This window comes from Streptomyces sp. DSM 41931 (assembly GCF_050271085.1).
Classification (GTDB): domain Bacteria; phylum Actinomycetota; class Actinomycetes; order Streptomycetales; family Streptomycetaceae; genus Streptomyces; species Streptomyces albogriseolus.
Genome location: NZ_CP189902.1, coordinates 3,578,305 through 3,630,591 on the forward strand (window position 1 = coordinate 3,578,305; position 52,287 = coordinate 3,630,591).

The window sequence follows — 52,287 nt, forward strand, 5'->3', positions numbered from 1 at the left end:
TGCTGGCGCTGCCCGGCTCGGCGTACGTCTACCAGGGCGAGGAGCTCGGGCTGCCCGAGGTCGCCGACCTGCCCACGGAGGTCCTCCAGGACCCGATCTGGGAGCAGACCGGCCATGTCCGCAAGGGCCGCGACGGCTGCCGCGTCCCGCTGCCGTGGACCACGACCGGCCCGTCGTACGGCTTCGGCGCGAACGGCGCGTGGCTGCCACAGCCGCCGTCCTTCGCCGCGTACGCCGTGGAGGCGCAGGACGGGGCGGAGGACTCCACCCTGGAGCTGTACCGCACGGCCCTGCGCCTGCGCCGCAAGCTGATCGACGGCGAGACGCTGAGATGGGCGGAGGAGACCCCGGAGGGGATCCTCCAGTTCGACCGCGGCGACGGCTGGCGCTGCGTGACGAACCTGTCCGCGGCCCCCATTCCCCTCCCCCTGGGCGAGGTGGTCCTCACCAGCGCCCCCCTGAAGGACGGCCACCTGCCCCCGGACACGACGGCGTGGCTGACGCGGTGAGGTGAGGGTGCCGGCGGCACCGCACGGCGCCGCCGGCACCGGCCGGTGCTCGCCACCCGTACGGGGGTGCAGGGCGGGCGGGTGGTGAGGGCGGGCGTCAGAGTCGGTCGCAGGTGTGTCCGATGTCCGGCGTACAAGGAGCCCGTCCACGATGAACAGGTCCAGCAAGACAGCGGCCGCCGTGCTGACGGCGGCCGGGATTCTCGCGGCCGGGTGGCTGCCCGCCGGCTCCGCGACCGCCGGCGGCGGGGCCGCCCCGCCGCCGGGTGAGCGCGTGCTCTGGGGCTCCGTGACGATTCCGCCCGGCCGGGACGGCATCGTGGAGGTGTCGGCGCTGTCCGGGCCCGCCCTCGGGTTCGGCTCCCGTCTGACGTTGACCGCCCCGGCCGGGGCCGAGGTCACCGGCGTGCCGCTCACCGCCGCCGGCTACCGGGGCGAGGTGGCCGCGGACGGCCGTACCGCCGCGTACACGGCCACGTCGGCGGAGAGCCCGTGGCGGACCGGGACCTTCCCCTTCGTGCTGGCGGTGCCCGCCGACGCCGAGCCGGGGACGCGGCTCGACGGATGCGTGCTGCGGCTCGCGGACGCGGAGGGTGTCGCGCGGGCGAGCGGGGGGTGTCAAGTGACGGTGGGGCTGCCGTCGCCGACGCTGTCCCGGCCCGAGGCGGGGGTGCCGCTGGGACACCGGCCGGCCGCGTCGGGCACGGCGTACCCGGGGGCGCAGGTGACGGTCTCCGACCAGGACGGGAACGAGGTGTGCACGGACACGGCCGGGTCGGACGGGGTGTGGAGCTGCGCGCCGGGCCGTGATCTGCCCGCCGGGGCGAACCGGCTCCAGGCGACGGCGACGTCGAACGGCGTGTCGGCGTCGAGCGAGCAGATCCAGATCACCGTGGGTTCGCCCGCGCCGGAGGCGGCCTCGGCGGCGCCTGCAATGCCGCCCCGCTGACGGGCGGCGAAGGTCAGACGTGCCCCGGCCCGCCGCTGCCGAAGGCCCCGCTGGAGCCCGGCAGCCAGCGTTTGCGCTTTTGGTCCTTGCCCGTCCTGGTGCTGGCGTGGTGCAGCTCGTACGGCATCAGCCGGGAGCCGGTGCGGGGCGTGAGGGGTATCTCGTCGGGCTCACGCATCTCCCGCATCTCGCGCACCGCGCCGCCGTCCGGCAGCCTCGGCTGCTCGTCGGGCTGAGGGCGCGGCGACTCCTGGTCCATGTACCGCATTCCCGCACGCACGGACCAGACCAGGGCACCTGCCACGATGATGCCGCCGATGAAGGCCGCTGCCACGGCCCACTGGTGGTCGGTGGCGGCCAGCTGTACAAGCGTTGCCGTGTTCATGTTTCCGAGTATGGACCAGGAAATGTGATAAAGCTCCCGATCTGTCCGGATTGGCGACGCCCCCGTTCGGACCGTGCCGAGGGGCGGCGTCCCGTACCGGGTGGCAGGCTGCGGCCAGAGGAAGGCCGGGACGGGCCGTCGCGTCCCCACGTGTGCAGCTCGGGGCCCGGCCCCGGCCTTCCCGTCTGCGGCCGGCCGCTACGCCGTCGCCGCGGGTCGGACGGAGGGCCTCAGGACCGGCTCCGGGAGGTGCCGGCGGCCGGGGTGTGACCGCCGAGGCGCACGGGGAGCGTGGTGAGCCCCCGCAGCAGCGTGCCGGCGCGCCAGGTGAGGGACCGAGGGGTGGCGTCGAGGGTGAGACCGGGGTGCCGTTCCAGCAGCAGGCGCAGGGCGACGGCGGCCTCGACGCGGGCGAGCGGGGCGCCGAGACAGTGGTGGACGCCGTGTCCGAAGCCGAGGTGGCCCTGGGGGCGGCGGGTGAGGTCGAAGCGGTCCGGGTCCGGGAAGGCGAGCGGGTCGCGGGAGGCCGCGGCCAGCGACACCAGGACGGCGTCCCCGGCGGCCACGGCGGTGCCGGCCAGCTCCAGCGGCTCCGCCGCGAACCGGAACGCGCCCGCGTGCACCGGCGAGTGGAGCCGCAGCGACTCCTCCACCGCCGCACCGGCCAGCTCCGGGTCGGCGCGCAGCAGGGCGAGCTGGTCCGGGTGGGTGAGCAGGCTGAGGACGGTCGCGGAGATCAGGTTGACGGTCGTCTCGTGTCCGGCGACCAGGAGCAGGAAGGCCATGCCGAGCAGCTCCTCGGGCGACAGCGCGGCCTCCGCGTCGGGCGTGCCCGGGGCGGCCAGGTCCGCGAGCAGGGTGCCGTCGGGCGTGCGGGCCTTCCGGGCGATCAGGTCGGTGAGGTAGCCGGCGAGCGCCGCGGCCGAGGCGGCGGCGGCCTCCGCGCCGGTGGGTGCGACCAGTGCGTCCGACCACCTGTAGAAGTCCGCGCGGTCGCCCGCGGGCACGCCGAGCAGGTCGCAGATCACGGTGACCGGCAGCGGCAGCGCGTAGGCGCCCACCAGGTCGGCGGGGCCCGCCTCCGGCATCCGGTCCAGCAGGTCGCGGGCCACGGCCTCGACGCGGGGGCGGAGCGCGGCGACGCGGCCCTGGGTAAAGTGGTCCGCGACCAGCCGCCGCAGCCGGGTGTGGTGCGGCGGGTCGCTCTGGAGCATGTTGCGGCCGACCGCGTGCCCGCCGTCGGTCTCCCAGCCCGCCGAGTGCCGGATGTCGTTGCGCAGCCGGGGATCGGTGAGCGCGGCGCGCACCGCGTCCCGGGTCACCACCAGCCAGGCGTCCCCGCTGCCGGGGACGCGCACCCGGTGCACCGGTCCCTCGGCGCGCAGGGCCGCGAGCCGCTCGAAGGGGAAGGGCGCCGGGGCCCACTCCAGGGGCGCGGGTCCTTCGGGGGCGCGAGCGCACACGGTGCGGTCCTCTCTGCCGGTGCCCACGAATCTGCGGGTGAGCGTGAAACGGGGACTGCTCCCCGGTTGTCGTGGGGACGATAGCATCCGCCCGGGGAGCGCTCCCCGGTTCGTACGGAGGAATCCATGACCGTCGGTGAGGAACCCGAGACCCCCGCCCCGCCCCGGCTGCGGCGTGACGCGCGGCGGAACCGGGAGCGGCTGGTGGAGGCGGCGCACGCCGTGTTCGCCGAGCAGGGTCTGGAGGCGCCGCTGGACGTGATCGCGCGGCGGGCCGGCGTCGGCAACGCGACGCTCTACCGGCACTTCCCCGCCCGGGCCGCGCTCGTGGACGCCGTGTTCCGCGACCAGCTCACGGGGACCATGGAGGCGGGTGAACGCGCGCGCCGCGCACCCGACGCGTGGGCCGGTCTGGCCGGCTACCTCGACGCCGTGTTCGTCACCCTTGCGGCCGATCGCGGCACCAACGACCTGATGACCACCCGTCTGCCGGACGTCGAGACGCTCGGCGCGGTGCACGCGCACAACCGCGAGACCGTCGACGTGCTGCTGGAGCGCGCCCGCGCGCAGGGCAGCGTGCGCGCCGACGTCACCACCGAGGATCTTCTCTTCGCCCTGGCGGCACTGGGCCGTGCCGTGCCGCCGCTGGCCGTCGCCGCCGGCCCCGACGCCTGGCGCCGCCCCCTCGCCCTGTTCCTCGAAGGGCTGCGAGGCCCCCGGCGCGAGCCCCGCCCGCTGCCCGGACGGCCGCTCGACGAGGAGGAACTGGGTCGGGTGCTCGGAGAGATGGGACCGCACCGGGCCAGGCCCACGGACGGGTCAGTCGGCGGTGCCGCGGCGGGCGATGAGGTGTAATCGAGGACATCTGTACGGGCCGCGACAGATTTTCCGTCGAGGCGACTAGAGTTTGACGGTGGGGAACCTGTCCCCGTGGCGGACCGTGACCGCTGTGGTCCGCGGAAAGGTGCGTATGCCCTCGGAAAGTCAGCCGTACGCCGACGGCCGGCAGCCGGACCAGGACCGGCCTCCCGTCGCCGACCGGCTCGACGACGACCACTTCCCGGCCTACACCATGGGCAGGGCCGCCGAACTGGTCGGAGCCACGCCAGCGTTCCTCCGCGCCCTCGGTGAGGCGCGGCTGATCACCCCGACCCGCTCGGACGGCGGGCACCGGCGCTACTCGCGCCACCAGCTGCGGCTCGCCGCCCGCGCCCGCGAGCTGGTCGACCAGGGCACGCCGGTGGACGCCGCGTGCCGCATCGTGAGCCTCGAGGACCAGCTCGAGCAGGCCGAACGGACGAACGAGGAGCTCCGCCGGCAGGGTGCCGACACGGTGCAGGGGCACCGATGAAAATCTGTTCCGGCCGGCACAGGATTTCCGCCCCGCCCGCGAGAAATTCCTTTCGTTAAACACGCCGTCCGGGTTTATTCCAGTGATTTTCCTCGCTTGCCGAGAACGCATTCCGTGCTAGGCTGACGTCAGTTGCAGTTGTGGTTGCCAGTTTGAACCGGTTCTCCGGGCAGGTGATCATCGCGACGATGTAGGGATTCGTAAAGTGCGTTTCCCGGCACTGTCTCAGGAGACAAATATGGCCACCGGTACGGTCAAGTGGTTCAACTCGGAAAAGGGCTTCGGCTTCATCGAGCAGGACGGCGGCGGCGCTGACGTGTTCGCCCACTACTCGAACATCGCCACCTCGGGCTACCGCGAGCTCCAGGAAGGCCAGAAGGTGACCTTCGACGTCACCCAGGGCCAGAAGGGCCCGCAGGCGGAGAACATCGTTCCCGCCTGACCTTCCTGACCTGCACGCAGGTTTGGATGAGCGGGTGCTCGCACGTTTCGTGCGGGCACCCGCTTCTCGTTTTTCCCAAACGTTTTTCCCCGTACGGTTTCCGCCGCGCCCGGCATGACGATCAGCGCGACGAGCGGAACGCCCTCGCGCGCAGCGCGTCCACCGCGATCCGCGCCGCCGTGCCGATCACCGCGTCGGCCGCCGGAAGGGTCGCCGCCGTGTGCGCGGTCCGGGTGAAAACGGCGACCGCGTAACGGCCCCCGTCGGGATACTCGACCACCCCCACCTCGTTGCGCAGGGTCGGCAGACTGCCGGTCTTTCCGGCGACATGGACGTCGTCGAAAGGAAAACCCGAGGCCAGACGGTGCGGCCACACCTGAAGCCCCATGATCCGCCGCATGGCCGCGCCGTGTTCCGGGGTGCACGCCTCGTCCCGCCACACCGCGCCCAGCAGCCGGGTCATGTCCCGCGGGGTGCTGCGGTTGGAGCGGGCCGGGTCCAGCGCCCGCAGCCGGCTCACCACCCGCGGGTCGGCCAGCGCCCGCGCCCCGTCCGGCCCGGCGTCCTCCCTGACGGTGGCCAGCATCTCGCCGAAGGTGTGCACGGCCCGCGTCCGGGTGAGGCCCAGCCGGGCCGTCGTCGCGTTCACCGCGTCCAGACCCACCCGGCGCAGCAGCAGGTCGGCGGCCGCGTTGTCGCTGACCGCCATCATCAGATAGGCCAGGTCGCGCAGGGACATCCGGGCCGCGTCCAGCATCGCCGCCACCCCCGTGGGCCCCGCCGTGCGCCCCTCCGGCACGGCCTCCACCTGCTCGGCCAGGTCCAGCGCGCCGCGCGCCGCCTGCTCGTGCAGCGTGACCAGCAGACACAGCTTGTGGACGCTGGCCGTGCACACCGGCTGGTCGGCCCCGGCGTCGAGCTGTTCGCCGGAGTCGATGTCGAGGGCGTGCAGCCAGCCGGTGACCCCGGCGTCGGCGAGGGCCGCGTGGATGCGGGCGACGGCGTCCGTCACAGCCAGTACTCCGATGCGGGTCGCAGATGCAGGGGACGGGCCGGAGCGTCGGGCACCGCGCCGGCGGCCGTGCGCAGGGCGTGCGTGACCGCCTCCGCGAACGCCTGCACGGCGGCGTCGCCGCGCCCCTTCGGCCAGGCCGCGGAGTGCCGCAGCGCGGGCGCCCCGCCGGTCAGCGGACGCCACACGACGTCCCCCTCCCCGCTCCCCTGCCCCGGCGGGGCCGCGTCACGCGGGCACAGCGCGACGGCCCCCGAGGACAGCACCAGGCCCTGGACGAAACTGGCGCCCTGGCCGTGGCGTACGGCGGCGGGGGTGAAGCCGCCGCGGGCGCAGGTGGTCAGCAGCTCGTCGTACAGGGCCGGGGCCGCCGCGCGGGGGAAGAGGATCAGGTCGCGGCCGGACAGCGCGGGCAGCGGGACCTCGGCCAGAGCGGCCGCCGCGGCGCCGGCGGGCAGCAGCACCCCCAGCTCCCTGCGCAGCACCGGGCCCAGCTCCAGCCCCGTCACGTCGCACGGGTGATGGACGACGCCCACGTCCAGGTCGTGCGCCGCGAGCCGGTCGAGCTGCTGCGCCGTGGACAGCTCGTGCAGCTCCAGCTCCAGTCCGGCGTGACGGTCCCCGAAGTCCGCGAGCAGGGCGGCCACGGTCTCACCGGAGAGGTCCGGGGGCAGCGCGGCGCGCAGCAGTCCCGTCTCGCCGTCGCGCACCCGGCGCGCGGCGGCGAGGAACGACTCCGTGCGGGACAGCACCTCCCGCGCCTCGGCCAGCAGCAGCGTCCCGGCCTCCGTGATCCGCACCTGACGGCTGGTGCGCTCGAACAGTCGCACGCCCAGCTCCCGTTCGAGCCGCTGGACGCGCTGTGAGAGAGGAGGCTGGGCCATGCCGAGACGGGCGGCGGCACGGCCGAAGTGTGACTCTTCTGCAACAGCCACGAAGCACTCCAGGTGCCGCACCAGGTCCACGACCAGTCATCATATCGAGTGTTTATCGATCCATGATTGATAGCGGACTTGGACGGACGGCCGCCCGCACTGCTGTGGTCGGGGCATGAACACGTTTCCCGACCTTCCCCGTTCCGGTCACCGTCGTCGCCCTCGGACGGCGTTCAAGGCGCTCGTCGCCGTCACGGCGGCCGCCGCGGTCGCCGTCGGCGGCGCCTGGGGCGCCGGGCTCGGGCCCTTCGCGGGCGAGTCCGGCCCCGACCCGGACGCGATGGCCGAGGCCCGCGCGTTCCTCGCCGACTGGGCCGCCGGACGCCTCCCGGACGCCGCCGCCCGCACCACCAGACCCGACCGCGCCCAGGACGTGCTGAGCAGCTTCACCGCCGGCCTCGACCTCGGGAAACCGGTGCTCACGGCCGGGAAGCCGGTGGAGGACGAGGAGTCCGGCGGGCGCGCCGTCACCGTGCCGTACACCGCGCGGATGCCCGTCACGGGCCTCGGCACCTGGACGTACGCATCCGAACTGCCGCTGCGGGAGCGGGGCGGCGAGTGGAAGGTGGACTGGCGGCTGTCGCTGGTGCATCCGCGGCTCAGCGGGACGGAGAAGTTCCGCCTGGAGCGGGAGGAGACCGAGCCGGTCCGCGCGGACGACCGGGCCGGCCGCACCCTGTCGGCGGCCGCCCACCCCTCCCTCGGGCCGGTCCTCGCCCAGCTGGCCCGCTCCACGGACGGCGGCGGGCCGCGCGGGGCGGTGCTGCTCGTCGACCGCGTCACCGGAGAGGTCCGCCGCACCGAGGCGGCCTTCGGCTCCGAGACGCCCGAGGACGAGGGACCCGTACGCACCACCCTCGACGCCCGCTGGCAGGCGGCCGCCGAGCAGGCCCTGGAGCAGGCCGGCGGGAAGAACGCGGCGCTGGTCGCCCTGCGCGTGGACGACGGGGAGATCCTCGCCGTGGCCAACTCCCCGGCCGACGGCTTCAACCGCGCCGTCTCCGGCACCTACGCCCCCGGCTCCACCTGGAAGATCGTCACCAGCAGCGCCCTGCTGCTGAAGGGCGCGGTCGCCCCGGACGACGTCGTGGACTGCCCCCGCTACCTCACCGTCGGCAAGCGGTTCCAGAACGTCGAGACCTCCGCCCACCCGGGCGCCACCTTCCGCAAGGCGTTCACCGAGTCCTGCAACACCGCCTTCATCGGCCTGCGGAGCCGGCTCGGCGACGGCGAGCTCGGGGAGGTCGCGAAGAGGTACTTCGGAGTCGGCCAGACCTGGCACGTGGGCGTCCCCTCGTACGACGGGTCCGTGCCCGAGCCGCGCGACGCGACGGAGAAGGCCGCCTCGATGATCGGCCAGGGCCGGGTGCAGGCCAACCCGCTGATCATGGCGTCGGTCACCGCGACGGCCGTCTCCGGCCGCTTCCACCAGCCCGTCCTCGTCGCCGGCACCGAGGACACCACCGGGACCGAGCCGCTGCCGCCCCGCGTCGTCACCCAGCTCCGCACGCTGCTGCGGGCCACGGTCACCGAGGGCACCGCGCGCGCCCTGGCCCCGCTGGCCGGTGAGGTCGGCGGCAAGACAGGCACCGCCGAGGTCTCCGACGACCAGGAGAACAACGGCTGGATGGTCGCCCACCGCGACGGCGTCGCCGTGGCCTGCGTCGTCGAGGAGGGCGTCACCGGCGGCGGCTCGGCCGGACCCGTGCTCCACGCCCTGCTGTCCGCCGCGCCCCGCTCCTGAGCCGCGGTCCTCCTGACCCGCGCCCCGTACCTGGAAGGACGTCCCGTCATGACCGCACGCCTCTCCCGCCGCTCCCTGCTGCTGACCGCCGCCCTCGCCCCCGTGGCGGGCTGCGCCACCGACGCCCCGGACCGCGCCCCGGCCTCCGGAGCCTCCGCGACCGCCGGCCGCGGCACACCGTCCCCGGTGAGCCCGCGGAACCTCGCCGCGCTGGAACGCGAGTACGGCGCCCGCCTCGGGGTGTTCGCCGTCGACACCGGCACCGGAGCCACCGTCGTCCACCGCGCCGACGAACGCTTCGCGCTCTGCTCGACCTTCAAGACCCTCGCCGCCGCCGCGGTCCTGGACCGGCGCCCCGGCGCCCGCCTGGACGAACGGATCCCCTACGGCACGGCCGACCTGGTGCCGTACTCGCCCGTCACCGAGAAGCACACCGGGGAGGGCATGACACTGCGGCAGCTGTGCGACGCGGCCGTCCGGTACAGCGACAACACGGCCGCCAATCTGCTGCTGCGGGACATCGGGGGCCCGCGCGGCCTCACCGCGTACGCGCGCCGGCTGGGCGACCGGGTGACGCGGCTGGACCACACCGAGCCCGAGCTGAACAGCAACCCGCCCGGCGACCCGCGCGACACCACCACGCCCCGCGCGATCGCGGCCGACCACCGCGCCCTCGTGCTCGGCGACGCGCTGACCGCCGCCGGGCGCGCCCTGCTCACCGACTGGCTGGTGCGCAACACCACCGGCGACCGCCGCATCCGGGCGGGCGCGCCCCGCGGCTGGAGGGTGGGCGACAAGACCGGCAGCGGCGACTGGGGCCGGGGCAACGACGTGGCCGTGCTGTGGCCCGGCGGCGGACGCCCGCCGCTGGTGCTGTCGGTGCTGACGGAACGCCCCGACCGCGCCGCGTCCCCCAGCGACGAGCTGGTGGCGGAGGCGGCGCGGCGGGTGCTGGACGTGCTGCGGTGACGTCCCCCGGTCAGTCCTGGCGGGGCGCCGCCTGCTGGACCACCTCGAAGGACCACAGGGTCGCGTCGGTCGCCGCCGGGCGCGGCTTGTCGCCCTGCGCGCCGGCGTGGGCGGCCTGGCCCCGCCCGTCCCTCCAGCGCTCGAAGTCCTCCTCGCTGCGCCAGCGCGTGTAGACGAGGTAGGTGTCGGTGCCCTCGACCGGGCGCAGCAGCTCGAACCACTCGAAGCCGTCCGAGTTCTCCACCGCGCCGGCCCGCGCGGCGAACCGCCGCTCCAGGGTCTCGCGCTGGTCCTCGGGAACCGTGAGTACGTTGATCTTGACGACGCTCATGTCGTGATTGTCCCGCAGCCCCCGTACGGACCGCCGGTCGGGGCGGCGCGGTCAGCCGAGGCAGATCACCAGCAGGCAGAGACGGGGGTCGCGCGGCTCGTCGGCGGGCGGCGGGGTGCTGGGCGCCGGCTGGGCGGTCGAGCCGTCGCCCTGGTCCGGGCCGCCGTCGCCGCCCGTGTCACCGCTCCCGGCGCCGTCGTCGTCGGCGGGCGGGGGCGAGGAGGGGCGCGTGGGGGTGGTGGAGTCGCCGGTGTCCGGTGCGTCGCGGCCGGTGTCCTGGCTCGCCTCGGAGCGGTCGCCGGAGCGGGAGACGGACTCGGGCGCGTCCGGACGTCCCCCGGCGGGCACCTCGGTGGCGGCCGCGCCGTCGGTCTGCGGGCGGGACGGGGGCGCGGTGGTGGGCGCGGCCTCGGGGCGCGCCGCGCCGCGGCGGCCGTCGGCCCGCGGCGGAACGGTCGTGCGGTCCGGGGAGGCGGACGGGCCGCCGGCCTGGTCGTCCGTGGTGCCACCGGTGCCGCCCATGCCGTGCAGGTCGGGGGCGGTGGCGGCCTGGGCGCGGTCGTTGCCGCCCCGGTCCGTCGAGGCGAGGGTGATGCCGCCGCCGACGAGCGCCACGGCCGTGGCGACCAGGGCGCGCCGCTGTGTCTTCCTCCAGCGCGCCAACTGCCGCCGCCGCGCGGCGCGTCCGGTGCCGGCGCCTGCCGGCAGGGCGCGCGGGGCGTCGGCGGCGGGGCCGCCGGTTTCCTCAAGCTGTGCGGTGCCGGCGGACGACGCGGCGCCGGCGGGGCGCGGGGTCTCGGCGGGCCGTCCGGCGCCCACGGGCCACGTGGTGTCGGCGGACCGTGCGACCTCGTCGGGCCGTGCGGGCGCGGTGAACCAGCCGGTTTCCGCGGGCCGTTCGGCGTCGGCGCGGTGCGCCGCACCCGCCGCGCCCGCCGTGCCGGACGCCGTCGCCGCCGGTCCGGGGACCCGGTGGCCGTCCGCCACGCCGGGGGCGATGTCGGGGGCGTAGGCGCCGCAACCCGGGCAGACCAGGGCGCCGTTCAGGTGCCGGCGACACGTGGAGCAGTAGTCCATCCGCTGTCTTCCTGAGGTGTCGTACCGGGCGTCCGCGCAGGCGCGGCCGGCCCGGTCCGGGCAGGGAACAGCCACGCTAGCCAGGCCCACGGCCCGCCGTGTGCAGTCCGTGTGCCGCTCCTGCGCACATTCTCGGCGTGCCAGGGGAGAAGGTCGTGAGCACGCGTGCCGCACCACCGCACAACGGACACACTGCTGTGCGATGTTCTGGGCCCGGCCGGACGTCGGCCCCGGCGCCGTACGGAGTGCCGCGTCGGCCGTCCAGCTCCACCCCCCATGCCGCATGCCTGCCCGGAAGGCGCCCCCCACTGTGAAGCCCCGTACCACCGCTGCCGCCGCACGCCGTTGCGCCCTGCTGCTGACCGCCTCCCTGACGGCCCTCTCCCTCACCGCCTGCGGTGCGCTCGGATCGGGCGACGACGACACCTCGGACACGCGCGCCGACGACGACATCACCGTGGGGCTGCTGCTGCCCGACCGGGACACGGCGCGGTTCGAGCAGTTCGACTACCCGCTCATCAAGGAGCGCATCGCCTCGCAGACCAACAAGCAGGGCGAGGTCGTCTACGCCAACGCCGAGGGCAGCAAGGAGAAGCAGAGCGAGCAGTTCCGCCAGATGATCGGCCGGAACGTCGACGTGATCCTCGTGGACGCGGTGGACGCGTCCGCCGTCGCCCCGGACGTACGCCTGGCCAAGCGGGCGGGCATACCCGTCATCGCCTACGACCGGCTCGCCGAGGGCCCGATCGACGCGTACGTCTCGCACGACAACGAACTCGTCGGCCAGGTGCAGGGCCGCGCCCTGGTCAACGCGCTCGGCGAGAAGGCCGAGCACAAGAAGGTCGTCATGATGAACGGCGAGCCCGCCGACCCCAACACCGCGCTGTTCAAGAAGGGCGCGCTGGGCGAGCTGGACGGCGCGGTGGACATCGCCGCGTCGTACGACACCAAGAAGTGGCTGCCCGAGGTCGCGGCGGAGAACATGCGCAAGGCGATCAGGAAGGTCGGCGCGGGGAACGTCGCCGCCGTGTACTCCGCGAACGACGGCATGGCCGGCGCCGTCATCGAGGAGCTCCAGCAGGCGGGGCTCACCGAACTGCCGCCGGTGACCGGGCAGGACGCGGACCTGGAGGCGGTGCGGCGGGTCGTCTCGGGCACCCAGTACATGACCGTGTACAAGTCCTTCCTGCTGGAGGCGACCGGCGCCGCGGACATGGCGGTGGCCAAGGTGCAGGACCGGGCGATCCAGTTCGACGCGCTGGCGCAGGACGTGATCGACAGCCGGTCGCAGAAGGACATCCCGGCGATGCTGGTGCCGGTGGTCGCCCTCACCCGGGAGAACATCGAGGACACGGTGATCGCGGACGGCGTCTACACCGTCAAGGACATCTGCACCCCGGCGCACGCGGACGACTGCGCGGAGATCGGGCTCCTCGGCTGAGAGTGACGCAGGTCACGTCCGATTGCCGATCAGTCCGGGTCCTCCCTCCGGTCTTCATGGGCGTAGGTGTCCGCGAGCGGAGGAAGGACCGGTCGTCATGAGCGCACAGGTGAAGGGCCCGGCCAGCTATTTCCCGTCGATCGAGAAGAAGTACGGCCGCCCCGTGGCCGAGTGGAAGGAGCTCATCCGCTCCTCGCCGCTGACCCGCCACATGGAGCTGGTCACCTGGCTCAAGACCGAGCACGGCCTGGGGCACGGGCACGCCAACGCCCTGGTCGCCCACACCCTCGCGGAGAAGGGGTGACCGCGGGGCGCCATCCCGCCCGGGCGTGATCCCGGGCGGGGACGCCGGGGACGGGCCTAGGATCGCGGCATGTCTGCGCGTACGAGCGACGTGAACCGGTTCCTGGCCGCCAAGCCCCGTCTCGAGGCCATCGCCTACCGGCTGCTCGGCTCGGCGAGCGAGGCCGAGGACGCCGTGCAGGAGACGTATCTGCGCTGGCAGGACGCGGACACCGGGCGGATCGAGGTGCCCGAGGCATGGCTGACGAAGGTGCTCACCAACCTCTGCCTCAACCAGCTCACCTCGGCCCGCGCCCGGCGCGAGACGTACGTGGGCCAGTGGCTGCCGGAGCCGCTGGTCGCCGGGGACCCGATGCTGGGGCCCGCCGACACCGCCGAGCAGCGGGAGTCGGTGTCGTTCGCGATGCTCGTGCTGCTGGAGCGGCTGTCCCCGGACGAGCGCACGGTGTACGTGCTGCGGGAGGCGTTCGGCTACCCGCACCGGGAGATCGCCGAGATCCTCGACGTCAGCGAGGCCGCCAGCCAGCAGATCCTGCACCGGGCCAGGAAGCATGTGGCGCAGGGCAGGGCGCGCCGGGAGATCGACGAGGCCGAGGCCCGGCGGGTCGTCGAGGAGTTCCTCGCGGCCGCCACCAGCGGGCGGACCGAGCCGCTGGTGGCGCTGCTCACGCGGGACGCGGTCGCGGTCGGCGACGGCGGCGGGAAGGTGCCGGCGCGGGCCAAGGCGTTCGAGGGCGTCAAGGCGGTGGCCACGTTCCTGCGGGGTCTGTTCAAGCCGGGTCCCGGCAAGCGGGCCGTGGCGGGCGGGTCGCCCGAGCTGTACGCGGCTACCGCGAACGGCGATCCGGCCGTGGTGGCGGTCGTCGACGGCCGGGTGGTCGGCGTGATGTGCCTGGAGGTCACCGAGGACGGCATCGCGGCGGTCCGCAGCCAGGTCAACCCCGACAAGCTGGAGCGCGTGACGGAGCGGTGGGCCGCCGTCGACCACGGGGAGCCGCTGGTCCGGGCCGCCTTCTGACCCGACGACAGATGTGACGTAGGTCACATGGTGAAGGTGTCAGGGATCGGCGGGCCGCCCGGTTCAAGGGGCGAACCAGTCGACGACAGGAGCCTGCCATGCAGCACCGCATCATCGTCCTCGGAGCCGGATACGCCGGAGCCTCCGCCGCCGGACGCCTGGCCAGGCGGCTGCACCGCGACGACGTCTCCCTCACCCTCGTCAACGCCGAGCCCGACTTCGTCGAACGCGTCCGCAACCACGAGCTGGCCACCGGACGCCGGCTCCCGCACCGGCCGCTGACCGACGTGCTCGCCGGGACCGGCGTCGCGCTGAAGGTCGCCCGGGTCACCGCCGTCGACGTCGACCGCAAGGTCGTCGCCGTCACCGGCGACGGCGGCGCCGAGGAGTTGGCGTACGACACGCTCCTCTACGCCCTCGGCAGCCGCTGGAACGACCACGGCGTCCCGGGCGCCGCCGAGCACGCGTACGAGATCGCCGGGCGGGCCGGCGCGCTGCGGGTGCGCGAGCGGCTGGCCGGGCTCGCCGCCGGGCAGCCCGTGGTCGTGGTGGGCGGCGGACTCACCGGCCTGGAGGCGGCCACCGAGATCGCCGAGTCGCGTCCGGACCTGGAGGTCACCCTCGCCGCCCGCACCGGCCTCGGCGACTGGCTGTCGCCCAAGGGCCAGGGTCACCTGCGGGCCGTGTTCGACCGGCTCGGCATCACCGCGCGGGAGAACACCGAGGTCACGGCCGTGGAGGACGGCCGTGTGGTCACCGCCGACGGGACGGTCCTGCCGTCCGCGCTCACCGTGTGGACCGCAGGGTTCGCCGTCCACCCGATCGCCCGCGCGACGACCCTGGAGGTCGGGGACACCGGGCAGATCGTGGTCGACGGCACCATGCGCTCGGTCTCGCACCCGGACGTGTACGCCGTCGGCGACGCGGCCCTGGTGCGGGGGCCCGGCGACAAGCCGCTGCGGATGTCGTGCGCGACCGGCACGCCCACCGCGTGGCAGGCCGCCGACGCGATCGCGGCCCGCCTCACCGGCGGCAAGCTGCCGCACGTGCCGCTGCGGTACTTCAACCAGTGCGTCTCGCTCGGCCGCAAGGACGGACTCATCCAGTACGTCACCGCCGACGACCGCGCGGTGAACGCCGCGCTGACCGGCCGCGTCGCCGCCCTCTACAAGGAACTGGTCTGCAAGGGCGCGGCCTGGGCCGTCGCCCACCCGACCCTGGGCCTTCCCGGCCGCCGTCGCCGGATCACCCACCCCGCCCCGGCGCCGTTGGCGACCACCGCGGAGCCGGCGCCCGAGACGGCGGCCTGAGCGGCACCAGGGCACACCCACCAGGGACTCACCAGGGCCCGCCTCCCCGGCGGGCCTTCGGCCTGCGGAAAGGCGTCCGGGTCGGACGCCCCGCACCCGTTTCTGCAACCAGCGACAGAGACCCGGATCCCCCTTGCGCCGGAGGGGGAGGCAGGCAGCCCCGGCCTAGCCTGAACGGGTCATGAAACGCATCGACGACCGGCCGGCGCCGGTCCTGCTGCTGTGCGCCCAGGCCGTGGTGTGGCCGGGGGCCGCACTGGTGCGCGGCGAGGTCCCGTCCGCGTACGCCCTGCTCGTGGCCGTGCTGGTCGCCGGGCCTGTCACCGCCGTGCTGGCGCTGCGCCGGAGCCGCCCGGTGACCGCCCTCGTCGTGGTCGCCGTCGCCTGCGCGCTGGGCGCCGGTCCGCTGCCCGTCGGGGCGACGGCGGTGCTCGGGACCGCCGGGGTCGCGCTGGCCCTGTGGACCGTGGCCACCGAACGGGACGCCTTCACCACCGTGGTGTGCGGGGTGTCCCTCGCCGTCTGGCAGCTCCTGTACGGGCTGACCCTGCACCGGCTCAGCGACCGCGACGGGCTGGACCTGGTGCTCACCGCCCTGCTGTACGCGGCCGCGTGCGGCGCCGGGATGCTCGCCCGGCGGTCCCGGAGCGCGCGGCGCGCGTCCGACGACCTGCTGCGCCGCGCGGAGTCCGAGCGGCGCCGGCTGCCCGCCGTCGAACGGCGGCGGATGGAGAGGGAGTTGCACGACGTCAGCGCCCACCATCTGACCGCCGTGGTGGTCACCGCGGGCGCCGCCCTGGGGCTGCGCGACCGGCGGCCCGAACTCGCGGACGAGGCACTGCGGTTCGCCGTGGACACCGGGCACGAGGTGACCCGGGCGCTCGGCACGCTGCGGGCTCCCGCCCCCTCGGACAGCGGTCTGCCCGCGCCCGAGGAGCGGCTGCTCGGCCTGGTCGACGGGTTCCGGCGGATCGGCCAGCCGGTCGACTGCGTGATCGATCCGCTGCCGGAGGGCGCCGTCGCCGACGCCGCGTACGGCATCGTGCGGGAGGCGCTCACCAACGTGGCCCGGTATGCGCCGGGCGCGGCCACCACCGTGCGGTGCCGGTACGGCGACGACCGTACGGACGTCGTGGTCACCAGCGGCGCACCACTGCCGGGCGCCCCCGCGCACGCCGCGGACCTCGGCGGCGGACGCGGCCAGGGCATCCTGCGCTCCCGCGCCCGGGAGGCCGGCGGCACCCTGACCACCGGGCCGACGGAGGACGGCGGCTGGGAGGTGCGGGCGGTGCTGCCCGGCCGGATGGCCGGCGCCGGGGACCGGCCGGGTGCGCGCGGCTACCGCGCCGCCCAGGTGACGGCCGCCGCAGGACTCGTCCTCCAGCCGCTGCTGCCGGTGCTGGCGATCCGCGCGGAGGAGACGCCGACGGGGTCGGACGTGTCGGCGGGCGTGCTGTTCGCGCTGCTCGCGGCCGCCCAGGCGGTCACGCTGCTGTGGCTGCGGAGGGCTCCGCGCGTCGCGTACGGCGCCCTTGGTGTTCTCGCCCTGCTCTGGCCCGCGGCGGCGGCGACGGGTGGGTACACCGGGCCGGTGCTGCTGCCGCCCGCGCTCGGCGCGCTCGCCACCTGCGTGGCGCTCGCGTCGGGAGGTCCGGTGCGGGCCGGTGGGAGCTGGTCGCGCAGTTCCCCGCGCCCCCTGGGGGCTCCGGTCGGGCAGCCCGCCCAGGGGCGCGGGGAACTGCGCGAACGGCCACGACGGCGCCGCGGCCGCCCGCTCACCCGCCCGGTGCTCCTCGCGGGCGCGATCACGGTGCACACGGCCGCCGTCACCACAGCCGTGCTGGACCGGGGAACCGGCGCGCCCGCCTGGGCGGTCGCCACCGCGGCCCTCGCCGGGACGGCCCCGGTCATGTGCGCGGCCCATCGCGTCGGCACCCTGCGCGCCCGCCGCGCACAGGCGACCCGCGCCGAACGGGACGGACGCCTCGGCGCGCTGACCGGGGAGGCCGTCCGCGACGCGTGGGCCGAGCGGCGCCGGATCGCCGACGGGCTGGAGACCACCGTGCTGGCCCGGACCGCCGGCATGGTCGCCGAGGCCGAGGCGGGCAGGCTGGAGGCGGCCGCCGAGCGCGCCCGGGAGGCGCTGGCCGCGATGCGCGCCCTGCTCGACGCGGTCCGCGACGGCGAGGCCGGGCCCGCGCTGCGTCCGCAGCCCACGCTCCAGGCGCTGGACCTGCTCGCCCGTCAGTGCCGGGCCGCCGGGCGCGAGGTGGAGATACGCCTGACCGGTCGGGTCCCCGGACGGCTGCCCGCCGCCGTGGACCTGGCCGCCTACCACGCCGCCGAGACCGTGCTCACCACCGGCGGGGAGCAGCCCGCCACGCTGGAACTCGACGCCTCCGACGGTACGTTGACGCTCACGGCCACCGGGGTGCCGTCCGCCGCCCACCCGGCCGTGCGGGAGCGGCTGGCCGCGCGCGTCGCGGCGCTCGACGGCGCTCTGACCACCGGACCGGCGGACACCGTCCGTCTCCTGCTGCCCCTCGCACCGGGCGACGGGGAGGAGAGGGAACGATGAGCCTCAAGGTGCTGGTCGCCGACGACCAGGGCATCGTGCGCGCGGGATTCGCCGCCGTCATCGACGCCGAGGAGGACATGACGGTCGTCGGCGAGGCCGCCGACGGGGCCGCCGCGGTGCGGCTCGCCGAGCGACTGGCGCCGGACGTCGTCGTCATGGACGTACGGATGCCCGAGCTGGACGGCATCGCCGCGACCCGGATCATCACCGGCCGCGCCGGCGCGCCCCGGGTGCTGGTGCTGACCACCTTCGACCTCGACGCCTACGTCTTCGACGCGCTGCGGGCGGGCGCCTCCGGCTTCCTGCTCAAGGACGTGTACGCCTCCGAACTGCTGCGCGGGATCCGGGTGGTGGCGTCGGGGGAGAGCGTCCTCGCCCCGTCCGCGACCCGCCGGCTCATCTCCCACTACGCGGCGGCGGGCGGCGGGCCCGCGGCGCCGGTCCCCGAGCTGTCCGGCCTGACCGGCCGGGAACGCGGCGTCCTCACGCTGGTCGCCACCGGACTGACCAACGCGGAGATCGCCGACCAGCTCGGCATCACCGTCGGCACCGTGAAGTCCCACGTCAACGCGTTGCTGCGGAAGCTGGGGCTGCGGGACCGGGTGCAGGCGACGATCCTCGCCTACGACCTCGGCCTCGCCCGCCCCCACCCGCCCGGCAGCGCCGTGTAGCCCCGGCGTCCCGTACGCCTCCACGACCCCCGCACCCGCAACCGCAACCGCACCTCATCGACCTGTACCGACCACACCGACCTGAGGATCATGAACATGACCACGATGACCGGACGTTCCGACCGCACCCTCCTCGCCCGTCTGCGCCACCTCTACGGCGACGTCTTCGCCCTCGTCTACCTGGGCCTCTGCGCCGCCCTGACCGTGTGGGCGTTCGTGGCGAGCGCCGGCGAGAACGAGGACGCGTCCTTCGCGGGCGTCATCCCCGTGCTCGCCACCGCCCCCGCGAGCCTCGTCGGCCTCGCCCTGCCGGGCGGCCTGCCGACGTTCGTGTTCGCCGTGGTCATGGGCGCGCTGGTCAACGCGGCGGTCATCGGCTGGTGCTCACGCAGGCTGCGCGGCGGCCCGACGCGCTGACACGCGCCGGACACGCGTCAACGCGGACGGCACCGCCCTCGCCACCACCGTGAGTCGGCCCCGACAACCTGCCAAACGCGCTGCCGTACGTAGGCACGGCTTGCGTCGGCCCGTTCGGCCCGGTGTCCGTCGAGGTGCACGCCTCCCGTACTCGCTGGCGAGATCGCCCGGACGCGTCCCTCACGCCCCCGCCGTGTCGAACACGTCCACCGTCGCGAGGAGGTCCTCCGGGACGTCTTCCCCGAGGCGTTGTTCGGACCAGATCGTCTTGTCCTCGCGGCCGTGCCGTACGCCCCAGTGGGCGCTGAGCCGCATCACGATGTACAGCCCCCGCCCGCCCTCGTCGCCGGCCCGGGCGTGGCGGAGGTGAGGACCCGCGCTGCTCGCGTCCGTCACCTCGGCCAGCAGGCGCTCACCGTCGTGGATGAGGCGCAGCCGGACGGGGCCCTCGCCGTGCAGGATCGCGTTGGTGACGAGCTCGCTGACGATGATCTCGGTGGTGAAGGCGCGGTCGCCGAGGTTCCAGGCGGCGAGCTGCTGGCCGACGAGCCGGCGGGCCGTGCCGACCACGGAGGTGTCCGCGGGCAGCGTCCAGTCGGCGACCCGGTCCGGCGGCAGGCACTCGGTGCGCGCGAGCAGCAGGACGGCGTCGTCGTACCGCGAGGGCGTCATGCGGTAGACGGCGGTGTCGCACAGCTCCTGGAGCGGCTGGGACGGGGTCGCCAGCACATGCTCCAGGCGGTGCACGGCGTCCGCCTCGTCGTCGCCGCTCCCTTCGGAGCCCAGCAGCCCGTTGGTGACGTGCGCGATGAGGCAGCCCGGCGGGAGCTGTGCGACGGCCGGGAGGAAGGCGGCCCCGCCCTCCGCGCCCAGCGGGGGGCCGAGCGGCACGTCCACGTCGATCGGCGAGCCCTCCGGGTCGACCAGGACCGGGGCGGGGTGTCCGGCCCGCATCATGGTGCACTGCCGGGAGACCGGGTCGTAGACGGTGACCGCGCAGGTCGCCAGGTAGGGGTGCGCCTCGCGGGTGTCGACGGCCGTGAGCTGCCCGGCGACCTCGTCCAGGTGGGTCAGCACCTCGTCGGTCTCCAGGTCCTGCAGCGCCAGGGTGCGCAGCGCGACGCGGAGCTGCCCCATGGTGGCCGCCGCCTCGATGCCGTGGCCGGCGACGTCCCCGACGACCAGCGCCACCCGGGTCCCGGACAGCGGGATGACGTCGAACCAGGCCCCGCCCGCGCTCTCCGGCAGATACACGTGCGCGGTCTCCACCGCCGACAGCCGCGGGGTCACGCCCGGCTGCAGCCGCCGCTGGAGGGTGGACGCCACCGCGTGCTCACGGCGGTAGCTGCGCGCGTTGTCCAGGTGCACGGCCGCGGTCGCGGCGGCCTGCCGGGCCACGTCGAGGTCCGCCTCCTCGAAGGCGTCGACCCGGCCGCGGTACAGCGTCAGCAGCCCCAGCACGGTGTCCCGCGCGGTGAGCGGCGCGACGATCATGGAGTGGACCTCCCGCCCGAGCAGGGCGGCGAAGCCGTCCGGGTCGGTCGCCAGCCATGGATCGTCCGGAGTGACCTGCACCAGCCGCGCTCGCCCGTCGCTGAGGGCCTGCGTGTACGGCGTGGGGAACGGGAAGGGACGGCTGTCGCCGGTGCGCCGGACCGGCTCGACGGTGTCGGGGGCGGCGAACGCGACCCGGCGCAGCGGCACGGACGTCGGCAGGGGACCGGGCGGGGGCGCCGCTCCGGCGGGGGCGTCGTCCAGCAGGTCCACGGTCGCCGCGTCGGCGAGGTCCGGCACCAGCGCCTCGACCAGGGCGTCCGCCGTGGCCTGCACGTCGAGGGTGGCGCCGACGGTCCGGTGCACCGTGCTGAGCACGGCCAGGCGGTCCGCGGCGGCCTGCCGCCCGGTCACGTCCTCCACCACGCCGACCACCCCGGGGCCGTCGCGCAGCGGGAACAGCGACACCTCCACGGCGAGCGTCCGGTGCGGTCCGGACGGGGACCGTCCGCGCAGCAGCCGTCCGCGCATCGGCTGGCCGGTCGTGAGCACCTCGTCGATCAGACGGTCGAGCTCCGGCTCCAGATCGGGCGCGAAGTCCCGTACGTCGTGGCCGACGACGTCGTCGGCCGGAAGGCCGCGCACCCCGCGCGCGGACGGGTTGTACCGGGTGACCCTGCGGTCGGCGCCGAGCAGGAACAGGCCCTGGGGCGAGCCGGCGAACAGCGCGTCCAGCACCGCGCTGTCGTCGGCGGGGCCGTCCGGCACGGCGCACCTCCTTCGCGGGCCATCCCCCTCCCGGCCTTCTCTCACCTTCTCGCATCACCCGCGCGCGGCAACTCGGCCGGACGGTCCGGAGAAACTTCACGGCGGGTGTCATCCGGCGGGCGGCGGTCCGGGGTTTGTACGGATGGAGAGGCGCCCTCCGTCCATCAGATCGCCTGGGCCCGCGAGGACCCGTGTAGCACGAGGAGTCGCCCGCATGAAGCGGACACTGAAGTACCTGGCCGGTGCGGCCGTCACGGCCGCGGTGGCCGGCATGGCCACGATGTCGTACGCGGCGCCCCACGACACGGCCGGCCGGGCCACGCACTCCGCGACGGTGACGGCCGCCGCTCCGGCCGCGGCTCCGGCCGCCGCGAAGAAGCACGCCCCGACGCCCCGCATCGTCGAGCCGGGCGAGCGCGTCACCGGCGCGCCCGGCTTCGAGCTGTGGCTGACGCCCGAGGGCAAGCACTGGACCACGCCGGACATGCCCGAGGGCCAGTTCCGCAGTGTGGTCGACGGCAACATCGACCTGGGCAGTCCCGGCGTCTCCGTCCAGTCCGAGGGCACCCCGGAGCGCGTCTACCTCTCCGGCCTGTACTACGGCGGCAAGGGCACCGCGTCCGTCGTCGAGCTCGAGACGCAGGCAGGACCGCTGCGCGGCGAGCTGCTGGAGCTGCCCGGCCGTCCTGGCTGGGGCGTCTGGTACGCCGTCGCCGATCCCGTGGCGAACGACGGCTCCTGGAACTTCGTCTCCGAGGTGACGGTCCGCACCACCAAGGGCAAGGTCTACGCCTCGCTGTCGCTGCGCTGACCCCGCGGGCGGGGGACCGGCCGGTCCCCCGCCCCGGCCCTCCCCCCATACCCGACGCAGAGGAACCGGTCCGTGCCGCACGAGACATCCGCAGCCTTCCCGGAACACCCCGACTTCGCCACCTACGCGGGTGCGGCCTGGGCCCGTCTGGTGCGGACCGCGCTCCTGCTCACCGGGGACTTCCACGAGGCCGAGGATCTCGTGCAGACCACCCTGGCGAAGGTGTACGCCCGCTGGGGGCGCGTCCCGCCCGACGACATCGACCTCTACGTCCGGCGCTCCCTGGTCAACAACAACATCAGCCGGACCCGCAGACGCCGGGTCACGCATCTGCTGATGCCGTTCCTGCCGGAGCGGGTGCACCAGTCCGACCAGGGCCACGCCGAGTCCGTCGAGTCCCGCGCCGCGATCACCGAGGCGCTGGGCTCGCTGTCCACCCGGCAGCGCACGGTGCTGGTGCTGCGGTACTGGGAGGACCTGCCGGAGGCCGCCGTCGCCGAGGTGCTCAACTGCTCGCTCGGCACGGTCAAGACGCATGCGCGGCGCGGTCTCGAGGCCCTGCGCTCCCATCCCGCGTTCGCCGCCGCCGAGCGCCCGCACCCTCTTCCCGGAGCCCGCCCATGAACCACCTCGACCCGGAAGCAGAACCGGACGCGGAGCCCGCCGGGGCCGGACGGCTGCGCGAGGCGCTGGCCGCCGCCGCGTACGACGTCACCCCGTCCCGTTTGCCGCTGGCCGCCGTGGAACGCCGCGGCCGGCTGATCCGCCGCAGGCGCCGTACGACCGTGCTGGGCGTGGGCTGCGCCGTGCTGCTGGCGCCGCTGGCCTTCGTCTCGCTGCACGGCCCGGACGACGGCGACCGGGTCACGCGCCCGGCCGCCACGGTGTCCGCCTCACCCGTGCCCTCCCGCTCACCGAGCGCGCCCGCGCCGACGCCGCGCGTCGTCGCACCGGGCGAGCGGGTGACGGCGGCGCCGGGGTTCGTCCTGTGGCTGACGGAGGAGGGGAAGCACTGGACGACGCCGGACAGTCCCGAGCCGCAGTTCCGGAGCGTGAACAGCGACAACATCGACCGGGACGTCCCCGGAGTCACGGTGCAGTCCGAGTCGTCGCCCACCGGGGCGCTGCTCTCGGGCCTCTACTACGGCGGTGCGGGGACGGCGTCGGTGGTCGAGGTCGCGTCGGAGAACGGACCGGTGCGCGGCGAGCTGCTGGAGCTGCCCGGCCGTCCCGGCTGGGGCGTCTGGTACGCCGTCGCCGACACCGACGACCTGGGGCGGGTCACCGTGCGCGACACCGAGGGCGGCGTCTACGCGCAGTTTCCCTGACGGGGGAGGGCGGCCACGACACCTCTCATCCGGTGCCGTGGCCGCCCGTTTCTCTTCCGCCCTTCTCCGCCGCGGCCGTTACTTGCTGACGGCGAACCGCATCAGGGCGTGCTCGTCGCCCTGCTTGATCTTGCCGGTCTCGTTGATGACCTGGAGTTTCCAGCCGTTGCCCACCTTGACTGCCTTGGCGACGGCGCAGCCGTTGTCCTGGCTGAGCATGCTCGGCCAGATGTCGGCGACCTGCTGGGTGCTGCCGCCGGTGGCGTCGTAGACCTTGAAGCTGATGTTGCGGGCTTTCTGGAAGGAGCTGCCCTTCTTGTAGGCGGCCGCGACGAACACGATCGAGGTGATGGCGCCGGGCAGCCGGGAGAACTCGACGGTCACCGTCTCGTCGTCCCCGTCGCCGTGGCCCGTCTGGTTGTCGCCGCTGTGCAGGAGGGAGCCGTTGCCCATCGGGTCGAGCGAGTCCAGGCCCGCCAGGCGCACCGGGTCGCTGCCGGACATGGCGACGGCGATCAGGTCGAGGTCCGTACCGGTCTTGCGGCGCAGCTTGCCGAGCACTCCGCCGCTGGCGCCGGCGGTCGGGTCCCAGGAGACTCCGATGGAGAGGTGCGTGACCCCGTCCAGGTCCGCGGGGCCGTCTTCCTTGGTCAGCGTGATCATGAACGAGCCATCCTTCGTCGACGGGTGTACGGCGTTGAGTCTGCCTGGCAGCGCTCCATCCTGAACAGGCGGGTCTGCCCTGAATCGCGATCGTTGTGGACGGTCAGCGCACCGGGAAGCCGAAGGAGTAGCCCTCCTCCTTCAGCCAGGGCAGCACACGGCGCAGCGCCTCGACGGTCTGCGCGCGGTCGCCGCCGGCGTCGTGGAAGAGGATGGTCGGGCCGTTGGGCAGCTCCCGCTGCACGGTCTCGACGATGGAGTCCGCGCCCGGCTGCTCGAAGTCCTTGGTGTCGACGTTCCAGCCCAGCGGGCGCATGCCGCGGGAGGCGGCGACCGCGCGGCTGTGCGGGGTGAAGGCCCCGCCGGGCGCACGGTAGTAGAGGGGACGGACGCCGCCGGACGCCTTGGTGATCATGCGCTCGGCGTCGAGGATCTCCTTCGACTGGTACGCCTCGGACTTCCGGTCCATGGCGGTGTCGTGGGAGACGGAGTGGTCGCACAGGACGTGCCCGTCCGCGACGATCTCCTTGACCAGGCCGGGGTGCGCCTGCGCCTGGATCCCGGTCAGGCAGAAGGTGGCCTTCACGCCCTCCTCGCGCAGCAGCTCCAGCACCTGGGGCGTCCAGCGGGGGTCGGGGCCGTCGTCGATGGTGATGTTGACGCCGCGCGGGCCCGCGTCGGAGGCGTGCGCGATCGTGGGGGAGACCCGCTCGACGGCGGCGGGGGTCGCGGACGCGCCGGCCTGCGGGGCGCCGCTCACGACGTCGGCCTGGGCGGTGTACACCGAGGCGCCGACGGCGAGCATCGTCACCCCGAGCGCGGCCCCGGCCACCTTGCCGTACCAGCCTCGTCCACCGCTGTGCCGCGCCATGTCCCGCCCCGCTTTCCGCTGTCGTCCGTCGTCGCTCGCCGGTGTCCCGGAATCCCCGGGAACCACTGGGCAGGACGGGAGACGGACGTCCCCGGATGCGTCCGTTACCGATCACGGACACATCCGGGGACGTTCGCGGACAGAACAGGGGCGACCGCACGGGCCGGGGGCCCGGTCACCGTGGTGACCGGGCCCCCGGGGGGTGGTGCGGCGTCGGGGTGCGCCGCGTCACCAGCGGTACCAGCGGCCGCGACCACCGCCCGCGTTGGTGGAGCGCATGACGAAGCCGAGCAGCCAGATCACGAGGACCGCGATGGCGATCCACCACAGCACCTTCACGGCGAAGCCGGCGCCGAACAGGATCAGGGCGAGAAGCAGAACGAGCAGCAAGGGAACCATAGTTATCGACCTCCTGCCGCTCCGTTTGCCCTCGACCCGCAGCCGCACACCTCACCGTCACCTTGTTTGTGAAGGAACAGTGCGGGCACTCGGGGGCTCACGACACAGTGCCCGAACGCTACGAGGAGGCGTGTTCCGTGAGTGCCGGTGAGAAGGCCAAGGCGAAGACCGAGCAGGCGCAGGGCAAGGCCCAGGAGGCCCTGGGGCGCGCCACCGGGAACGACCGCATGGAGGCGCAGGGCCAGGCCACGAAGAGCAAGGGCGACGCCCGCGAGGCCAAGGAGAAGACGAAGGACGCGTTCAAGCACTGACCTGCTTCGACACGCCCGCGTGGGGCTGCCCCGGCTGTGTACCGGGGCAGCCCCACGCGGGCGTTCGAACGGTTCAGGTGCGCCGGGTGGCGAGCCGGTAGATGCCGTAGGTGATGCCGAGGATGACGTCGACGGCGGCCCACAGGGCGATGACGAGCCCGACGCCGATGGCGGTCCCCGCGTCACTCGCGGAGTTGCAGAGGTCCAGGTCGTCACCGGTGCGCCCGCGGCACTGCTCGGGTGTCCCGCCGCCCTGGGCGATCCCCCAGATCACCCAGATCAGGAACACGACCTGGATCGCCAGGAAGCTCCAGAGGAAGACGCGGTGCTTCTTCCTCGGCGGCGGCTGGGGCGGTGGGCCTGACCCGGCCGGAGCCGGCTGGTAATCGGTCCCGGGTGGGGGCGCCTGTGGTGGACGCGGTCCCCATTGCGGCTCCTGAGCGCGGTGTCGTCTGCCCATGACACCCTCCTCGTCCTGCTGGCTTCATCATGCGCCCGCAGGGGCGTGACCGCTCGACGAGTCGAGAGCGGTCAGTGCGGCGGCGGCAGGGGGTGCAGGGCGTTGCCGACCGAGCAGCCGCCTTCGCCGGGCATGCGTTGCATGCGGGAGGGCATCCAGACGCTGGTGTCGCCGGGGGCGACGACGGCGAGGACGCAGTCCGTCGGGGAGTAGCCGTCGGACGGCGGGGACAGGAGGATGCCGACGCGGCCGTCCTCCGTCTTCACCTGTGTCGTGATCGCCGGGTCCATGTCCAGGGAGGCGAGTACCCGGCGCACCTCGGCCTCGTCCACGCGGCCGCCCTCCGGGACGCGCGGCAGGCGCGAGCCGACCGCGTCGAACGGCACCTGGGGCGGTTCCGGCGGCGGGGCGAAGCGGAGGGGCGGACCGTCGGGGCAGTCGGTCTCCCGGGCCTCCTCGCCCCACTCCGTCCGCGGGGACACCCGTAGGGCGAAACAGCGCCGCACGGTGATCGTCTGCGGGTCGAGTCCCGACTCGAGGGCCGTGCCGGTGGTGCGGACGATCAGCTCGACACCGTCCCCGTCGTGCGTGGCGGCGCCCGTGACCCGCAGTACCTCCACCCCGTCCAGGGCCGACGCCGCGTACCCCACCTCGTCGGCCGTGCGCGGCCGTTGGCTGTCCAGGCGCATGCCGGCCCTCGTGGCTTCCGCGCGTGCGGCGTCGGTCGCCTTCTCGTCGCCCGACTGGATCACCCCGCACCCCGTCAGGGCCAGCAACACCGGTGCGAGCAGCAGGAGTCGACGCATACGCCCACTCTCCGCCGCCCCGGGCCCGGCGCGCATCCGTACGGGTACTCAGATCCGCGTCACGCGGCCGGTCCCGTGACGAGGTCGCCGTCCTCGTCGTACGGCCAGGCGTTGGCCACACAGCCGTTCAGGCCCTTGATCTGCTGCATCATCACGGGCGCGAGCCGTCCCTCGCCCCCGCAGGTCATGTGGGAGTGACCGAGGAAGTGGCCCATCTCGTGGTTGATGATCAGCGCCCGGTAGTCGTGGATCGGCCCGTCGAAGGTGGGCGAGCCCTCGACCCAGCGCCTGAGGTTCACCACCACCCCGTCCGGCACCTCGCAGTTGTACTCGCCGCCGGTGTCCTGCCGGATCCCGTCCCAGCACAGGGCGTCCGCCGTGGCAGGGGTCGCGATCCTGATCGAGAGGTCGTGCGGGGCGCCCGCGCCGACCAGGCGGAACGCGTTCTCGGGGTCGTGGGTCCAGCCGCGCGGGGCGGCGAGGATCGCGGCGATCTCCCTGGCCGCCTCGGACGGCGAGACGTCCAGCCCGTCCTCGACCTCCACGACGTACCGCAGGGGCCGGGACCCCTCGCCCACCGTCTCCCCGTCGGCCCGCGCGGTGACGAACGTCCCGCTGCCCCGCTCCGGCACCTCGATCGTGGTCCTGGTCGCGGAGGGGGAGGGCGCCGTGGGCGTGGGGGCGGGGGACGGAGGGGGCGTGGGCGCGGCCCGCGGGGGCCGTGCGTCCGGCGCGTCCCGCTGTGCGCCGCCCTCGTCCCGTAATTCGGCCCGCAGGAGCGCCGCCGCTCCCAGGAGCGCGACCGCGAGCAGGCAGGTGAGCAGCACGCGCCCCCGTCTGCGCGGGCGTACCCGGCGGCGGGAGGACGGCCGTCGTCCGCCGGTGCGGCGAGCGGTCGCCCTGCTGTCGGCGGGGGGTGCGGATTGCCTCTCTCGTACCGAACGCATGACAGGTCAATCTGGTCATCCCAGTTGATCGCCCTGAGCCCGTGAGGTCACGGAACGGTAACGGCGGTCAGGTGTCCGGAGGCCGAGGCCGGCCGCGCCTGCCCTGCACCCGCCGTGCCTACACTGCGGCAATGCCACGCATCCTGATCGTCGAGGACGACTCCATCGTGCGGCAGGCCGTGCGGCTGGGCCTGCGGCATCAGGGGCACGAGGTCGTCGCGGTGGAGACGGGCGAGGAGGGGCTGGAGCAGCTTCACGCCGTCCGTCCGGACGTCGTCGTGCTCGACCTGATGCTGCCCGGCATGTCCGGCCTGGACGTGTGCCGCCGGATCAGGGAGCGCGACCAGGTGCCGATCATCATGGTCACGGCCCGGGGCGACGACATCGATGTCGTCCTGGGTCTGGAGACGGGGGCGGACGACTACGTGGTGAAACCCGTGCAGGCGCGGGTCCTCGACGCGCGCATACGCGCCGTTCTGCGCCGGCACGACGCGCCTCCGCCGGACGGCGCCCGGCCCCGGCCGGAGACGCACGGCGACCTGGTCGTCGACCGCGCCGGGCTGGTGGTGACCCACCGGGGCGAGCCCGTCACCCTCGCCCCCTCCGAACTCCGCCTGCTGCTCACCCTGTCCGCGTCCCCGGGCCAGGTGTTCAGCCGCCAGCAACTGCTGGAGGCGGTCTGGGAGCACGGCTACCACGGTGACATACGCCTCGTGGACGCCTGCGTGAAGCGTCTGCGCAGCAAGCTCGGCGAGGGCAGGAACCCGCGCTACGTGCAGACCGTCCGCGGCTTCGGCTACCGCTTCGGCACCGGCCGCGCGTGAACGGCGACCCGTCCGCGCAGCCGCGGAGCACCCCGGACCCGGCGCCGCCCGCCGGCCCCCGCCGCCTCTTCCGCGCCGTGGTGTCCCGCATCCCGCTCCCCCTCCGCGGCCTGCGCTCCCGCCTTCTGATCTCCTTCGTCCTGGTCGCCATGGCCAGCTCCCTGGGGACCGGCGCCCTCGCCTTCCGGGAGGCGCGCACGGGGGTGCTCCAGCAGAGCCAGGACTCCGTCATCAACCGCTTCCGCGCGAGCGTCGAGACCGTCGCGCCCGCCGTCCCGCACAACCCCGCCGCCTCGGACCTCCAGTGGGCGGTCAACGAGGTGATCCACGCGAACCGGTTGTCGGGCTGGCGGGTCATGGCCACCTACGGCGACCGGCGCGCGTACGCCCCCACGCCCCGCTTCACGGAGCCCAGCCCCGAGATGCTCCGCTCCGTGCGGACACGGCGAGCGGCGGTGTTCCAGCGGGTGAACGTCGACGGCAGCCCGCGTCTCCTCGTCGGCATGCCCGTGACGTACACGACGGACGAGTACCAGGTGCAGCAGCTCTCCGGGGTGGTGATGTACCTGGAGGTGCCGCAGACCGCGGAGGAGGGGTACGTCGAGGCGATGGTCAGCGGCATCGAACGGGCCACCCTGGTGGCGCTGTGCCTCGCCGTCGTCCTCGCGCTGCTGGCCGCGAGCGGCGTGCTGCGCCCCGTACGGGCCCTGCGCGGGGCGACGCGCAAGATGGCCGCGGGCCGGCTCGACGTACGGCTGAAGGTGACCGGCTCCGACGAACTGGCCGAGCTGTCCCGCTCCTTCAACGAGACGGCCGCCGAACTGGAGCGGACGGTGGCCGAGTTGCGGCGTCTGGAGGCGCGGGGCCGCCGTTTCGTGGCGGACGTGTCCCACGAACTGCGCACCCCGCTGGCGGCGATGACGGCGGTCACCGACGTACTGGACCAGCGGGTGGAGGGCGAGACGGGCGAGGCGCTGCGGCTCGTCAGCGAGGGCACGCGGCGGCTGAGCGTGCTGGTCGAGGACCTGATGGAGATCTCCCGCTTCGACGCGGGCGCGGCGCGGCTCCACCGCGACGACATCGACCTCGCCGAGTCCGTCCGGCGTACGGTCGCCTCCCGCTGGCGCCCGGAGGAGGTCGAACTGCGGCTGCCCGCACCGGGCGGACTCCGCGCCCGCGTCGACCCGCGCCGGCTCGACGTGGTGACCGCCAACCTGGTCGGCAACGCCCTGCGCCACGGCGAACCGCCGGTCCGGGTGACGCTGGAGGCACGGGACGGCCGGGCCGTCCTCGAAGTCACCGACACGGGCCCGGGCATCGCTCCGGAAGCACTGCCGCACATCTTCGAGCGCTTCTACAAGGCGAGCACGTCACGGGCGAGGAGCGGGACCGGAAGCGGCGACGGGGACAGCAGCGGCCTCGGCCTGGCCATCACGGCGGAGAACGTCCGCCTCCACGGCGGCCGCATCCACGCGGCGAACCGCCCGGGCGGCGGGGCGGTCTTCACGGTGGAGCTCCCGCTGGACCTGGACGACGAGGGGGGTACGGAGTGAGGCGGCTGGGCGCTGCGGCGCTGATGATGGCGCTGACGGGGTGCGGAGTCCCGACGTCCGACGTCATCGAGACGGGCGCCCCGGCGAGCGGGATGCCGGGGCCGGCCCCGACCAGGACCCTGGCGGAGCCGGCCACCGTCCCCCTCTTCTTCCTGAAGGACGGCGAACCGACGGCGTACCCCCGCCCGGCCACGGACGCGGGCGACCTGACCTCGGTGGTCCGCCTCCTCCTCGAGGGCCCGAACGAGAAGGAGAGGGCGGCGTCGGCGACGACGGCCCTGCCGCGCCTGACGGGCGCCCCCTCGGTGACGGTGACCGACGGCGTCACGATCACGGTGACCCTCCCGGACACCCCCACACCGGTGTCCCGCGAGGCCCTCCTCCAACTGACCTGCACGGTCCGCCACGCCTCCCCACCGGCTCCCACGGCGGTCCCCCGCCCGTCGGCCGAAGAAGCGACCCCTCCGGCGCCCACCCTCCAGCTGACAGGCCCGTCCTGGACGATGACGTCCCCGACGTCGGCCTGCCCCGCGAAACCGTCGACGGAGGCGGGGGGTCTGTAGTGCGGAGGCGCAGGCGTCTGACCGGCGCCTCGCCCCCCGACCGTGGGGCCTGGTCGACGTTCCGTTCCTCTACGCCTGGCGCTGCGGGGCATCACCGGCCAAGGACTGTCACAACTTCTTCACATCAGCATCATCGTATGAACACTTTAGGTAGGCTCCGGATGCTCCATTCGCATCACTGAGGGGGGAACCTCATGATCATCCGGCGCACCGTGACCGCTGTCGCCACCACCGCCGCCGTCGCCGCGCTCGCCCTCACGGCGGCGATACCGGCGCACGCCGCCGAGTACTCCTCGGTGCTCAAGATCAAGGGCGTGCAGTACGACGCCCCCGGGCGGGACTCCAACAAGTGCTCCGGCGGGAACACGAAGAACGAGTACCTGACGATCAAGAACTACTCGAAGAAGACGAAGGTGAACCTGAAGGGGTACAAGGTCAAGGACCGGGCCGGCAACACCTTCGTCTTCACGTCCAGCCACATCCTCGAGCCGGGTGACTACGTCCACCTGCGCGGAGGCCGGGGCACCGACTCGGACGGCAAGAACGTCGTGTACCGCCAGAACTGCAACTTCATCTGGAACAACGACAAGGACACGATCTACCTCTACAAGCCGGGCGGCACGCCGGCCGACATCCACGCCTACACCAAGAAGGCGCACGACAAGGACGGCAACGGCTACATCAAGTACCACGGCTGACGGCACGCCGGCCTCAGCACGGCAGGGCCCGGGGCATCGGCCCCGGGCCCTGCACGCCGGGCGGCCCTGCGCGCGCCCGAGAACACGCCGGCCTCCCTCCGCTGTCCCGTTCAGTCGGCGACGGCCACCCCGTACCGGCGGGCGAGGACGTCGAGCCCGTGGTCGTAGCCCTGGCCGACGGCGCGGAGACGCCAGAGCGGGCCACGGCGGTAGATCTCGGCGAGCAGCATCGTGCGTTCGGTGGTGGCGGCGTCCAGGGTGGCCCGGGCCACGGGCGCCCCGCTGCTGCCGGGGGCAGCGCCGATCTGGATCGCGCCGACCGTGCCGAAGGTGGCCGCGCCGTCGATGGCCGCGGCGACGACGATCTTCCGGGTCGCGGGCGGCAGGGACGCCAGGTTCAGGGCGATGGTCTGCTCGGCGGGGCCACCGGTCAGCAGACGCACCGTCCCGGCGGGGTTCTCCGGGGCTCCGTAGAACACGAAGTCCTCGTCGAAGGCGACCTGTTCGTCCTCGTCGAGGAGGAAGGCGACCACGTCGATCTCGCAGTCGGACTGCAGGGCCCAGCCGGCGGTGACGTACCACTCCGGCGCGGGGCCGCCGTGCGGCATGGGCAGGTCGACGACACCGCCCCTCGGCAGCACCCGCGGCTCCTGGGACCGCGACACCGCCGAGGGCCGCTCCGCCGCGGCGGGGGAGTCCAGCCAGCACGGCTCACGCACGGGGAGTTCGAGGACGCCGATGCGCTTCATGCGCCGGTCCTTCTCCCCTCCCGGCAGGAGTACGACGTCGGTGACACTGGCGGACAGGTTGACCGCCGCGGACCCGCCCAGCTCGACGACCCGGACACGAGCCGCCGCGGCTTCGGCGTGGACGCCACCGAGCACCAGCACCCGACGTCCCGCCAGCGGTCTGTCCGAGGCGCCGGCGGGGGGCTCCGGTCGACGGGGCGCGGGGACGGCCACGGAAGAGGGGGCGGTGGGCGGTGCGGCGGTCCCTACGGCGGGTGTGGCAGGGGCAGTGGCACGCACCGTCTCCGTGTCCGCGCCCCGTTCCGCGTCCGGTGCGGTCCCCGGAGCTGTCACCGGGCCGGAACGAACGGCCGTCGCCTCGTGAGCCGTGCCCGGCCGTACGTCGGCCAGCAGGCACAGGAAGGTCTGCTCGTCGATGACCGGCACGCCTTCGGCGAGGGCGCGACGGGCCTTGGCCGACGTGGACGCCGGATCGTTGGTGACCAGCACACTGGTGTGCCGGCTGACGGAGCTCATCATGTTCAGCCCGGCGGCGACCGCACGCCCGACCAGCTCCGCACGTGCGTGGGCGGTCCCCCCGGTGATCGCGACCTTCATCCCCTGCTGGAGCGGCCCGCCGGGCGTCAGACGTCCCGGATTGCGGTAGGCGCAGGGCGTCTTCGGCGGACTCGGGGTGAACTGGGACTCCGCGCGGGGCGGGCAGGTCACCAGTGGCAGAGACAGGTCGAGCCGAGCCGCCTCACGCAGCGACGCCCGCAGCACACCGGCGAGCACCCGGGTGTCGTCCAGTGCGTCGTGGGCGCGCCGCTGGGGGATGCCGTAGTGGGCGGCGAGAGTGCCGAGCCTCATGTCGTCGGTGGGTGGGTCCACCTGGCGGTTCAGCGCCAGGGTGCACAGCCGCTGCGACACAGGGAGCCACATCCGCGCACGCGCGAACTCGTGGGCCAGGAAGTCGTAGTCGAACTGGGCGTTGTGGGCGACGAGCACCCGGTCCTGGAGCATCGCTCCGATCCGCCCGGCCACCTGGTCGAAGCTGGGCGCGCCCTGCAGCAGATCGGGCGTGAGGCCGTGCACCTCCACCGGTCCCGGGTCACATCCCGGATTGACCAACGTCGAGAACTCCCCGGTCTGCTCACCGTCCGGCCCGATCGTGATCACCGCGACGGACAGCACCCGGTCCCGCCGCGGTACGAGCCCCGAGGTCTCCACGTCGACCAAGGCCCAGTCGTAGGCGTAGTCACCCGCGGCGGACGCGTCTGGAAGAGCGGAGACGAGACTCATGGCGCACAGCATGATCCGATATGCGTCGCTCCTTCAACCTAGATGGGGATATCCGCCCTTGAAGAAGGCCGCGCGGGACTGCCACCGCAGTCGGGTTGCGTTTGCTTCGTTTGTTGCGAATAATTCGAATGGGAGAGTGGAGGGCGCAGTGGGAACTGCCACAGGGAAGAAGCTCGAACCAGGCGTGGTCGACGCGGGTGACGCGCAGCGCGCGCTGCGGCGGATCAATGACTACCTCTCGCGCACTGCTCGGAGCGACGAAGACATCGAGGTGCGCCTGGAGACGGGAGCCGGCGACGAGGCGCTCGTTCTGCCGCGGCCCGTGGCGGAGATGTTCGCCTCGATACTGGCGGCCTTGGCTCATGGGCAGGGCGTCCAGGTCATGCCGGTCGACGCGGAGCTGACCACGCAGCAGGCCGCCGACATGCTGAACGTGTCCCGCCCGTACTTGATCGGCCTCCTCGAGTCCGGGGAGATTCCCTTCAGGCTCGTGGGCCGTCACCGCCGCGTTCGCCTTGCCGATCTGCGCCAGTACGTGCGTGAGGATGACGCGCGGCGCAAGGGGGCTGCCGACGAACTGATGGAACTGGATCAGGAGCTGGGGCTGCTCTGACATGGCCTTTGTCGTGCTGTACGACGCCTGCGTTCTGTACCCCAACACATTGCGGGACCTGCTGATCCGGGTCAGCCAAAAGGGTCTCGTCCGCGCCAAATGGACGGACGTGATCCTCGATGAGGTGGACCGAAACATCGCACGGGACTACAACGTGGCTCCGGAAACACTGGCGCGCCGCCGGACCCTCATGAACCAGGCGGTACGTGACTGCCTGGTCACGGGTTTTGAGCCCCTCGTCGAAGGGCTCAAGCTGCCTGACATGGACGACAGGCATGTGCTGGCCGCGGCAATCCAGGTGAGCGCCCAAGTGATCGTCACGAACAATCGCAAAGACTTCCCGCCCGACTACCTTGCCAACTGGGGTATTGAACGTAAGTCCGCCGACGACTTCATTCTGGATCTCCTAGGGCTGGACGATCGCGTGGTGTACGCCTGCGTTCAAGAGATCGCCACCTCCCGACGACGGCCGCCGCACACGTTCGACGACGTGCTGGGCCAGCTGGAACGGTCAGGACTGACGGAGTCCGTGGCCGCCCTGCGCCATGGGCCGGGAGCCGTCAGCGCGCCCGGCCCATGCTGAGCCGAATCCCGGCGGCGGTGGCGAACACAGGTCATGGAACACGCTGAGTGGCCGGCGTTCCACGCTGGACCGGCGACAACAAACCTCAAATCGTCGCCCCGGAGGTGGGTCGCCAACACCGCCGGGTGCCGGCGGTGCTGACCTCCTTGCGCGCCTGACCGGCCGGCAACGGACGACCACGGGAACCTGCCGCGTCCGGCGCCCCACGCGTGCGCGGACGTGCCGTTGCGCTCCCCTCATCCGGCTCTTTCAGCGAGGCGCTGCACGTGGGCGACGGATATGTCGGTGGTCCACTCCCAGCCGGGCTTGGCCGTGGGGCCGACTCGCGGGTCGCTGGGGACACGGCCCGCACGCACGGTCAGGACGTACGCCCGATCCTGCTCGATCCGTGCGCGTATCTCATCGGCTCCGCAGACCGATCCGTGGCCGGGGACCATGACAGCGACATCGCTTGCGACATCCTCGAGCAGACGCAGACCGGTGAGGTACTCCCCGAGAGGGTCATTGGTGTCGTTCAACTCGTCGAAGTTCGGGACGAGGACGTCGGAAAGCATGTCGCCGGCGACGAGGACCCCGCGCTCTGCGATCAGTACCGCCGCATGCCCCGGCGTATGCGCCGGGTGCTCGATGATCTGGGCACAAGGGCCGTTCCAGGGAATCTGTGCCGCCCCGGCCGGCAGACCGGTGATGAGGCCGTACAGGTCCAGCGGTGTCTCCTGGGCGATCTCCGGCGGCAACCCCTCAGCGACGCGCGCCTTCCAGTCGGGAGCCGCCCGCACCTCTCGCACATGCGCTGCGCAGCGGTCGGTGCCGTACCGGGGCGCGTCGCCGTACTCGGGGTGCCAGAGCACGTGGTCCCAGTCAGGATGCGTCGCGAAGCCCGCCTCCACGTGCTGGCCCAGCCGGCGAAGGTCGTCCGCGAGGCAGGTCATCTCGGCTTCGGTGAGCCCGGGGTCGATGAGCAGTGCCCCGGTCGGGCCCTGCACCACGACGGCGTTGTTCTCGAGCAACTCGCTCCGGTGGATCAGCACACCCTCCGCGACCTGTCGCAGCATGGCACTCCTTCTGTGGGTGGTCGAGCCGGTGCGAAAGCACCCGCCCCATACAGAGACGAGACAGCCGACCGGAAATCACCGCCGTAGCCCCACATTGAGCAGCCCGTGGCGTGACCGCGGCCAGTGGTGGGGTGATCGTGCCGCCACGGCGGAGTTCCATCGAGGCGAAGGAGGCACGGTATGTCTCTCTCGACCGGCCCACATACATCATTTTGGTACATGGGCTACGCTTGGTACATGTCCATGAAGCGCACGAACGTCTACGCCGATCCCGAGGACCTGGCGATCATCAAGGAGGCGTCCAAGAGGCGGGGCATAAGCGAGGCCGAAATCATCCGTCAGGGGATTCACCTCGCGGCGATGGCGAACCGGGTCTGGGACGAACCGTTGTTCTCGCGGACGTTCGAGGGGCCAGGGCGTACGCCGTCCAAGGCTGAGGTCCGTGACACGGTTGCCGACGCGGTCCGCCGCGAGACGGACTCCGGAACTGCTCAGTGATCATCGTCATTGCTGATACATCCGGCCTTCTGGCCGCTCTTGACGCGACCCACCCGGAGCACAGGGGCGCGAACGAGTCGATCATGGCGGCCGGTCTTCTGATCATGTCCCCGCTCCTCCTGGCGGAACTTGATCACGTGGCCACGCGTGAGTTGGGGCGCGAGGCCGCTCTGAGCGCGGTCGACGACCTGCGGCGCTGGATGAGCCGGGGTCGTGTCGTGGTGCCGGAGATCACGGAGGACCACTTGGGTGCCGCCCAGTCCGTCCGGGTCCGCTACGGCGGGCTCGACCTGGACCTCGCCGACGCGGTGAACGTGGCGCTTGCGGCCGACTACGACACGGACGCGATCCTCACTCTCGACCGACGGGATTTCCGGGCCGTACGGCCGTTGGGCCGTCACAAGGTGTTCCGGGTACTCCCGGACGATCTTCCGCTCTGACGCGGGAGTTGTGTTCCCTCTTGTCGAGATGCGCGATGAGCGGGGTGCGTCCGGAGTCCTTCGGGACGGGCAGGCGGTGCAGGGCTGCCACGGCGCGTGCCCGGTTGTCCCGCACAGGTTCTACGACGCAGCAACGACCGTTTGGCCGTTCGTCCTGCCGCGGGCGCGGCCCGCTGCGCCCGAGCCGATGACGATGACGTCGCGGACGTCCGTCAGGGCGCTCATGACCGCGGCTCCGGCGCGATCTCCTCGCTCAGACCTCCGGCGCGATCTCCTCGATCAGCCCCTCCACCAGCACCTTGATCTGGTCGCGGATCGGGCGGACGGCCTCCACGCCCTGGCCGGCCGGGTCGTCCAGCTGCCAGTCCAGGTACCGCTTGCCCGGGAAGACCGGACAGGTGTCGCCGCAGCCCATGGTGATGCAGACGTCGGACTCCTTGACCGCGTCCACGGTCAGCATCTTCGGCACCTCGGCGGAGATGTCGATGCCGACCTCGCGCATCGCCTCGACGGCGGCGGGGTTGACGCTGTCGCCCGGGTTCGAGCCGGCGGAACGGACCTCGACGCGGTCCCCGGCCAGGTGGGTCAGCCACGCGGCGGCCATCTGCGAGCGACCGGCGTTGTGGACACAGACGAACAGCACGGAGGGCTTGTCGGACATCAGGAGGTCTCTCTTGTCTCGCGACGGCATCGGGCGCTCATGAGGTCAGCACCTGGTGGTGTCAGCCACCACTGATGTGACAGTATCAGCACATGATGATGTCAGTCGACACTGACCTGATCCGGGTTCTGGCGGACCCGCTCAGGCTGCGGATCGTGACTCTGCTCGCCCAAGAGACGCTGTGCACCACCCACCTCGTGGAGGAGACGGGCGCCCGGCAGACCAACCTCTCCAACCACCTGAGGGTGCTGCGCGAGGCCGGTGTCGTCGATACGGAGCCGTGCGGCCGCTACACGTACTACAAGCTCCGTCCGGACGTCATCGCCTCGCTCGCCGGCCAGTTCGCCGAGCTGGCCGAGTCCGCCCGCACCGCCGCCGAGAACAAGAGGGCCTGTCCGTGACCCGCACCGACGCACCCGCGACGACCGCCGAGGAGTCCTCCTCCGTCGTCGCGAAGCTGTCGACGCTCGACCGCTTCCTCGCCGTCTGGATCCTCATCGCCATGGCGGTGGGCCTCGGTCTGGGCCGGGCCGTCCCGGGCCTGAACGACACCCTCGCCAAGGTCGAGGTCGGCGGCATCTCGCTGCCGATCGCCATCGGCCTGCTGATCATGATGTATCCGGTGCTCGCCAAGGTCCGCTACGACAGGCTCGACGCCGTCACCGGCGACCGCAGGCTCATGGCGTCGTCGCTGGTGATCAACTGGGTCGTCGGCCCGGTGGTGATGTTCGCGCTCGCGTGGATCTTCCTGCCCGACCTGCCCGAGTACCGCACCGGTCTGATCATCGTCGGCCTGGCCCGCTGCATCGCCATGGTCATCATCTGGAACGACCTCGCCTGCGGCGACCGCGAGGCGGCGGCCGTCCTGGTCGCGCTGAACTCGGTCTTCCAGGTCCTGGCGTTCGGCCTGCTCGGCTGGTTCTACCTCGACCTGCTGCCGGGCTGGCTCGGCCTGGGCGACGGCGAACACCTCGACATCTCCATGGGGAAGATCGCGGTGAACGTCGTCATCTTCCTCGGCGTCCCGCTGCTGGCCGGCTTCCTCACCCGCCGCGTCGGCGAGAAGAAGCTCGGCCGCGAGAGGTACGAGTCCGGCTTCCTGCCGAAGATCGGCCCCTGGGCGCTCTACGGCCTCCTCTTCACGATCGTCATCCTCTTCGCCCTGCAAGGCAGGACCATCACCTCCCAGCCTCTCGACGTCGCCCGCATCGCCCTGCCGCTGCTGGTGTACTTCGCCGTGATGTGGGCCGGGACCTTCCTGCTGGGCAAGGCGATCGGCCTCGCCTACGACCGCACGGCCACCCTCGCCTTCACGGCCGCCGGCAACAACTTCGAGCTGGCCATCGCCGTCGCCATCGCCACCTTCGGCGTCAGCTCCGGCCAGGCCCTCTCCGGCGTCGTGGGACCGCTCATCGAGGTGCCCGTCCTGATCGGCCTGGTCTACGTGTCCCTGGCCTGGCGCAAGAAGTTCGCCCCGTCCGCCCTGACCACCGAGGGCACTGAGGGCACTGAGGGCAGGGACCGCTGATGCACCGCCTGGACCGCCGCGCACAGGGAACGACCGGCACGGCCGTCGTGCGTGAGGGGGCCCTCTCCGGACGACCCGGCGAGGTCACGGCCCGCACCGTCCGGTGCACCGCGTGCGCGGCGGTGCGGGCGGCATGACACAGCACACCGATGTGGTGGTGATCGGCGGCGGCCAGGCAGGGCTCGCCGCCGGCTACCACCTGCGCCGCCAGGGCCTGGACTTCGTCGTCCTCGACGCCCAGGCCGCCCCCGGCGGAGCCTGGCAGCACACATGGGACTCCCTGCACCTGTTCTCCCCCGCCGCCTTCTCCTCCCTTCCCGGCCGCCTCATGCCGCCGCAGCCGGGCGAGGAATACCCCGAGGCCGGGCACGTGGTGGCCTACCTGAGCGACTACGAGCAGCGGTACGACCTCCCCGTACAACGGCCGGTCCGGGTCATCGGCGTGCACGACGACGGACGGCTGCTGAGGGTCGAGACCGACTCCGGCACCTGGCACGCCCGCGCGGTGATCAGCGCCACCGGCACCTGGTGGCGCCCCTTCCTCCCCGCCGTCCCGGGCCGCGACGACTTCCGGGGCCGTCAACTGCACACCGTCTCCTACCGCAGACCGCGGGACTTCGCGGGCCGGCGCGTGATCGTCGTCGGAGGCGGCAACTCGGGCGCCCAGATCGCCGCCGACCTCGCGTACGACACCGAACTGACCTGGGTGACCCGGCGTCCGCCCCGCTACCTCCCCGACGACATCGACGGCCGTGCCCTCTTTGACGCGGCGACCGCCCGCCGCCGCGCCCTCGACGCCGGCCGCCCCGACACGGGGGGCGTCGCCTCACTGGGCGACATCGTCGCCGTACCGCCGGTGCGCGAGGCGCGCGACGCCGGGCGGCTCAAGGCGTCGCCCATGTTCGAACGCCTCGACCCTGAGGGCGCCGTCTGGGCCGACGGCACGCGGGCGCCCGCCGACGCGGTGATCTGGTGCACCGGCTTCCGCCCGGCCCTCTCACACCTGGCGCCCCTCGGCCTGCGCGGCCGGCGCGGGCACATCGCCACGGTGGGCACACGGGCCGTGGACGAGCCACGTCTGCACCTCCTCGGCTACGGCGACTGGACCGGCCCCGCCTCCGCCACACTCATCGGCGTCGGACGACCGGCCCGCGACGCGGCCCGCGCTGTCGCCGAACTCCTCGGCGCGGCAAGCTGATCGTGACGAGGTGATCCGCGGGCGATCCGTCGCGAGGGCGCGGACGCGGCGATGAGGGGCGTTGGTCGGGAAGGGCGTGGCCGAGCGGGGCGTGGCCGAGCGGGGCGTGGCCGAGCGGGGCTACCGGACGGCGAGCAGTTGTCCCATCGCGGCCACCACCGACGGCTCGACCCGGTAGTAGACCCAGGTGCCGCGCCGCTCGGAGGTGAGCAGGCCGGCCTCCTTGAGCTTCTTGAGGTGGTGGGAGACGGTCGGCTGGGAGACGCCGACGTCGGAGATGTCGCACACGCACGCCTCACCGCCCTCGTGGGAGGCGACGGCCGAGAAGAGGCGCAGTCGTACCGGGTCCCCGAGCGCCTTGAACATGCGTGCCGTCCGCTCGGCCTCCTCGGCGGTGAAGGGGCGCTCACTCAACGGCGGGCAGCACGGCGCCACGGCGTCGGGGCCCTCGGGTTCCAGAAGCGGCAGCGCCTTGACGTTCGACATACGTCTATGTTGACACACGTCGAACCAAGGTGCCCAGGGTCAGGATCAGGGTCGGGGTCAGCGGGCGCGAAGCCGGGCGGCGAGACGGGCGGCGATGCGGGTGGCGTCCCTGCCGACCCCTCGCAGGGAGTTGGAGGAGAGGCTGCGCTGCCACTCCAGTCCGACGTAGGCGAGGCCGGGGTGGGTGGTCGACACGCCCTCCCGGTGCCGCGGGCGGCCCTCGGCGTCGAGGGCGCCGACCGGGCGCAGATAGCCGAGGTCGGGGCGGTAGCCGGTGGCGAGGACGATGGTGTCCACCTCCTCGGTGCTGCCGTCGGTCCACGTCACCTTCGTGCCCTCGATCTCGCGGAACACGGGGCGCACGTCCGGGGCGCCGGCCGTGACGGCGGCGCGGTAGCGGCCGTCGTCGATCACCGGCTGCGCCGGCGGCGTGCGCAGGAAACGGCCCACGGGCAGAACGTCGATTCCTGTCACCTTCAGCCACCAGTGGAGATCCCGGCCCAGTACGCGCTGCCTGGTGAAGCGCACCGGATGGCGCGCCGCGAGGGTGACCCGGGCGTGCGCCGCCAGTTCGGCGGCGATCTGCACCGCGGAGTTCCCGGCCCCGACGACCACCACTCTCCCCCGGCCTCCGGCCGGGGGGACCCCCGGTCCGGCGGAGGGCTGGGGCGCTCGGTAGTCGGCGGCGTGCAGCACGGCCCCCGCGAACTTTTCCAGTCCTGGAAGAGCAGGACGATAGGGGCGACCGAAGGTCCCGGACGCCGCCACGACGCCCCGGGCCGAGAGGCGGCCGCCGTCCTCCAGGGTGAGGGTGAAGCCCCCGTCCGCGGTGGCCACCTCCGCGACGCGCATTCCGGTGCGGATGTCGGCGTCCAGGCGGTCGGCGTAACGCAGCAGGTAGGCGACGACCTCGTCCCGGTGCGGGTAGCGCTCCGGATCACCGCCGAACGGCAGCCCGGGCAGCGAGCTGTGGCCGGCTGGGGAGAACAGGGTGAGGCTGTCGTAGTACCGCGGCCACGACCCGGCCGCCTGTGCCGACGCCTCCAGGACCACCGGCTCCAGCCCCTGTCCGCGCAGTGCGTGTGCGGTGGCCAGGCCGGACTGCCCGCCTCCGATCACTGCGACATCCACATACTCCATGGCTCGCACCCTCCCGATTTCGATGCATGTCTATCTTGACGTTCATCGAAACAGGTGCCATGCTGACGGCGCAAGCCATTGACGAATATCGAAGCAGCAAGCCGAGGCCGCTCACCTGCCGGGTCCAGGCTCGGCGCCGCAGTGCACAGCGTGCGTCGGCACCGCACGCCCCCTCCCCTGAACCGTCCACCGCTCCGACCTCCCTCCCCGAGCGACGAACCGAAGGAAGCACCGTCATGGAGAAGCAGAACCTGCCCGTCGTGGTCGTCGGAGCCGGCCCGGTCGGCCTGGCCGCCGCCGCACACCTTGTGGAGCGCGGCATCGAACCGCTGGTGCTGGAGGCAGGAGCGTCGGCCGCGACGGCCGTACGGGAGTGGGCACACGTCCGCCTGTTCTCCCCCTGGGCCGAGGTCACCGACCCCGCCGCCGAGAAGCTGCTGGCCCCGACCGGCTGGACACGCCCCGACGGGACGACGTACCCGACCGGCGGCGACTGGGCCGGGCAGTACCTCCAGCCGCTCGCCGACGCCCTCGGCGACCAGGTCCGCTACGGGGCCACCGTCACCGGCGTGGCCCGGGCCGGGCGCGACCGGATCGTCGACTCCGGCCGCGAGGAGCAGCCCTTCACCGTGCACATCCGGACGGCGGACGGCGGCGAGGAGCGGATCACCGCCCGCGCCGTCATCGACGCCTCCGGCACCTGGTCCACCCCCGGCCCGATGGGCGCCAACGGCCTGCCCGCCCTGGGGGAGAGGACGGCGGCCGACCGCGTCTCCTACCGCGTCCCGGACCTCAAGGACCCGGCGGTCCGGGCCCGGTACGCCGGCAGGCGCACGGCGGTCGTCGGCTCCGGCGCCTCCGCCTTCACCGCGCTCGCTCAGCTGGCCGACCTGGCGAAGGAGGAGCCGGGCACGCACGCGGTCTGGATCCTGCGCCGGGGCATCGGCGAGGCCACGTACGGCGGTGGTGAGGCCGACCAGCTCCCGGCCCGCGGCGCACTCGGCCTGCGGGCCAAGGCGGCCGTCGAGGAGGGACACGCCAGCGCCGTCACCGGATTCCGCACGGAGGCCGTCGAACGGGACGACGACCGGCTGGTCCTGGTCGCCGAGGACGGCCGTCGCCTGGACCCGGTCGACGAGGTCATCGTCCTGACCGGCTTCCGCCCCGACCTCTCCTTCCTCTCCGAGCTCCGCCTCGGTCTCGACGAGCGCCTTGAGGCCCCGACCGCGCTGGCCCCGCTGATCGACCCGAACGTCCACTCCTGCGGCACGGTCTACCCCCACGGCGTGAAGGAGCTCTCCCACCCGGAGCAGGGCGTCTACCTGGCCGGCATGAAGTCCTACGGCCGCGCCCCCACCTTCCTCGCCCTGACCGGGTACGAGCAGGTCCGCTCCATCACCGCCGCCCTGGCCGGCGACCACGAGGCCGCCGAGCGCGTCGAGCTGACCCTGCCGGAGACCGGTGTGTGCGGCGGCGCCGGCCTGTTCGACGAACCCGGCACCGCGCAGAGCGACGAGGGCGGCGGCTGCTGCGCGGCCCCGGCCACGCTGCAGATCGGCACCGGCGCCCCGGCCGCCTCCGGCGGCTGCTGACAACCACCCCCTCCAGGAGGTTCACCATGTCCCGCGTGCAACTCGCCCTACGGGTCCCGGATCTCTCCGCTTCCCTCGCCTTCTACACCAAGCTCTTCGGCGTCGAACCCGCCAAACTGCGCGACGGCTACGCCAACTTCGCCATCGCCGAACCCCCGCTCAAGCTCGTCCTGATCGAAGGAGAGCCGGGCACGGCGACACGTATGGATCACCTCGGGGTCGAGGTCGACAGCACGGAAGCCGTCCACGCGGCCACCACCCGGCTGAGCGAAGCGGGACTGGCGACCGCCGAGGAGAACGACACGGCCTGCTGCTACGCCCTCCAGGACAAGGTCTGGGTCCACGGCCCCGGCCAGGAACCCTGGGAGGTCTACGTGGTCAAGGCCGACGCCGACACCCTGACCAAGCGGAGCGCCGGCTCTGCCGACGCCGACGCCGACGCCGGTGCCGGTGCCGAGGAACCGGCCGGCGCCGCCGGCTGCTGCTGACCCGCCGACGGCCGACCCGCACACCGGCGAGGCCGTGACCGGAACGGAGGACCGGTCACGGCCTCGCGCCTCGCTGCCCGCCCGGCGTCATCACCAGCTGCAGTCGTCACTTGTCCCGTCTCACTTGCCGGCGTCCGGTCCGTACCACTGAAGTGCCTGGCCGGTGACGGCGGCGATGCACTCGAAGTCCCGGTCGCGGTGCAGGAGGGTCAGCCCTTGCAACTCGGCCGTGGCGGCGACCACGAGGTCGACGGCTCCGGCACTGCGGTGCTGTCCGCGCTCGGTGAGGATTTCCTGGACCTGCCAGGCGCGGTCATAGGCACGGTCGTCGACCGGAACCCAGCCGAAGAGCAGACGCACGTCCTCCATGCCTCGGGCGCGGTCGGCGGTGGAGCGTGCGCTGTAGAAGAATTCCAACTCGGTGATGGGGCAGGTCGCGATCAGCCCGGCCGCCGCTGCCCGGTCCCACCCGTACTGCTCGGCGTCGCCGCGCAGCATGCGGGCGAGCGCGCTGGTGTCGATCAGGACGCCCCCTCGGCCGCCGCCGCCCGCAGGCGGGTGAGGGCGAGAGCTCGCCGTCGGTTCTCCAGCACCTCGCGCAGCGCGGTGTTCACGGTCTCCTTCTTGGTGCCGGTACCCAGGGCCTTGGCCACCTCGGCGAGCAGCTGGTCGTCGAGGTCGATCACTGTGCGAGTCATCGAGTACACCTCCGTAGATATATAAGGTGCCATTGCAGATGTACGAGCTTGTCACCCTGAGGGAAGTGGTGACCTGCCGACGGGGTCGGTTCCGAGTCTCGGGGCGGTCGTCGCTGTTCACTGGCACGCGTCTGGCACGCCTCTCGTCGGCTCCGGGGCTGGGATCCGATGAGCTGTACCGACCCGCAGACCGCCCTACCGCCGGGGGACGGGAACGCTCCGCCCTGGCGGTGGGAAGATCACCGTGCCGGCGCGCCGTATCGAGGAGGGGGCCGAGGTGCCGTCCACCGAGCTGAAGCACACGTTTCAGATCGCCGCGCCGCCGGAGGAGGTCTTCGCGCACCTGGCCGAACCGTTGCACTACGTCGGCCTGTCGCCGCTCGTCGTCGCCGTCCGTGACGTGCGCCGCAACGGCGGCACCGTGAACTACACGGCCGTGGAGCGTTTCCGCTTCCTGGGCGTCCTGCGGCACGACAACATCATCGACGTCACGCTCGTCGCCGTCCCGGACGGCCTCCCGCACTCCGCCGAGATCTTCGGGGAGGTCCGCAGCCCCGGCCGGGTCCGCATGAGCTACCGCTTGGCCATCGACCGCCACGAGGCCGGCAGCGTCGTCACCGACCCCCTGCACCTGCGGACGCCCCGAGGCCTGCTCCGGTTCGCCGCCTCCCAGGCGGGAGCGGTCCAGCGGGCCCGGGCCCGTGTCCTGACGGACCGTCTGGTCTGGCCCGTCCGACGGCCTTCGCGCGGGCAGCCCGGCGGCGAAGGCCGTACGCAGGGTCGATCCTGAAGGCCTGGCACCCGCTTGCGAGGTTGGGCGATCACGCGCGTGACCTGCGGATTCCGTGCCATGGACAGAGTCCGCCGAACTCACCCCTGCGGATCCCTGCGGACCCCGGTTCCCCGTGAGTCCCCGTCCGTTCTGGCACGAGAGTGGCACGGCCACGGGACCGTGCCTTGGGCCCCTCGTCGCGAACTACGGGCGCCAGTCGTTCGTGGTCTGCTAGGGGGTGTTGTGAAAGTCCTGGTCGCACGTGGTCTGGCGCCAAGGGTGGCGTCGATGCCAGCGGTGCTGTGAATGATCGGCGAGTCAGCTCGTCGTGGAGAGGAAAGTGCCGTGCCGATCACAAACCAGCAGGTATGGGGACACGCGTTCCTGCGGGAGATGTTCGACGACTCGTACTTCCCTGATCGCATCGTCGAACGGGGCAGGGGGATTCTGCTGAGTCTGTGCGAGCGCATCGAGGCCGAACGGCCGTCGGATCTGGAGGCCCTGTATGCGCTCACCCAGGCTGCCACCGAGGAGTTCAACCTACTGGACAGGGAGTTCATGGCGGCCGGGAGCGGGATCGAGACGGTCGCTCGCGAGTGGATCTGCGACGAGTTCTGCTTCGTCGCATCGGCATACGAGTTCACGGACGCGGATGCGGAGGAGCTGACCGCCGGCCGGGACTGGTGACCGAGGACGGGAACGCCACCCCGGTCAGAGCCACTCGTTGAGAGTTGCGATCAGCACGGTCGCCTCGTAGCGAACAGCGAGCTTGTCGTACCGCGTAGCGACAGCACGGTGCCTCTTGAGGCGGTTGATCCCGCACTCGACCGCATGACGCTCACGGTAGTCAGCCTTGTCGAACTTCGGCGGTCGACCGCCGCGGGAGCCGAGCTTCCGCCGGTTCCGCGCCTGGTCGGCCTTGTCGGGGATGGTGCAGCGAATCCCGCGGCGACGTAGGTAGGCGCGGTTCTTGCGGGAGGCGTAGGCCCGGTCCGCCCGCACCCGATCGGGGCGGACCCGCGGCCGACCCGGTCCGACACGGGGCGCGTGGACCCTCTCCAGAACAGCTTCGAACTGCGGCGAGTCCCCACGCTGCCCAGCGGTCACCACGATCGACATAGGCTTCTGCCCCTGCTCCACTGCCAGGTGAAGCTTGGTAGTGAACCCGCCGCGCGACCTCCCCAGCCCATGGTCGCCAGGCTCCTTGAAGATGCCGCCCGGCGGTTCCTTCTGAAGGTCGCCGTGCTTGCGAGCTCCAGCCGCATGCTGATGCGCGCGGCAGACCGTGGAGTCGACGCTCAGGTCCCATGTGATCGCCCCCCCTCGCGTCGGCCAGGGACTGGAGCCGGGTGATGATCCGCTGCCAGGTACCGTTTCGCTGCCACCGGCGGAAGAGGTCATAGACCCGACTACACGGTCCGCACTCGGCAGGGACATCCCGCCACGGCACGCCGGTCCGGACACGGAACCGTATGCCGTCGATCAACTGCCGCCGAGCCCAGAGCGGCGGTCGCCCTGCCCTGGCTCCCCTCGGCAACAACGGCTCCAGTACCGCCCACTGCTCGTCTGTGAGATCTCCCCGACCCATGAACCGTGATCATCCACAGCTCAAGATCCACTTTCGATACACGGCCTAGCCCCGTTGGGCAGTCGATCTCCTGCCTGCGTCCTTAACGGGGCGTCTCCTCCGGCATCCTGTCCCACGTGACATTGATCCGTGCGGTGGCGATCGGCCTTCTTGCCGGGGGTGCGGGAGCCCTGATCTTCGACCCCAGAGGTGAGGGACTCGACCACCTGCGTCTCGCCCTGCTGACGGGGTTGCTCGTCGGTCAGCTCCTCACGGTCCCGGTCTCACTGGTGGGCGGGTCCGTCTGGGCGCGGCCACGGAAAGGGGGGTCGACTCGCCTTTACGACTTTTCCCTGGGCTTTCTGCTCATGGCCTTGGGCGTTCTGGTCGTTACCCAGTCGCAGGCAGCGGTGACTTGGCTCAGCACCGAGCCGACCCCCGGTGGCGTTGGCGATCCGGATGGAGAGATCTCCATAGCGGGGTTGGCCGGCCTTTCCGGATACCTGATGGTCCTCGTCGGCCTGGCGTTGCTGGCGAATGCCGTCTGGACGAGTACGCGGGCAGGTGGCCTGCGGCCCACTGTGGAAGCCTCTCAGGACTAGCATCGAGGTTCCCGAGAGGGCCCCAGTCTGGAAGATCCCGTACGTGGATTCCTGTTGACCTGCCAGTTCGCTGACCTGCAGGGGAGCGGCTTCGTCACGCTCGTTCCCCGTGGCTCCGCCCCCGCCCCCGGCCGATCGGGCACGCGGCACCCGCCAGGCGCGCAGATCGCCGGATCGAGCATCATGTGCGCATGCTGCTGACCTTCGGTCCCGACCGCCAGACTCGCGAGTTCACGTGCGACTGCTGCAATGCCCCCATTGAGCGGGCGTGGGACTTCATCTATGCCGACGGTGCTCCGCACGCCGTGTACTTTGCGAACTGCTACCACCACACTGACCGAGACCACGATGCCTGGATAGACGTCATCTTCGGTACGTGGGGCGAGGGGCCAGACCAGTGGAGTGACCATGTTGCCTTCGCCTGCCGTGTCGGTCCGGTGATGGGGCAGACCACGCCCGCCTCCACGCTGGTGACCGCCGGCCTGGCCCACCCTGATGGGCCGCTCTTCGGGCGCAAGCTCGACCGCAACGCCGCCTTGCAGCACCCGCGGCTGAACGAGTTCTGGAAGGTCTCGGACTTCGTCCTGGAGAACGACCCACTGGTGCGAGGGCACATCTACGGCCGCTAGGAGACGAGGCCGGCTGAGCCGTCAACGATGGTCAGCGTTGGCCGTCGTTGAGTACCTCCGCACGGCCCAGAGACGGCCCGAGCGGGGGTGCTGTCGGTGTGCGCCCCTCGATGCGGACTATGGGCGGGGCGGTCGCTGAGGTCTGTATGGCTGGCCGCCCGTGTCAGGAGGAGGTCGCCGCCGACCTCGACGCGACCGTCCGGAAGGCTCGGTCCGCCGCTGCGCGGGAGGCCGACAAGAAGCGTTCTGGCACGCATCTGGCACACGGCGAGTGATCACAGCGGACAGCGAAAAGGCCCGGGTCTCCGATCTGGGCCTTCTTCATAGATCGGGTGACGAGAATCGAACTCGCGCTCTCAGCTTGGGAAACTGCGGTCGTTTGCGGATGGCTCGGCCGCTGCACCCCGGCCTTCGCCACGCTCCCCGTCGGCGGTTGGTCAACCGCCGTAGTGGCTGCGCAGATCCTCGGTGATCTTCGACATCAGCCCTATCGCGCCTTGCGGTTGCATCTCCGCCAGCGGACGTTCCGTCTGGGGGTCGTAGGCAGTCAGCCCCGTTTCCTTCTCGACGATGGCTGAAAGGGCGAAGACCTTGCCGAGTACGACTGCGGCATCGTCCCCTGCGTGCCAGTAGGGCACAGTGATGCTCACCTCGTCACCGAAGACGGACAGGTCGATGCCGGTGCCCGAGTGGCTGAGGTCTCGCGACTCCTGCTCGTACTCCGTGATGTCCACTTCGCCCAGCAGCATCCGGGCCTGCGGCACTATTCGGTCCCAAGCATCAAGGAGGCGGGCAGGGATCGGCTCGCTGCGCTCGGCCGCGTCTTCCATCGCCTCCAGGACCTCATCCCAGGACTCCCCGTTGCGTCGGCTCATGAAATAGATGTCGTAGCTCATCGCGTGATCGTGGACACTCCTCTCGCTGGCCACAGTCGGCCTGATCTTTCCTGACGAGGGTTGCTCACCAGTTCCGCCACCGGTCCGTGAGCTCGTGCCGACCGAGCCCGCGCCTGGCGGTCAGGGCCGCGACGTCGACTCCCTGCTCGGTGAGCGCCTCATCGATGTAGGCGCACAACTGCTCGCGGGCGTCGGTTTCGAAGGCGTGCTCGTCGTGAGCCTTGTTCACGGCGTTCAGAGCCAGGACAACGCGGCCCACTGCGGCGAAGATCCGTGTGTCGTCACCTTCGGCGAGCGTGGGCAACTCAGCTTCGAACACGTCGAGGACGGCATCGGTCTTCAGCAAGAGCTCTTCAGGGAACAGCTCGACCATGCACGCGCAGTCGGGATCCAGGGTGCCAGCGACAAGCTCCGCGGCCTCTTCGGCTATGCCTCTGCGCCAGTTCGTCGTCGGTCTCTCAGCCATGGAGCGGACCGTACAGCGCAAGTCTGACAGCAAGACCCGCTTTACGAGGGAACCCCAGCTTGAGAAGCTCAGGTGATTTAGGGGCGGTTGGCCGGCTGACCTGGTCGGGAGGCTGCTGGCGTCCGATTGCGTGTGGGACCGCTGCCTGGTTTTCCCGTGGTTCCCCGCAGGATCTCGCACGGGTCTGGCACGTCTGCTTTCTACGGACGGCAGAGCCGGACTTGTTGATGTCAACGTTGGATGTCAGCGAAAGAGCCCCGGAACCGGGCATGCCTCCAACGGTTCCTCGGGCCGGTCCGCCCACTTCCACCACGTGTGCCGATCGGCGCACCGCCACAGGGACCGGCAAGATCTCTGGCCGTCGTCGTCCCGTCCGGACAGCACGAGACCGCCCGGCTTCAAGGGCTGGCTGCACTCGGGACAGGGCGGGGAGTCGTCGACCATACGACGACCCTAAGCGGGGCCGTCCATCAGTTGATCGGAATCTCGTAGACGATTTCGCAGAGCGCGGCGGGCGCCACGATGTCCGCGGTCTCCACGTGGCGGCCCTGGTCGCTGTAATACGTCCGTCGGATGTGCGTGACGAGCGAGCCCTTCTGGATGCCCAGGAGTGAGGCCTCCTCGGCGGTCGCTTGCCGGGGTTCCGGCTGCTCCACGCCGTGGCTGACGGTGATGCCGATCGCGGCCATGCGGTTCATGACCCCTGCCCCGGCGTGCGGCCCTCCCTCGGGGAGGACGACGAGAGTGCCGGTCCCCTTGCCTGCCCACAGCCTTCATGTGGGCGCGGAACGGCGAGCCGCTGGGCTGTTCACGCGCGGATGACCGGACCACGCGCACGCGCCGTCGGGGCTCGGCGACGTAGGTGCCGGAATCGGCGCGGCCCTCGAGCACCCCCCGTCAGATGCTGGCGAATGCGGACAGCAGAGTGTCGGTTCGGAGCTGGAGCTCAGGCGTCTCGACTCCGGTGACGCTGACGGACATCACCTCGCTGCCGACAGAGCGGGCGAGGCCGACTTCCAGGGTGGCGCTCGTGCCGGCGAGCGGATACGAGTACCAGCCGTCGGACTTCTCGTCGTCGGTGTTCCGGACGCCGGTTTCGACGGTGTCCCAGTCGGTGTCATCGAATGCGTAGTCGATGTAGCGGGACAGCAGCTCCAGGAAGGCACGCAGGTTGCGGTCCATGATCCATCCGGCGATCTGCTTGCTCATGTCCTCCCCCAGTGACGAGGCGATCAGTGTTCTGGCAGCGGCGAGTGATCGCAGCGGACAGCAAAAAGGCCCGGGTCTCCGACCTGGGCCTTCTTCATGGAGCGGGTGACGAGAATCGAACTCGCGCTCTCAGCTTGGGAAGCTGATGTTCTACCATTAAACTACACCCGCGCAAGATCCAGAACCGCTCCACCGGGAGTGGTCCGGACGCTCGCTCACTGTACCTCATGGCAGGCCCCCGGTGTCCAAGACCCGGGGGCCTGACGGTGTTTCAGGGTGTGGAAGCGGCTGCGGCGGGCACACGGCGGGGCGTACCGTGAGGCCGTGGCGTGCGACCGGGGTGCCGCCTGGAGGACCGTTCCTTTCATCCCGTAACGTGGCTTTTGTCGTCAGGGCAGCAAGCCAGACGCGGCTCTTGGGGAAGGGACTCTTGGACTTGATGGAGCGCACCGTCGTCCGCTGTGCCGATGGGCACGTGTTCACCGCCGCCTCGTTCCCGATGCAGCAGGCCGAGCGCCTCGGCCCCGGCCGGCTGCTGCGGTGTCCGCGCTGTGCGCGGCTTCGCAGCGTCGTGCCGGTGACGTTGATGAAGCGGTAGCGGGGAAGCGGGCAGCCGGGCAGGAGCGGCAGGGAACCCGCAGACAGAGGGCGTGGGCGCGCGGGGCGGCCGGTTTCGGTCGTCGCGCGCGCCTTGCGTATTCTCGGGGCGTGCTTCTCTCAGACAAGGACATCCGGGCCGAGATCGACGCCGGGCGGGTGCGTATCGATCCCTACGACGCATCCATGGTGCAGCCGTCCAGCATCGACGTACGTCTCGACCGCTACTTCCGGGTGTTCGAGAACCACCGCTACCCCCACATCGACCCCTCCGTGGAGCAGACGGACCTCACACGGCTCGTGGAGCCGGAGGGGGACGAGCCGTTCATCCTGCACCCGGGCGAGTTCGTGCTGGCCAGCACGTACGAGGTCATCACGCTGCCCGACGACCTCGCCTCCCGCCTCGAGGGCAAGAGCTCGCTGGGGCGGCTCGGGCTGGTGACCCACTCCACCGCCGGGTTCATCGACCCCGGGTTCTCCGGGCACGTGACCCTGGAGCTGAGCAATCTCGCCACGCTCCCCATCAAGCTGTGGCCCGGTATGAAGATCGGGCAGCTCTGCATGTTCCGGCTCAGCTCGCCGGCCGAGCACCCCTACGGCAGTGAGCGGTACGGCTCCCGTTACCAGGGGCAGCGCGGGCCGACGGCCTCGCGGTCCTACCTCAACTTCCACCGGACGCAGGTGTGAGCGGTATGCGCGAGAACCTCAGCTACGAGCAGTTCGGCGTCGCGGTCCGCGAGCTCGCCCAGACCATCGCCGACGACGGCTACCAGCCGGACGTGGTGCTCAGCATCGCCCGCGGCGGCGTCTTCGTCGCCGGCGGTCTCGCCTACGCGCTCGACTGCAAGAACATCCACCTGGTCAACGTCGAGTTCTACACCGGCGTCGGGACGACCCTCGAGATGCCCGTCATGCTCGCGCCCGTCCCCAACGCGATCGACTTCACCGACAAGAAGGTGCTGATCGCCGACGACGTCGCCGACACCGGCAAGACGCTCAAGCTGGTCCGCGACTTCTGCCTCGACGCCGTCGCCGAGGTGCGCAGCGCCGTCATCTACGAGAAGGCGCAGTCGCTGGTGAAGTGCGAGTACGTGTGGAGGCGCACCGATGAGTGGATCAACTTCCCGTGGAGCGTCCA

Annotated in this window: 62 protein-coding genes, 1 tRNA gene and 1 pseudogene (2 of these 64 cut by a window edge); 38 read left to right on the top strand and 26 right to left on the bottom strand. The window is 72.4% G+C overall.

The annotated features are described in order from the left end of the window. Both ACP7TJ_RS16585 and ACP7TJ_RS16590 read left to right on the top strand, forming a co-directional pair. Window positions 1-509 carry the 3' portion of an alpha-amylase family glycosyl hydrolase gene (locus ACP7TJ_RS16585; protein WP_425822414.1) on the top strand. Its footprint begins 1,195 nt before the window's first position, so only the last 509 of its 1,704 coding nucleotides appear in the window; its start codon lies off the left edge, out of view; its stop codon occupies window positions 507-509. Window positions 510-660: 151 nt separating this feature from the next. Next, window positions 661-1,458, top strand: a complete 798-nt coding sequence (locus ACP7TJ_RS16590; RefSeq protein WP_427763654.1) for a carboxypeptidase regulatory-like domain-containing protein — start codon at window positions 661-663, stop codon at window positions 1,456-1,458. 13 nt (window positions 1,459-1,471) lie between these two features. On the opposite strand, the gene ACP7TJ_RS16595 is transcribed toward ACP7TJ_RS16590, so the two are convergent. Together ACP7TJ_RS16595 and ACP7TJ_RS16600 are read right to left on the bottom strand one after the other, a co-directional pair. After that, entirely contained in the window at window positions 1,472-1,843 is a 372-nt protein-coding gene (locus ACP7TJ_RS16595) for a DUF6479 family protein (RefSeq protein WP_427763655.1), read from the bottom strand. 230 nt (window positions 1,844-2,073) lie between these two features. Beyond that, window positions 2,074-3,306, bottom strand: a complete 1,233-nt coding sequence (locus ACP7TJ_RS16600; RefSeq protein ID WP_427767383.1) for a cytochrome P450 family protein — start codon at window positions 3,304-3,306, stop codon at window positions 2,074-2,076. 126 nt (window positions 3,307-3,432) lie between these two features. Here ACP7TJ_RS16600 and ACP7TJ_RS16605 point away from each other — a divergent pair, with 126 nt between their 5' ends. From ACP7TJ_RS16605 to ACP7TJ_RS16615, 3 genes are all read left to right on the top strand, one after another. After that, the gene (locus ACP7TJ_RS16605) at window positions 3,433-4,161 is read left to right on the top strand and encodes a TetR/AcrR family transcriptional regulator (RefSeq protein WP_427763657.1); all 729 of its coding nucleotides are present in this window, start codon (window positions 3,433-3,435) and stop codon (window positions 4,159-4,161) included. Between the two features lie 115 nt (window positions 4,162-4,276). Then, complete coding sequence (locus ACP7TJ_RS16610; RefSeq protein ID WP_093764381.1) at window positions 4,277-4,657, top strand: MerR family transcriptional regulator; 381 nt, start codon at window positions 4,277-4,279, stop codon at window positions 4,655-4,657. A 238-nt stretch (window positions 4,658-4,895) separates the two neighbouring features. Further along, window positions 4,896-5,099: a cold-shock protein gene (locus ACP7TJ_RS16615; RefSeq protein ID WP_006134583.1), complete on the top strand. Its 204-nt coding sequence runs from the start codon at window positions 4,896-4,898 to the stop codon at window positions 5,097-5,099. Window positions 5,100-5,220: 121 nt separating this feature from the next. Here the strand turns inward: ACP7TJ_RS16615 and ACP7TJ_RS16620 are convergent, their stop codons facing one another. Continuing rightward, window positions 5,221-6,111: a serine hydrolase gene (locus ACP7TJ_RS16620; RefSeq protein WP_093764382.1), complete on the bottom strand. Its 891-nt coding sequence runs from the start codon at window positions 6,109-6,111 to the stop codon at window positions 5,221-5,223. After that, complete coding sequence (locus tag ACP7TJ_RS16625) at window positions 6,108-7,076, bottom strand: LysR family transcriptional regulator (RefSeq protein WP_367495654.1); 969 nt, start codon at window positions 7,074-7,076, stop codon at window positions 6,108-6,110. The genes ACP7TJ_RS16620 and ACP7TJ_RS16625 overlap by 4 nt, the downstream gene beginning before the upstream one ends. A gap of 85 nt (window positions 7,077-7,161) precedes the next feature. Here ACP7TJ_RS16625 and ACP7TJ_RS16630 point away from each other — a divergent pair, with 85 nt between their 5' ends. Continuing rightward, entirely contained in the window at window positions 7,162-8,790 is a 1,629-nt protein-coding gene (locus ACP7TJ_RS16630) for a penicillin-binding transpeptidase domain-containing protein (protein WP_367549003.1), read from the top strand. Window positions 8,791-8,838: 48 nt separating this feature from the next. Continuing rightward, entirely contained in the window at window positions 8,839-9,759 is a 921-nt protein-coding gene (bla, locus tag ACP7TJ_RS16635) for a class A beta-lactamase (protein WP_427763661.1), read from the top strand. 10 nt (window positions 9,760-9,769) lie between these two features. Here bla and ACP7TJ_RS16640 read toward each other — a convergent pair whose 3' ends face one another. Together ACP7TJ_RS16640 and ACP7TJ_RS16645 are read right to left on the bottom strand one after the other, a co-directional pair. Next, window positions 9,770-10,090 (bottom strand): antibiotic biosynthesis monooxygenase family protein, encoded by a 321-nt coding sequence (locus tag ACP7TJ_RS16640; RefSeq protein ID WP_093764386.1) that lies wholly within the window; start codon window positions 10,088-10,090, stop codon window positions 9,770-9,772. Window positions 10,091-10,141: 51 nt separating this feature from the next. Then, on the bottom strand, window positions 10,142-11,242 hold the full coding sequence (locus tag ACP7TJ_RS16645; RefSeq protein WP_380883087.1) for an SCO2400 family protein: 1,101 nt from the start codon (window positions 11,240-11,242) through the stop codon (window positions 10,142-10,144). Window positions 11,243-11,477: 235 nt separating this feature from the next. Between ACP7TJ_RS16645 and ACP7TJ_RS16650 the strand changes: the two genes are divergently transcribed. From ACP7TJ_RS16650 to ACP7TJ_RS16680, 7 genes are all read left to right on the top strand, one after another. Beyond that, a complete protein-coding gene (locus tag ACP7TJ_RS16650; protein WP_093764388.1) occupies window positions 11,478-12,608 on the top strand; it encodes a sugar ABC transporter substrate-binding protein in 1,131 nt (376 codons plus the stop codon). 97 nt (window positions 12,609-12,705) lie between these two features. Continuing rightward, complete coding sequence (locus tag ACP7TJ_RS16655; RefSeq protein ID WP_019525864.1) at window positions 12,706-12,912, top strand: DUF4287 domain-containing protein; 207 nt, start codon at window positions 12,706-12,708, stop codon at window positions 12,910-12,912. Between the two features lie 69 nt (window positions 12,913-12,981). After that, window positions 12,982-13,929, top strand: coding sequence for an RNA polymerase sigma-70 factor (locus ACP7TJ_RS16660; RefSeq protein ID WP_167741286.1), 948 nt, complete (start codon window positions 12,982-12,984; stop codon window positions 13,927-13,929). A gap of 98 nt (window positions 13,930-14,027) precedes the next feature. Continuing rightward, the gene (locus tag ACP7TJ_RS16665; protein ID WP_093764390.1) at window positions 14,028-15,239 is read left to right on the top strand and encodes an NAD(P)/FAD-dependent oxidoreductase; all 1,212 of its coding nucleotides are present in this window, start codon (window positions 14,028-14,030) and stop codon (window positions 15,237-15,239) included. Between the two features lie 181 nt (window positions 15,240-15,420). After that, window positions 15,421-17,817: a histidine kinase gene (locus ACP7TJ_RS16670; RefSeq protein ID WP_427763664.1), complete on the top strand. Its 2,397-nt coding sequence runs from the start codon at window positions 15,421-15,423 to the stop codon at window positions 17,815-17,817. Further along, on the top strand, window positions 17,814-18,488 hold the full coding sequence (locus ACP7TJ_RS16675) for a response regulator (protein WP_380866305.1): 675 nt from the start codon (window positions 17,814-17,816) through the stop codon (window positions 18,486-18,488). The genes ACP7TJ_RS16670 and ACP7TJ_RS16675 overlap by 4 nt, the downstream gene beginning before the upstream one ends. Before the next feature lie 105 nt (window positions 18,489-18,593). After that, window positions 18,594-18,905, top strand: coding sequence for an SCO4225 family membrane protein (locus tag ACP7TJ_RS16680; protein ID WP_093764649.1), 312 nt, complete (start codon window positions 18,594-18,596; stop codon window positions 18,903-18,905). A 180-nt stretch (window positions 18,906-19,085) separates the two neighbouring features. On the opposite strand, the gene ACP7TJ_RS16685 is transcribed toward ACP7TJ_RS16680, so the two are convergent. Beyond that, on the bottom strand, window positions 19,086-21,167 hold the full coding sequence (locus ACP7TJ_RS16685) for a SpoIIE family protein phosphatase (protein WP_427763666.1): 2,082 nt from the start codon (window positions 21,165-21,167) through the stop codon (window positions 19,086-19,088). Window positions 21,168-21,381: 214 nt separating this feature from the next. Here ACP7TJ_RS16685 and ACP7TJ_RS16690 point away from each other — a divergent pair, with 214 nt between their 5' ends. From ACP7TJ_RS16690 to ACP7TJ_RS16700, 3 genes are all read left to right on the top strand, one after another. Further along, entirely contained in the window at window positions 21,382-21,978 is a 597-nt protein-coding gene (locus ACP7TJ_RS16690; protein ID WP_189910120.1) for a hypothetical protein, read from the top strand. 72 nt (window positions 21,979-22,050) lie between these two features. Then, the gene (locus ACP7TJ_RS16695; protein WP_367423549.1) at window positions 22,051-22,602 is read left to right on the top strand and encodes a SigE family RNA polymerase sigma factor; all 552 of its coding nucleotides are present in this window, start codon (window positions 22,051-22,053) and stop codon (window positions 22,600-22,602) included. Next, on the top strand, window positions 22,599-23,306 hold the full coding sequence (locus ACP7TJ_RS16700; RefSeq protein WP_425822424.1) for a hypothetical protein: 708 nt from the start codon (window positions 22,599-22,601) through the stop codon (window positions 23,304-23,306). Before ACP7TJ_RS16695 ends, ACP7TJ_RS16700 begins: the two co-directional genes overlap by 4 nt. Before the next feature lie 78 nt (window positions 23,307-23,384). On the opposite strand, the gene ACP7TJ_RS16705 is transcribed toward ACP7TJ_RS16700, so the two are convergent. The 3 genes from ACP7TJ_RS16705 to ACP7TJ_RS16715 form a co-directional block, all read right to left on the bottom strand. Further along, entirely contained in the window at window positions 23,385-23,969 is a 585-nt protein-coding gene (locus ACP7TJ_RS16705) for a TerD family protein (RefSeq protein WP_093764397.1), read from the bottom strand. A 103-nt stretch (window positions 23,970-24,072) separates the two neighbouring features. Next, window positions 24,073-24,840 (bottom strand): polysaccharide deacetylase family protein, encoded by a 768-nt coding sequence (locus ACP7TJ_RS16710; protein ID WP_427763669.1) that lies wholly within the window; start codon window positions 24,838-24,840, stop codon window positions 24,073-24,075. Window positions 24,841-25,068: 228 nt separating this feature from the next. Continuing rightward, window positions 25,069-25,239: a hypothetical protein gene (locus ACP7TJ_RS16715; RefSeq protein ID WP_033276627.1), complete on the bottom strand. Its 171-nt coding sequence runs from the start codon at window positions 25,237-25,239 to the stop codon at window positions 25,069-25,071. A 137-nt stretch (window positions 25,240-25,376) separates the two neighbouring features. On the opposite strand from ACP7TJ_RS16715, the gene ACP7TJ_RS16720 reads away from it, so the two are divergent. Beyond that, complete coding sequence (locus ACP7TJ_RS16720; RefSeq protein WP_167741275.1) at window positions 25,377-25,550, top strand: CsbD family protein; 174 nt, start codon at window positions 25,377-25,379, stop codon at window positions 25,548-25,550. A 73-nt stretch (window positions 25,551-25,623) separates the two neighbouring features. Here ACP7TJ_RS16720 and ACP7TJ_RS16725 read toward each other — a convergent pair whose 3' ends face one another. From ACP7TJ_RS16725 to ACP7TJ_RS16735, 3 genes are all read right to left on the bottom strand, one after another. Beyond that, window positions 25,624-26,010 (bottom strand): hypothetical protein, encoded by a 387-nt coding sequence (locus ACP7TJ_RS16725; protein ID WP_380874044.1) that lies wholly within the window; start codon window positions 26,008-26,010, stop codon window positions 25,624-25,626. A 71-nt stretch (window positions 26,011-26,081) separates the two neighbouring features. Then, on the bottom strand, window positions 26,082-26,816 hold the full coding sequence (locus ACP7TJ_RS16730; protein WP_093764399.1) for a translation initiation factor IF-2: 735 nt from the start codon (window positions 26,814-26,816) through the stop codon (window positions 26,082-26,084). Window positions 26,817-26,875: 59 nt separating this feature from the next. Then, complete coding sequence (locus tag ACP7TJ_RS16735; protein ID WP_266398950.1) at window positions 26,876-27,643, bottom strand: DUF3152 domain-containing protein; 768 nt, start codon at window positions 27,641-27,643, stop codon at window positions 26,876-26,878. A 251-nt stretch (window positions 27,644-27,894) separates the two neighbouring features. Between ACP7TJ_RS16735 and ACP7TJ_RS16740 the strand changes: the two genes are divergently transcribed. The 4 genes from ACP7TJ_RS16740 (at window position 27,895) to ACP7TJ_RS16755 (ending at window position 31,401) form a co-directional block, all read left to right on the top strand. Next, the gene (locus tag ACP7TJ_RS16740) at window positions 27,895-28,587 is read left to right on the top strand and encodes a response regulator transcription factor (RefSeq protein WP_167741272.1); all 693 of its coding nucleotides are present in this window, start codon (window positions 27,895-27,897) and stop codon (window positions 28,585-28,587) included. 77 nt (window positions 28,588-28,664) lie between these two features. After that, complete coding sequence (locus tag ACP7TJ_RS16745; protein ID WP_093764651.1) at window positions 28,665-30,140, top strand: sensor histidine kinase; 1,476 nt, start codon at window positions 28,665-28,667, stop codon at window positions 30,138-30,140. Next, the gene (locus ACP7TJ_RS16750) at window positions 30,137-30,703 is read left to right on the top strand and encodes a GerMN domain-containing protein (RefSeq protein WP_266398953.1); all 567 of its coding nucleotides are present in this window, start codon (window positions 30,137-30,139) and stop codon (window positions 30,701-30,703) included. Before ACP7TJ_RS16745 ends, ACP7TJ_RS16750 begins: the two co-directional genes overlap by 4 nt. A 194-nt stretch (window positions 30,704-30,897) precedes the next feature. Further along, window positions 30,898-31,401, top strand: coding sequence for a lamin tail domain-containing protein (locus tag ACP7TJ_RS16755; protein ID WP_427763676.1), 504 nt, complete (start codon window positions 30,898-30,900; stop codon window positions 31,399-31,401). A gap of 110 nt (window positions 31,402-31,511) precedes the next feature. On the opposite strand, the gene ACP7TJ_RS16760 is transcribed toward ACP7TJ_RS16755, so the two are convergent. Beyond that, window positions 31,512-33,431, bottom strand: a complete 1,920-nt coding sequence (locus ACP7TJ_RS16760; RefSeq protein ID WP_427763677.1) for a TerD family protein — start codon at window positions 33,429-33,431, stop codon at window positions 31,512-31,514. Between the two features lie 148 nt (window positions 33,432-33,579). On the opposite strand from ACP7TJ_RS16760, the gene ACP7TJ_RS16765 reads away from it, so the two are divergent. Both ACP7TJ_RS16765 and ACP7TJ_RS16770 read left to right on the top strand, forming a co-directional pair. Further along, window positions 33,580-34,044, top strand: a complete 465-nt coding sequence (locus ACP7TJ_RS16765; RefSeq protein ID WP_367542812.1) for a helix-turn-helix domain-containing protein — start codon at window positions 33,580-33,582, stop codon at window positions 34,042-34,044. Window position 34,045: 1 nt separating this feature from the next. After that, the gene (locus ACP7TJ_RS16770; RefSeq protein WP_093764404.1) at window positions 34,046-34,627 is read left to right on the top strand and encodes a PIN domain-containing protein; all 582 of its coding nucleotides are present in this window, start codon (window positions 34,046-34,048) and stop codon (window positions 34,625-34,627) included. A gap of 236 nt (window positions 34,628-34,863) precedes the next feature. On the opposite strand, the gene ACP7TJ_RS16775 is transcribed toward ACP7TJ_RS16770, so the two are convergent. Beyond that, entirely contained in the window at window positions 34,864-35,682 is an 819-nt protein-coding gene (locus ACP7TJ_RS16775) for an MBL fold metallo-hydrolase (RefSeq protein WP_266398962.1), read from the bottom strand. Between the two features lie 237 nt (window positions 35,683-35,919). On the opposite strand from ACP7TJ_RS16775, the gene ACP7TJ_RS16780 reads away from it, so the two are divergent. Next, the gene (locus tag ACP7TJ_RS16780; RefSeq protein ID WP_189910156.1) at window positions 35,920-36,180 is read left to right on the top strand and encodes a CopG family transcriptional regulator; all 261 of its coding nucleotides are present in this window, start codon (window positions 35,920-35,922) and stop codon (window positions 36,178-36,180) included. Beyond that, window positions 36,177-36,620 (top strand): PIN domain-containing protein, encoded by a 444-nt coding sequence (locus tag ACP7TJ_RS16785; protein ID WP_193457796.1) that lies wholly within the window; start codon window positions 36,177-36,179, stop codon window positions 36,618-36,620. The genes ACP7TJ_RS16780 and ACP7TJ_RS16785 overlap by 4 nt, the downstream gene beginning before the upstream one ends. A 253-nt stretch (window positions 36,621-36,873) precedes the next feature. On the opposite strand, the gene ACP7TJ_RS16790 is transcribed toward ACP7TJ_RS16785, so the two are convergent. Continuing rightward, complete coding sequence (locus ACP7TJ_RS16790; protein ID WP_193457795.1) at window positions 36,874-37,281, bottom strand: arsenate reductase ArsC; 408 nt, start codon at window positions 37,279-37,281, stop codon at window positions 36,874-36,876. A 92-nt stretch (window positions 37,282-37,373) separates the two neighbouring features. Here ACP7TJ_RS16790 and ACP7TJ_RS16795 point away from each other — a divergent pair, with 92 nt between their 5' ends. The 3 genes from ACP7TJ_RS16795 (at window position 37,374) to ACP7TJ_RS16805 (ending at window position 40,007) form a co-directional block, all read left to right on the top strand. Next, on the top strand, window positions 37,374-37,682 hold the full coding sequence (locus ACP7TJ_RS16795) for an ArsR/SmtB family transcription factor (RefSeq protein ID WP_093764409.1): 309 nt from the start codon (window positions 37,374-37,376) through the stop codon (window positions 37,680-37,682). Then, a complete protein-coding gene (arsB, locus tag ACP7TJ_RS16800; RefSeq protein WP_427763681.1) occupies window positions 37,679-38,809 on the top strand; it encodes an ACR3 family arsenite efflux transporter in 1,131 nt (376 codons plus the stop codon). Before ACP7TJ_RS16795 ends, arsB begins: the two co-directional genes overlap by 4 nt. A gap of 133 nt (window positions 38,810-38,942) precedes the next feature. Continuing rightward, entirely contained in the window at window positions 38,943-40,007 is a 1,065-nt protein-coding gene (locus ACP7TJ_RS16805) for an ArsO family NAD(P)H-dependent flavin-containing monooxygenase (protein WP_427763683.1), read from the top strand. A gap of 120 nt (window positions 40,008-40,127) precedes the next feature. Here the strand turns inward: ACP7TJ_RS16805 and ACP7TJ_RS16810 are convergent, their stop codons facing one another. Next, window positions 40,128-40,493, bottom strand: coding sequence for an ArsR/SmtB family transcription factor (locus tag ACP7TJ_RS16810; RefSeq protein WP_048457262.1), 366 nt, complete (start codon window positions 40,491-40,493; stop codon window positions 40,128-40,130). 57 nt (window positions 40,494-40,550) lie between these two features. Next, complete coding sequence (locus ACP7TJ_RS16815; protein WP_427763686.1) at window positions 40,551-41,633, bottom strand: flavin-containing monooxygenase; 1,083 nt, start codon at window positions 41,631-41,633, stop codon at window positions 40,551-40,553. Window positions 41,634-41,869: 236 nt separating this feature from the next. Between ACP7TJ_RS16815 and ACP7TJ_RS16820 the strand changes: the two genes are divergently transcribed. Continuing rightward, window positions 41,870-43,225, top strand: coding sequence for an NAD(P)-binding domain-containing protein (locus ACP7TJ_RS16820; protein WP_387792244.1), 1,356 nt, complete (start codon window positions 41,870-41,872; stop codon window positions 43,223-43,225). A 26-nt stretch (window positions 43,226-43,251) separates the two neighbouring features. Then, entirely contained in the window at window positions 43,252-43,713 is a 462-nt protein-coding gene (locus ACP7TJ_RS16825) for an ArsI/CadI family heavy metal resistance metalloenzyme (RefSeq protein WP_427763688.1), read from the top strand. A 120-nt stretch (window positions 43,714-43,833) separates the two neighbouring features. Here the strand turns inward: ACP7TJ_RS16825 and ACP7TJ_RS16830 are convergent, their stop codons facing one another. Both ACP7TJ_RS16830 and ACP7TJ_RS16835 read right to left on the bottom strand, forming a co-directional pair. After that, complete coding sequence (locus ACP7TJ_RS16830; protein ID WP_208839521.1) at window positions 43,834-44,211, bottom strand: PIN domain nuclease; 378 nt, start codon at window positions 44,209-44,211, stop codon at window positions 43,834-43,836. 23 nt (window positions 44,212-44,234) lie between these two features. Beyond that, entirely contained in the window at window positions 44,235-44,411 is a 177-nt protein-coding gene (locus tag ACP7TJ_RS16835) for a type II toxin-antitoxin system VapB family antitoxin (protein ID WP_189910135.1), read from the bottom strand. Window positions 44,412-44,655: 244 nt separating this feature from the next. Between ACP7TJ_RS16835 and ACP7TJ_RS16840 the strand changes: the two genes are divergently transcribed. Next, window positions 44,656-45,201, top strand: a complete 546-nt coding sequence (locus tag ACP7TJ_RS16840) for an SRPBCC family protein (RefSeq protein ID WP_427763690.1) — start codon at window positions 44,656-44,658, stop codon at window positions 45,199-45,201. 327 nt (window positions 45,202-45,528) lie between these two features. Then, window positions 45,529-45,870, top strand: coding sequence for a DUF5713 family protein (locus tag ACP7TJ_RS16845; RefSeq protein ID WP_189910136.1), 342 nt, complete (start codon window positions 45,529-45,531; stop codon window positions 45,868-45,870). 24 nt (window positions 45,871-45,894) lie between these two features. Here ACP7TJ_RS16845 and ACP7TJ_RS16850 read toward each other — a convergent pair. After that, a protein-coding gene (locus ACP7TJ_RS16850; protein ID WP_394854457.1) for an IS5 family transposase occupies window positions 45,895-46,771 on the bottom strand; the annotation gives its coding sequence in 2 pieces (ribosomal slippage) (window positions 45,895-46,506 and window positions 46,508-46,771; 876 coding nt in all). A gap of 116 nt (window positions 46,772-46,887) precedes the next feature. Between ACP7TJ_RS16850 and ACP7TJ_RS16855 the strand changes: the two genes are divergently transcribed. After that, window positions 46,888-47,352 (top strand): hypothetical protein, encoded by a 465-nt coding sequence (locus tag ACP7TJ_RS16855; protein WP_189910137.1) that lies wholly within the window; start codon window positions 46,888-46,890, stop codon window positions 47,350-47,352. 191 nt (window positions 47,353-47,543) lie between these two features. Next, the gene (locus ACP7TJ_RS16860; RefSeq protein ID WP_427763693.1) at window positions 47,544-47,981 is read left to right on the top strand and encodes a hypothetical protein; all 438 of its coding nucleotides are present in this window, start codon (window positions 47,544-47,546) and stop codon (window positions 47,979-47,981) included. Window positions 47,982-48,418: 437 nt separating this feature from the next. Here the strand turns inward: ACP7TJ_RS16860 and ACP7TJ_RS16865 are convergent, their stop codons facing one another. The 5 genes and pseudogenes from ACP7TJ_RS16865 to ACP7TJ_RS16885 all read right to left on the bottom strand — a co-directional run bounded on the left by ACP7TJ_RS16865 (window position 48,419) and on the right by ACP7TJ_RS16885 (window position 50,723). Next, the gene (locus tag ACP7TJ_RS16865) at window positions 48,419-48,877 is read right to left on the bottom strand and encodes a hypothetical protein (protein ID WP_189910139.1); all 459 of its coding nucleotides are present in this window, start codon (window positions 48,875-48,877) and stop codon (window positions 48,419-48,421) included. A 64-nt stretch (window positions 48,878-48,941) separates the two neighbouring features. Next, the gene (locus tag ACP7TJ_RS16870) at window positions 48,942-49,343 is read right to left on the bottom strand and encodes a hypothetical protein (protein WP_401407371.1); all 402 of its coding nucleotides are present in this window, start codon (window positions 49,341-49,343) and stop codon (window positions 48,942-48,944) included. Window positions 49,344-49,813: 470 nt separating this feature from the next. Then, window positions 49,814-50,234: pseudogene (locus ACP7TJ_RS16875) on the bottom strand (UTRA domain-containing protein). Between the two features lie 6 nt (window positions 50,235-50,240). Continuing rightward, on the bottom strand, window positions 50,241-50,552 hold the full coding sequence (locus ACP7TJ_RS16880; RefSeq protein WP_266398995.1) for a hypothetical protein: 312 nt from the start codon (window positions 50,550-50,552) through the stop codon (window positions 50,241-50,243). A gap of 97 nt (window positions 50,553-50,649) precedes the next feature. Further along, window positions 50,650-50,723, bottom strand: a tRNA-Gly gene (locus ACP7TJ_RS16885). A 268-nt stretch (window positions 50,724-50,991) separates the two neighbouring features. Between ACP7TJ_RS16885 and ACP7TJ_RS16890 the strand changes: the two genes are divergently transcribed. The 3 genes from ACP7TJ_RS16890 to ACP7TJ_RS16900 all read left to right on the top strand — a co-directional run. Continuing rightward, window positions 50,992-51,150, top strand: coding sequence for a hypothetical protein (locus ACP7TJ_RS16890; protein ID WP_167741100.1), 159 nt, complete (start codon window positions 50,992-50,994; stop codon window positions 51,148-51,150). Between the two features lie 110 nt (window positions 51,151-51,260). Then, window positions 51,261-51,836, top strand: coding sequence for a dCTP deaminase (gene dcd, locus ACP7TJ_RS16895; RefSeq protein ID WP_048457072.1), 576 nt, complete (start codon window positions 51,261-51,263; stop codon window positions 51,834-51,836). Further along, on the top strand, window positions 51,833-52,287 hold the 5' portion of the coding sequence (locus ACP7TJ_RS16900) for a phosphoribosyltransferase (protein WP_167741242.1). 43 nt of this gene lie beyond the right edge of the window; only the first 455 of its 498 coding nucleotides appear in the window; its start codon is at window positions 51,833-51,835; its stop codon lies beyond the right edge, outside the window. The genes dcd and ACP7TJ_RS16900 overlap by 4 nt, the downstream gene beginning before the upstream one ends.

Bases quoted from the DNA above. Each gene is read 5' to 3' on its own strand.
- ACP7TJ_RS16590 (WP_427763654.1), top strand. From the start codon at position 661: ATGAACAGGTCCAGCAAGACAGCGGCCGCCGTGCTGACGGCGGCCGGG.
- ACP7TJ_RS16595 (WP_427763655.1), bottom strand. From the start codon at position 1,843: ATGAACACGGCAACGCTTGTACAGCTGGCCGCCACCGACCACCAGTGG.
- ACP7TJ_RS16605 (WP_427763657.1), top strand. From the start codon at position 3,433: ATGACCGTCGGTGAGGAACCCGAGACCCCCGCCCCGCCCCGGCTGCGG.
- ACP7TJ_RS16610 (WP_093764381.1), top strand. From the start codon at position 4,277: ATGCCCTCGGAAAGTCAGCCGTACGCCGACGGCCGGCAGCCGGACCAG.
- ACP7TJ_RS16615 (WP_006134583.1), top strand. From the start codon at position 4,896: ATGGCCACCGGTACGGTCAAGTGGTTCAACTCGGAAAAGGGCTTCGGC.
- ACP7TJ_RS16630 (WP_367549003.1), top strand. From the start codon at position 7,162: ATGAACACGTTTCCCGACCTTCCCCGTTCCGGTCACCGTCGTCGCCCT.
- bla (WP_427763661.1), top strand. From the start codon at position 8,839: ATGACCGCACGCCTCTCCCGCCGCTCCCTGCTGCTGACCGCCGCCCTC.
- ACP7TJ_RS16640 (WP_093764386.1), bottom strand. From the start codon at position 10,090: ATGAGCGTCGTCAAGATCAACGTACTCACGGTTCCCGAGGACCAGCGC.
- ACP7TJ_RS16655 (WP_019525864.1), top strand. From the start codon at position 12,706: ATGAGCGCACAGGTGAAGGGCCCGGCCAGCTATTTCCCGTCGATCGAG.
- ACP7TJ_RS16660 (WP_167741286.1), top strand. From the start codon at position 12,982: ATGTCTGCGCGTACGAGCGACGTGAACCGGTTCCTGGCCGCCAAGCCC.
- ACP7TJ_RS16665 (WP_093764390.1), top strand. From the start codon at position 14,028: ATGCAGCACCGCATCATCGTCCTCGGAGCCGGATACGCCGGAGCCTCC.
- ACP7TJ_RS16670 (WP_427763664.1), top strand. From the start codon at position 15,421: ATGAAACGCATCGACGACCGGCCGGCGCCGGTCCTGCTGCTGTGCGCC.
- ACP7TJ_RS16675 (WP_380866305.1), top strand. From the start codon at position 17,814: ATGAGCCTCAAGGTGCTGGTCGCCGACGACCAGGGCATCGTGCGCGCG.
- ACP7TJ_RS16680 (WP_093764649.1), top strand. From the start codon at position 18,594: ATGACCGGACGTTCCGACCGCACCCTCCTCGCCCGTCTGCGCCACCTC.
- ACP7TJ_RS16690 (WP_189910120.1), top strand. From the start codon at position 21,382: ATGAAGCGGACACTGAAGTACCTGGCCGGTGCGGCCGTCACGGCCGCG.
- ACP7TJ_RS16700 (WP_425822424.1), top strand. From the start codon at position 22,599: ATGAACCACCTCGACCCGGAAGCAGAACCGGACGCGGAGCCCGCCGGG.
- ACP7TJ_RS16705 (WP_093764397.1), bottom strand. From the start codon at position 23,969: ATGATCACGCTGACCAAGGAAGACGGCCCCGCGGACCTGGACGGGGTC.
- ACP7TJ_RS16710 (WP_427763669.1), bottom strand. From the start codon at position 24,840: ATGGCGCGGCACAGCGGTGGACGAGGCTGGTACGGCAAGGTGGCCGGG.
- ACP7TJ_RS16715 (WP_033276627.1), bottom strand. From the start codon at position 25,239: ATGGTTCCCTTGCTGCTCGTTCTGCTTCTCGCCCTGATCCTGTTCGGC.
- ACP7TJ_RS16725 (WP_380874044.1), bottom strand. From the start codon at position 26,010: ATGGGCAGACGACACCGCGCTCAGGAGCCGCAATGGGGACCGCGTCCA.
- ACP7TJ_RS16730 (WP_093764399.1), bottom strand. From the start codon at position 26,816: ATGCGTCGACTCCTGCTGCTCGCACCGGTGTTGCTGGCCCTGACGGGG.
- ACP7TJ_RS16740 (WP_167741272.1), top strand. From the start codon at position 27,895: ATGCCACGCATCCTGATCGTCGAGGACGACTCCATCGTGCGGCAGGCC.
- ACP7TJ_RS16755 (WP_427763676.1), top strand. From the start codon at position 30,898: ATGATCATCCGGCGCACCGTGACCGCTGTCGCCACCACCGCCGCCGTC.
- ACP7TJ_RS16760 (WP_427763677.1), bottom strand. From the start codon at position 33,431: ATGAGTCTCGTCTCCGCTCTTCCAGACGCGTCCGCCGCGGGTGACTAC.
- ACP7TJ_RS16770 (WP_093764404.1), top strand. From the start codon at position 34,046: ATGGCCTTTGTCGTGCTGTACGACGCCTGCGTTCTGTACCCCAACACA.
- ACP7TJ_RS16775 (WP_266398962.1), bottom strand. From the start codon at position 35,682: ATGCTGCGACAGGTCGCGGAGGGTGTGCTGATCCACCGGAGCGAGTTG.
- ACP7TJ_RS16780 (WP_189910156.1), top strand. From the start codon at position 35,920: ATGTCCATGAAGCGCACGAACGTCTACGCCGATCCCGAGGACCTGGCG.
- ACP7TJ_RS16790 (WP_193457795.1), bottom strand. From the start codon at position 37,281: ATGTCCGACAAGCCCTCCGTGCTGTTCGTCTGTGTCCACAACGCCGGT.
- ACP7TJ_RS16795 (WP_093764409.1), top strand. From the start codon at position 37,374: ATGATGATGTCAGTCGACACTGACCTGATCCGGGTTCTGGCGGACCCG.
- ACP7TJ_RS16805 (WP_427763683.1), top strand. From the start codon at position 38,943: ATGACACAGCACACCGATGTGGTGGTGATCGGCGGCGGCCAGGCAGGG.
- ACP7TJ_RS16810 (WP_048457262.1), bottom strand. From the start codon at position 40,493: ATGTCGAACGTCAAGGCGCTGCCGCTTCTGGAACCCGAGGGCCCCGAC.
- ACP7TJ_RS16815 (WP_427763686.1), bottom strand. From the start codon at position 41,633: ATGGAGTATGTGGATGTCGCAGTGATCGGAGGCGGGCAGTCCGGCCTG.
- ACP7TJ_RS16820 (WP_387792244.1), top strand. From the start codon at position 41,870: ATGGAGAAGCAGAACCTGCCCGTCGTGGTCGTCGGAGCCGGCCCGGTC.
- ACP7TJ_RS16825 (WP_427763688.1), top strand. From the start codon at position 43,252: ATGTCCCGCGTGCAACTCGCCCTACGGGTCCCGGATCTCTCCGCTTCC.
- ACP7TJ_RS16830 (WP_208839521.1), bottom strand. From the start codon at position 44,211: ATGCTGCGCGGCGACGCCGAGCAGTACGGGTGGGACCGGGCAGCGGCG.
- ACP7TJ_RS16835 (WP_189910135.1), bottom strand. From the start codon at position 44,411: ATGACTCGCACAGTGATCGACCTCGACGACCAGCTGCTCGCCGAGGTG.
- ACP7TJ_RS16860 (WP_427763693.1), top strand. From the start codon at position 47,544: ATGCTGCTGACCTTCGGTCCCGACCGCCAGACTCGCGAGTTCACGTGC.
- ACP7TJ_RS16865 (WP_189910139.1), bottom strand. From the start codon at position 48,877: ATGAGCTACGACATCTATTTCATGAGCCGACGCAACGGGGAGTCCTGG.
- ACP7TJ_RS16870 (WP_401407371.1), bottom strand. From the start codon at position 49,343: ATGGCTGAGAGACCGACGACGAACTGGCGCAGAGGCATAGCCGAAGAG.
- ACP7TJ_RS16880 (WP_266398995.1), bottom strand. From the start codon at position 50,552: ATGAGCAAGCAGATCGCCGGATGGATCATGGACCGCAACCTGCGTGCC.
- ACP7TJ_RS16890 (WP_167741100.1), top strand. From the start codon at position 50,992: ATGGAGCGCACCGTCGTCCGCTGTGCCGATGGGCACGTGTTCACCGCC.